Source organism: Cellulosimicrobium sp. SL-1 (assembly GCF_011033075.1).
GTDB classification, from domain to species: Bacteria; Actinomycetota; Actinomycetes; order Actinomycetales; family Cellulomonadaceae; genus Cellulosimicrobium; species Cellulosimicrobium funkei.
This window is the reverse complement of record NZ_JAACJC010000007.1, coordinates 1-57,151: the sequence shown is the minus strand read 5'-3', so window position 1 is coordinate 57,151 and position 57,151 is coordinate 1. Positions and strand designations below refer to the sequence as shown.

Sequence of the window (57,151 nt, the reverse complement as noted above, 5' to 3'; positions counted from 1 at the left end):
GTGCCCCAGGTGCTCGGAACGGACAGGCCGTCCGAGCAGCAGCCGCTTCGCGGCATCAGCGATCTCCGACACGAGGCCACATGCTATGCCCGACGGCGCCCGGTCGCGCTGGTGCGCGCTCGCGGGCCCGGCGGGCGGTAGCGTTCGGTGCGTGCACTTCGTGATCATGGGCTGCGGGCGCGTCGGTGCGACGCTCGCCCAGTCCCTCGAGTCGAGCGGCCACTCGGTCGCCGTCGTCGACCAGAACCCCGACGCGTTCCGGCGCCTGCCCGCGGAGTTCACGGGCAAGAAGGTGACCGGCGTCGGCTTCGACCGCGACACGCTCGTGCAGGCCGGGATCGAGGACGCGTACGCGTTCGCCGCCGTCTCCGACGGCGACAACTCGAACATCCTGTCCGCGCGCGTGGTCCGCGAGACGTTCGGCGTCGAGAAGGTCGTCGCGCGCATCTACGACCCGCAGCGCGCCGAGATCTACCAGCGGCTCGGCATCCCGACCGTGGCGACCGTGCGCTGGACCTCCGACCAGGTGCTGCGCCGCATGCTCCCGTTCGGCGCGACCGACGAGTACCGCGACCCGTCCGGGCGCGTGCGGCTCGCCCAGGTCGACTTCCACCCCGGCTGGATCGGCCGCACCGTGCGCGCCATCGAGGACGCGACCGAGGCGCGCGTCGCGTTCGTCAGCCGCTTCGGCGACGGCGTCCTCGTCACCGACCGCACCGTCCTGCAGGAGAACGACGTGCTGCACGTGCTCATGGACGACGAGCGGGCCGCCGTCGTCGAACGCAAGCTCACCCACGCACCGAAGGTCGAGGCCGAGTGATGCGCGTCGTCATCGCCGGAGCGGGCTCCGTCGGCCGCTCGATCGCCCGCGAGCTCCTCAGCCACGACCACGAGGTCATGCTCGTCGACAAGCAGCCCGCGGCGATGCGCGTCGCGCAGGTCGCGGACGCCGACTGGCTCCTCGCCGACGCGTGCGAGCTGTCGTCGCTCGCCGAGGCGAAGGTCGACGAGTGCGACGTCATCGTCGCCGCGACGGGCGACGACAAGGTGAACCTCGTCGTGTCGCTCCTCGCCAAGACCGAGTTCGGCGTGCCGCGCACGGTCGCGCGCGTCAACAACCCGAAGAACGAGTGGATGTTCGACGAGTCGTGGGGCGTCGACGTCGCCGTGTCCACGCCGCGCATCATGACGGCGATGGTCGAGGAGGCCGTCGCCGTGGGCGACCTCGTGCGCATCTTCACGTTCCACCAGTCCGGCGCGGACATCCTCGAGGTGACGCTGCCGCCGTCGTCGCCGCTCCTCGGTCGCCGCGTGGGCGAGGTGCGCTGGCCGGCGGACACCGTGCTCGCGGCGATCGTGCGCGGCACGCGCCCCATCGCGCCGAGCGCGGACGACACGCTCGAGGTCGGCGACGAGCTCCTGCTCGTCACGGGGAACGAGGCGGACGAGGGCGCGCTCGCGCGGCTGCTCGCCGGCGAGGGCGAGGACGGCCCGACGGCGCCGGACGCGCCCGTCGAGGCTCCCGAGCTCGGCGGCGACCTGCTCTGACGGCGCGGCCCGCGCGACGGCGCGGCCCGCGCGACGGTGCAGCCTGGGCGACGGGGCGGCTACGCCGCGGGCCGCGGCCCGGCGGTCGCGGGGCGGCGCACCAGGATCCACGTGAGCCACAGCACGAGGGCCCACAGCGGGATCCCCATGACGAGGCGCGCGGTGCCGAGCCAGCCGACGTCGCCGTCGAGGTAGAGCGGCACCTGGACCGCGAGACGCGCTCCGAAGAGCCCGATCCACAGCCACGTCGCGGCGGTGTAGCGGCGCACGAGCGCGCGGTCCGACCGCCACGCCCGCGCCCAGCGGGCGAACGCGCCGGGCTCCCCCGCGCTCCCGGCCGCCGGCTCGGCGGGCTGCGGCGCAGGAACGTCCGCGCCCTCGCGGTGCTCGCCGTCGGTCGCGTCCGCCGTCGTGCCGGCGGACGCCGTCCCCACGCCGAAGCCGCTGCGGAAGCCCTCCACGACGAGCCCGACGAGCGGCCAGCGGACCACCACGGACACGAGGAGCGCGACGAGGTACGCGGCGTTGGTCCACAGGCCCCACGCGAAGTAGTCCTGCGCCTCCCCCGAGCGCCACGCCCACAGGACGCCGATGCCGACGCCCAGCAGTCCGCCGAACGCCTGCGTCACGGGCGTGCGCTGGACGAGGCGCGCGACGACGGCCACGAGGGCGGCCGCGACGGACGTGACGAGCGCCCAGCGCAGGTTGGTCGTCGCGACGTAGACGACGACGAACACGAGCCCGGGCGCGACGGACTCCACGAGCCCGCGCACGCCGCCGATCGCGTCGGCCACCGAGAAGTCCTCGCCTGCGAGGGCGCGCACGCCGCGGGCGCGGCCGTCCTCGGGCGCCGCGACGTCGTCGACGACCGTCTCGACCACCTCGGCGTCGTGCGCGACGGGCTCGGGCACGCGTCCCGGGTCGGGGCGCCCGCCCACGGGGCCGCCGGTCGCGTCGCTGCTGCTCGTCATGTCGTGGCGTCCTCGGGGCTCGGGTGGGTGGCGCCGGCGGGAGGGCCGGTGCGGCCGGGTCGGGTGCGCAGGATCGTACGGCACGGCCGTCCACGACGGCCGCCGGGCTCACTCCCCCGGCTTGGCCAGCAGCTCGTAGCGCGGGTTGAAGATGGTGCGGCGGCCGTCGACGTCGCACACGAGCCCTTCGACGAGCGCGCGGCGCCCGGGCTCGATGCCCGCGATCCGGCGGCGCCCGAGCCAGACGAGGTCGACGACGCCGGACCCGTCGAAGAGCTCGACCTCGACGGTCGGCACGCCCTCGCGCGGGCGGAGCACGACGGACCGCAGGACGCCGGAGATCTTCGCGCGGCGGCGGTTCGGCAGCTCGGCGACGGCACGGCAGCCCTTCTGCCGGGCCGCCTCGGTGCGCTCCTCGTCGGCCGCGAGCTCCTCTTGGGAGGCGAGCGCGGTGCGCCAGGCGTCACGCAGGGTGGGGACCATGTCAGCGTATCTCCGTGATCTCCGGCCCACGGGTCAGCGGGTCGAACGACGGCGTCTCGGGGGCACCGGCCGGGGTCGGTGCCGGGGCGGCCTCCGGGCCCTTGCCCGGCAGGTGCAGGGTGAGCAGGTCGCGCGGCGGGCGCGGGTTCTGGTCACGCACGACGACGATGTTCGCGAACACGGTCTCGAGCAGACGCGCCTCGGCCGGGTCGACCGCGGCCTTGCCGGTGAGCACGCCGCGCAGGAACCAGCGCGGGCCGTCGACGCCCACGAAGCGCGCGGGCCGCACGCCCGGGCGGCCGTCCGGCGTCTGCGCGGGGATGCGCGCGAGCAGCTCGCGCCCGAACGGGCCCGGCAGGTCGTCGACCGTGCCGCCCTGCTTGGTGACGGACGCCGCGATCTCGCCGCGGATCTCGTCCCAGATGCCCTCGGTGCGCGGCGCGGCGAACGCCTGCACCTGGAGCCCGGAGCCGCCGACCGCGCACGCCACGCCCGTGATGCGCTGCGTCTTCTTGTCGACCTCCATGCGCAGCTCCATGCCCGGCACACCGGGGAGCCACACCGCGCCGAGGTCGAGGCGCGGGCCGCGCTCGGGCACCTGAGCGGAGTCGTACGGGCCGCGCGCGGGGGCCTCGGCGGCCGCCTCCGGGGCGGGCGCGCCATCGCCGACCTGCTCGGACGTCGTGCCCGACGGCTCGGGCGACTCGGCCGGCTCGGACGACCTGGAGCGACGGAACAGACCCACGGACGAACTCCTTCACCTGCCCGGCACTCGGCCGGGTCTCCTCACGGGGCGCTCGCCCCGCACTGATTCCACACTAGCCCGCGCAGCGGCGGCCCGGGTGCGCTGGTCAGGGTGCGGGCGTCCAGCCGCCGCTCGACCCGAACCCGCCCTCGCCGCGGTGCGAGCCGGGCAGGCGCTCGGCCTGCACGAACCGCGCCCGCTCGACCTTCTGGACGACGAGCTGCGCGACCCGGTCGCCGCGCCGCAGCACGACGGGCTCCCGCGCGTCGGTGTTGAGCAGCGTCACCTTGATCTCGCCGCGGTACCCGGCGTCCACGGTCCCCGGCGCGTTGACGACCGTGAGGCCGTGCTTCGCCGCGAGACCTGAGCGCGGGTGCACGAACGCCGCGTAGCCGTCGGGCAGCGCGATCGACACGCCCGTCGGGACCACGGCGCGCTCCCCCGGCGCCAGCTCGACGTCGACGGTCGTCACGAGGTCCGCGCCCGCGTCGCCCGGGTGGGCGTAGGCGGGCAGGGGGACGTCGTCGAGGAGCGTGATGAGGACGTCGACGTCGCCGGTCGGGGGCTGCTGGTGGTTCGGCACCCGCAGAGCCTAGTGCGCGCGGCGCGCTGCGAGCACGTCGGCCGCGGTGCGCGGGGCTGGGATGATGGACCCATGACCGACGCCGCCGACCGCAGCACCCCGTCCTCGACCCGCGGAGCCGCCGGGACGCCCGGCACCGCGAGCCCGGCCTCCTACCGCGAGCGCCTCGTCCCGGGCGTCGGCGGCTGGGCCGCGGCGCTCGGCTTCGCGCTCGTCCTCGGGATCGCCCTGTGGCCGGCGAGCCACGCCGTCGCCCTCGGGGTCGGCGGCCTGGCCGCCGTCGCGGGCGTCGTCGCGCTGTGGTGGACGTCGCCGGTCGTCGAGGTCGCCGACGGCGAGCTGCGCGCGGGGCGGGCCCACGTCCCGGCGTCGCTGCTCGGCCAGGTGACGACGCTCGACGCCGACGCGATGCGCGTCCAGCTCGGCCCCCGCCTCGACGCGCGCGCCTACGTGTGCCTGCGCGCGTGGGCGCGCACCGGGGTGCACGTCGTGCTCGAGGACCCGCAGGACCCGACGCCGTACTGGCTCGTCTCGACCCGGCACCCGCAGCGCCTGGCGGACGCGGTCCGCGCCGCGCACGCCGCCTGAGCAAGGGCGCTCGCACGCGGCAGCGGGTCGTCCGCTCGACCGCGCGTCAGCCGGTCCCCGCGAACGATGACGGCCGCCGCCCCGGGGAGGGGGCGGCGGCCGTCGGCCGTGGTGCGCGGCGGGTCAGGCAGCGCACTCCGAGCAGATCTGCTGGCCGTTCTTCTCGTAGGCGAGCTGGCTGCGGTGGTGCACGAGGAAACAGCTCGCGCACGTGAACTCGTCCGCCTGACGGGGAAGGACCCGGACGGAGAGCTCCTCGCCGGACAGGTCGGCACCGGGCAGCTCGAAGCCTTCGGCCGCCTCGGTCTCGTCCTCGTCAACGACGCCCGAGCTCTTGTCGGAGCGACGAGCCTGGAGCTCCTGGAGCGAGTCCTCGCTGAGCTCCTCTTCACTCTTGCGGGGGGCGTCGTAGTCTGTTGCCATCTGTGGGGTCACTCTCCGGAATATCGTCGATCGCGACTGTGCGCGTCCGGACCACCGGCGACGGCCGGTCGTGCCGGGCGGCACGGGTGCGGGGTGCGGGGGCACCCCGTGACGTGTCGTGCCCCGAGGGGGTTCGTGGCACTGCACGCTCATCAATGCGCGGCGCACCGGAATTGTTCCCGGTGGGCCCCCGGATTCTGCACCATTTCCCTGAGTGATGCACCCTGTGGCCGGGCACCCGCCCGGGTGTCGTTGGTCACGGGTGCACGGCGCCCCGTCAGGAGTCGGAGTCCGCTCCCGCGTCCTCGAGGAGCCGGACGAGCCGCGCGACCGCCTCGGGCGGTCCCGCGACCGTCATCTCGCGGTCCGCGGCGCGGCCCCGCAGGCCCGTCACGAGCGCCCCGGCCTCGTGCGCGACGAGCGCTCCCGCGGCCATGTCCCACGGGTTGAGACCGCGCTCGTAGTAGAGGTCGAGCTCGCCCGTGGCGACGAGGCACAGGTCGATCGCGGCCGAGCCGAGGCGGCGGATGTCGCGCACCTGCGGCAGCACGTCGAGCAGCACGCGGGCCTGCGCGCGGCGACGGTCGGCGTCGTACCCGAAGCCCGTGCCCACGAGGCACTGGCCGAGGTCGGTCTCGGCGTTGACGTGCACGGGCCGGCCGTCGAGGGTCGCCCCCGCTCCCAGCCCCGCCGTCCACGTGCGGTCGTCGACGACGGAGTGCACCGCGCCGGCGAGCACCGTCCACTCCAGCGGGTCCGGCGGGCCGACCACCGCGGCGACCGACACCGCGTACGAGGCGACGCCGTAGAGGTAGTTCACCGTGCCGTCGACGGGGTCGATGACCCACGTGACGCCCGACGTCCCGGCCGAGGCGCCCTCCTCCTCGCCGAGGATCGCGTCGTCGGGGCGGGCGGCGGCGATGCCGCGGCGCAGCAGCGCCTCGGAGTCGGCGTCCATCCGCGTCACGACGTCGGTCGCGGTCGACTTCGTCGCGGCCACCTCGACCCGGTCGGGACGGCCGGAGCGGACCAGCTCGCCGGCCTCGCGCGCGAGGCGCTCGGCCAGGTCGCGCAGGTCGGCCACGGTGACGTCGTCGGGCTGCCGGGGGTCGTCGATGAAGAGGCGCACGGCTCACATCCTGCCCGACCCGCGGCCTGTCCGGCGACCCTCCCACGGGCCGGGCGCGGACCAGCCGAGGCGCAGCGAGACGAGGCGGAAGCCGAACACGAGCGCGAGGACCGCCGCCTGCGAGAACGGGCCGAGCAGTCCCGCCTCGGCGAGCGCCGCGGTGAGCGCGGCCCCCGCGAGCGCCGGGATGGCGTAGAGCTGCTTGTCCTGGAACAGCAGCGGCACCTCGTTGGTCAGCAGGTCGCGCAGGATGCCGCCCCCCACACCCGTGAGTACACCCGCGAAGACCGCGGCGAGCGGGCCGACGCCGTACTCCAGGGCCTTCATGGTCCCGGACAGCACGAAGAGCGCGAGGGCGCCGGCGTCGAGCACGATGATGCTGCGCCGCAGCCGCTCGAGCCGCGGGTGCCAGAAGAACGTGACGACGCCCGCGAGCGCGGCGACGGCCACGAGCCGCCAGTCCGAGATGCCGACGGGCGGGATGGCCCCGATGAGGACGTCGCGCAGGAGCCCGCCGCCCAGTCCCGCGGCCCACGCGAGCACGAGGACGCCGACGAGGTCGAACCGCTTGCGCACCGCGGCGAGCCCGCCGGACAGCGCCGCGAAGAACACGCCGCCGAGCTCGAGGGCGTCGCCGGGCACGAGGTCGAGGATCACCCCCGCATCATCCCAGCCGCGGCCCGCCGGGGCCGGGCCGGGGCCGGGCCGGCCGGTGCGAATGGGCGGCACACCGCGCGTGCTGCGCCGCTCGGGGATGGGACGATGGCACCCTCGAGGGAGCGGTGGCGCGGGCGTCGCGGTCCACGGCGCACGGCGGTCCGGCACGCGGCCGGCCCCGGGCGATCGGGACGGCACGCGAGCGGCACACGAGCGGCACCGCGAGCGCCACCGGGCGCGGCGACACGGGAGGGTCCATGGACGAGCTGGAGCTGGTGAGACTGCACGAGGACGGGGAGCACCTCGTCCTGCGCGCGACGGGTGGCGCGCAGTTCGTGCTGCCCATCACCGAGGCGCTGCGCGCGGCCGTACGGCGCGACCGCCCGCACCTGGAGCACCTGCGCGCCGAGGGCGAGCGCAACCTCGCCCCGCGCGAGATCCAGGCCCGGCTGCGGGCCGGGGACTCCGTCGAGGCGGTCGCCGAGGCCGCGGGGCTCGGGGTCGAGCACGTGCGCCGGTTCGCCGGGCCGGTCGTCGCCGAGCAGGAGTACGTCGTCGAGCGCGTGCGCGGGCTGCGCCCGGGGCACGACGAGGACTCCCCGACGGTGGGCGAGCTCGTCGCGCAGCGGCTCGCCGCGCGCGACGTCGACGCCGCAGCGGTCGCGTGGAGCGCGGCGCGCGCGCACGGCTCCCCGTGGGTCGTGACGGCGACGTTCGAGGCCGGCACCGGCGAGCGGACGGCCCGCTGGACCTACGACCCGGCGACGCGCGCGCTCCAGGCGCTCGACGACGAGGCCCGCTGGCTCTCCGGGACGGACGCCCCGCGCGACCCGGCGCCGGGGGCCGTGGCGGTGTTCGACGTGGACGCGACCGCGCGCGGCGCCCGCGGCCTGCGGGCCGCACCGCCCGCCGACGACGGGACGGCCGAGCTGCTCGACGACCTGAGCCAGCGGCGCGGCGTGCGCCCGCGCAAGGACCCGGCGCCCGCGGGCGACACCGTCGGGCAGGAGCCGTTCGAGGGCTTCGGCCCGCTCGCCCCGGGGAACCGTGAGCAGGACGAGGACGAGGGCGGGTTCTCCGGCGGCCTGCCCGCGGGCGCGACCGTGGTGCACCTGCCGACGATCCGGCCCCCGCAGGGCCCGGTCGCCGCCGACGTGTCCGAGGACGGCCCCGACGAGCCCGGGCGCCCGGAGACCGATCCGTCCGGGGAGGCTGGCACGGAGGGCGACGCCCCGTCGGCCTCCGACGTCGACGGCGCCTCGAGCACGGTGCGGCCCCCGGCCGCGCGCGAGGTCCGCAAGGGCAAGAACCGGTCGCGCGCGAAGGTCCCGAGCTGGGACGAGATCGTGTTCGGGGCCCGCCCCGAGTGACGGCCGCGGCGCGTCAGCGCGGCAGGTCGAGCGGCAGCCCGTCCTCTGTCGCGTGCCGGCGCGCGACCGCCGTCGTCATGCGCCGCATGTGGTGGCGCCGGCACAGCACCTCGTAGCCGATCTCCCCCGAGCCGGCCCGGACGTCCCCGACGACGACCTGGTCGCCCTCGACGACCATGCGCCCGTCCACCGTGCGCGCGTTGTGCGTGGCGCGGCGTCCGCACCAGCACAGCGACTCGACCTGGAGGACCTCGACCCGGTCCGCGAGCTCGATGAGGCGTGCGGAGCCCGGGAACAGGCGCGTGCGGAAGTCGGCGGTGATGCCGAACGCGAAGACGTCGATCTCCGTCTCGTCGACGAGGCGTGCGAGCTGCTCGACCTGCGTCGGGGAGTAGAACTGCGCCTCGTCGCACACCAGGTAGTCCACGGGCACCGGCTCGGCGGTGACGAGCGTCCAGAAGTCGGTGTCGTCGTGGACCTCGCGCGCGACGACCTCGAGCCCGAGGCGCGAGGAGAGGCGGTCGGACCCGGCGCGGTCGTCGCGCGAGAAGATCAGCCCGCGGCGGCCGCGCGCGGCGTGGTTGTGGTCGAGCTGGAGCGCCAGGGTGGACTTGCCGCAGTCCATGGTCCCGGAGAAGAAGACGAGCTCTGCCATCGGCGGTCCTCCGCGAGGTCGGTCGGTGCGTCCGCGCCGGGTGGCTCCGGCGCGACGGGGCGCGGTCGGTCAGGTGGCCGCGACGAGCAGCGGCACGCGCATCTCGCGCTCGGTGAGCGAGCCGTGCACGCCCACGAGCGTGAGCGACGCGGGCGTCTGGGTGCGCGAGTCGACGACGGTCGCCCGCCCTCGCAGCGCGACCATCAGGTCGCCGGCGGCGGCGACGGCCTCGGGCCGGGGGTCGGGCCCGAGGAATCCCCGGGCGAGCACCTCGTCCCGCTCCAGCACGAGCGCGTCGTCGCCGAGGACGTCGCGCCAGCGCGCGGCGACCGCCGCCGTCTGGCCGGGCTCCGTATACACGTGGACGGCGCGCGGCTCGCCGCCGACGAGCTCGACGCCGCGGGCGAGCGCGGGGTCGGTCGCGACGTCGCGGCGCAGCGCCGGGACGACGTCGACCATGCCGTGGTCCGCGGTGACGAGCACGAGCGTGCCGCGCGGCACCGACCGCACGAGGCGCGCGAGCTCGCGGTCGAGCGCCTCGAGCTCGTCGCCCCACTGCCACGACGCGCTGCCGTGGTGGTGGCCCGCCTTGTCCACCTCGCCCCAGTAGAGGTAGACGAGACCGGGCCGGGACAGCGCGCGGACGGCCGCGTCGACGCGCCCCGCCAGCGGCTCGGCGGACGCGTACGTGCCGCCCCGCAGCGCGGCGACCGTCATGCCCGACCCGGCGAACCGGGCGGGGCCGGTGGAGGTCACCGCGACGCCCGCCCCGGCCAGGCGCGCGAGCACCGGCTCCTCGCGCTGGAGCTCGGCGGGCGCGGGCGCGCCCTCCCACGACACCATGTTGGCGAGGCCGCGCGTCACCGGGTTGCGCTGCGTGTACCCGAGCATGCCCGTGCGGCCCGGCGCGGCGCCCGTGCCGAACGCGCCGATCGCGGCGGCGGTCGTGCTGGGGAACGTCGAGGTGAGGGGCCGGGCGTCGGGCAGGAGCGAGCGCAGGAACGGGGCGTGCCCCGCGCGCTCGGCGAGGTTGAGGTGGCCGAGGCCGTCGACCAGCACGACGCACACGCGCTCGGCGCGCGGCAGGTCGAGCGCGCCGCGCGCCGTCTCGCTCACGAGCCCCGTGGCGGTCGTCAGGCCGACGCCGAGCGCGCCCGCGGCGGCGGGCAGGACGGCCGCGAGGCCGTGCGTCCCGTACTCCGGCGCGAGCAGGCCCGGAGGGAGCGCCGGGTCGGCGACCGGGGCCGGCGCGCCCGCGGGTGCCTCGCTCACCGGGCGCTGTGCCGGGTGGTCGAGCGCGACAGGGCCCGCGCGAAGTCCACCGCGGCCCGGACGGCGTCGCGGCCCTCCGCCTCGGCGCTCACGCGGACGACGACGTCGTCGGGCGTGATCTGACCGGTGAGCCCGTGGTCGGCGTCGCACGCGGGGTCGGGGCAGCCGGCGGGCTCGAGGTCGACGCGCGAGACCGCGCCCCAGCCGAGCGCGAGCGTGACCTCGAGCGGCGCGGCGCCCGCACGGTGCTCGTGCGGCTCGGCCACGACGTGCGTGAGCGAGACGGACCGCACCTCGGACAGGGGCACGGCCTCGGTCGTGGCGGCGGCGGAGGCCGACGGGTTCTCGCTGTCCGCCGGGTGGTCGTCGACGTGCGCCGTGACGAGACGCGTCGGCGTGAGGACGAGCACCGTGAGGTGGCGGCGCACCTCGGTCGCGTCGAACGTCGTCTCCGGGAGCACGAGGTGCGAGACGATCTCCTCCCCCGCGACCGCGAGGTCGAGGACGTCCGCGACGAGCTCCGGGTAGTAGCCGGCGCGGTGGAGCTGGGTCGTCAGGTCGGTCCAGGCGTTGGAGGTAGCAGAGGGCACCCGCGCATTGTCCCATCCGGCGCCGGGCCGGGGCCACCCGCCGTCGGGGGCCCGGGCGGGTCGCGGCCGGTCCGTCAGCCCGGCAGGGCACGCCGGAGCGCGTCGGCCCGCTGGGCGTCGGCGAGCGTGACGCGCGCGCTGAGGACCGCGGCCCCGTGCTCCGAGACGACGACGGGGTACAGCTCGAGGCTGCGGACCTCGGGCAGGTCGTCCGCGAGCACGGACACGCGCGCCAGGACGTCCTCGAGCGCGGCCGTGGCCACCACGTGCGTGCCCATGTAGCCGAACAGGCGCGGCGCGGCCCGCACCGAGCGGACCATCGCCGCGACGTCGACGTCGGTCAGGGGCGGCACGCCGTACGCGACGTCGCCGAGGAGGTCGACGGCGTCGCCCGCGAGCCCGAACGAGACGACGGGCCCGAAGAGCTGGTCCTCGGTCGAGCGGACCACGCACGCGACCCCGGCGTCGGCCATCGCCTGGACCTCGAACGGCTCGTCGGCGGCGCCCGGCAGCACGGCCGCGAGCGCCTCGCGCATCTGCGCGAAGTCCGTGCGCAGCTCGGTCTCGTCCGCGATGTCCAGCCGCACGCCCCCGAGGTCGGCCCGGTGCCGCAGGCCTGCCGCGGTGCTCTTGAGCACCACGGGCCAGCCGACCTCGCGCGCCGCCTCGACCGCCTCGTCGGCGGTCCGCACCCGGCGCGCGGGCCAGACCCGCACGCCGTAGCACGCGAGCAGCTCCGCCGTCGTCGTCGGGTCGAGGTCGACGGCGTCCTGACCGGCGAGCGCTTCCTCGACGAGCGCGCGCGCCCGCACCGGGTCGACGCCGGCCGGCCGCACGGGCGTGCCGTGGTCGGCCTCGCGCCAGCGCGCGTAGCGCACGACCGCGCCGAGCGCGGCGACGGCGTCCTCCGGCGTCGAGTAGGCGGGGACGCGCACGGGGGCCGCCCCGCTCTGCGCCCCCGGGGCCGGGGCCGAGAGCTCGTCGGTGAGGCCGTGCAGGCCGAGCATGCTCGCCACGGTCGTGCGGCCCGTGCGGGCGGCCGCGTCCGCGACGGCGCGCGAGACGTCCGCGCGCCGGGGCCCGACGACCGGGACCTGCACCACGACGACGACGTCGCACGCGTCGGGCGCGTAGAGCGCGTCGACCGTGGCGGCGAGCTCGTCGGCGGACGCGTCCTCGGGCAGGAAGTCCGAGCGCGCGACGACGAGCCCCGCCGAGGAGGACGCCTCGGCGACGAGCGCGGCGAGCGACGCGGAGCTCGCGAGGATGCCGACGCGGCGCCCGGCCGGGAGCGGCTGGTGCGCGAGGAGCTGGGCGATGTCGATCATGTGGTGCGTGTTCTCGGCGCGGATGACGCCGGACTGCCGCAGCATCTCCTCGAGCGTCCGCCGCGGCGCGCGCGTCGAGCGGACCGCGTGCCCGGGCGGCACGACGTGCCCTGAGCGCCCGGCCGTCACCACGACGACGGGCTTGACCGACGCGAGGCGGCGCGCGATGCGGGAGAACTTGCGCGGGTTGCCGATGGACTCGAGGTAGAGGCACACGACCTGCGTCGCGGCGTCGTCCTGCCAGTACTGCATGAGGTCGTTGCCCGAGACGTCGGCGCGGTGCCCGGCGGACAGGAACGACGACACGCCCAGGCCGCGCCGCGCCGTCGTCGCGAGAAGCGTCACGGCCATGGGCGCGGACTGGCTGAACAGGCCCACCACGCCGGGGGCCGGCAGGTCGTGGGCGAGGGTCGCGGCGAGCGCGGGGCGGTCGGGCGCGTCGCTTGTGCGCAGCAGCCCGTAGCTCGCCGGCCCGACGACGCGCAGGCCCGCCGTGTGCGCGACGCGCAGGAGCTCGCGCTGCAGCGCGAGCCCGTCCGGACCCGTCTCGGCGAAGCCGGCCGACAGCACGACGACCCCGCGCACCTCGAGGCGCGCGAGCCGGCGGACGGCGTCGATCGCCGCGGGCGGGGGCAGCGCGACGACGGCGAGGTCGACGGGACCGGGCACGTCGGCGAGGGTCGCGGACCACCGCTCCTCCCCCGGGCCGCGCGCGGCCCCCACGACGTGGACCGTCACGTCGCTGCGCTCGAGCGCGGCGAGCGCGCGCTGCGCGAGCAGGCGGTCGAGGGCCTCGCCGTCGTGCTCCGCGCCCGCGTCGGCCGGGGCGTCGGGGCCGACGAGCACGACACTCGTGGCGCCCAGCAGCCCCTGCATGCTCCGGGCCTCCGCGCGGTGCTCGCGGTCGGCCATGACGGCCCGGGACCGCTCCGTGGGGTCAAGGTCGACGCTGACCTGGACGAAGCCGTCGTCCATCTGCTGGCGCACGTCGTACCCCGCCTCCCGGAACACCGCGAGCATCTTGCCGTTCTGGGGCAGCACCTCGGCCGTGAAGCGGCGCACGCCGCGCTCGCGCGCCGCCGCGGCGACGTGCTCCAGCAGCACGGAGCCCAGGCCCCGGCCCTGCGCAGAGTCGGCGATGTTGAAGGCGACCTCCGCCTCGGCGGGGCCGGTGCGGTCGAACCGCGCGACGCCGATGATGTCCTCGCCGCCGTCCCCGGGGGCGCCGTCGCGCGGGCGCACCGCGACGAGCGCGACGCGGTCCACGTGGTCGACGCGCGTGAAGCGCTCGAGGTCGCGCTCGGACAGCCGCTCCATGGGCGCGAAGAACCGCAGGTAGGTGGATCGCTCGGACTGGCCGACGTGGAAGCGCTGGAGCGCGTCGGCGTCCTCGGGGCGGATGGGGCGCACGTGCGTGGTGGTCCCGTCGCGCAGCACGACGTCGGCCTCCCACTCCACCGGGTACCGGTCCGGGTCCCGCCCCGGCGCGCCGTCGTCCACGACCCCAGGCTATGCGGTCGCGCGCGCGGTGCGCCTGCGCCACCCCGGCCCGAGCCGGGAGGACAATGGTCCCGGCAGGCGGTCCCGGCACGTGCCGTGGCAGGCGCCGTGGCGCCGCGTGTCGGACCCGTGGCGTACCCTCGCGTGCGGCACGCAACCGCAGCACCCCGGCCGGCACAGCGCCGGCCACGACGGCACAGACCCCGCGCCACCGCGGCGCACCGAACGGCAGGAGCCCGCAGGCCCATGGCGCGCAAGTCCTCGACCCCCTCGATCGACCCGGCCGAGGTGAACGAGAAGATCGTCGACGTCGACGTCCAGGCGGAGATGGAGACGTCGTTCCTCGAGTACGCCTACTCCGTCATCTACTCGCGCGCCCTGCCCGACGCGCGGGACGGCCTCAAGCCCGTCCAGCGCCGCATCCTCTACATGATGGCCGACATGGGGCTGCGCCCCGACCGCGCCCACGTGAAGTCGGCGCGCGTCGTCGGCGAAGTCATGGGCAAGCTGCACCCGCACGGCGACGCCGCGATCTACGACGCGCTCGTGCGCCTCGCCCAAGACTTCTCGCTCCGGCTGCCGCTGGTCGACGGGCACGGCAACTTCGGCACGCTCGACGACGGCCCCGCGGCCTCCCGGTACACCGAGGCGCGTCTCGCGCCGCCGTCGCTCGCGATGACGGCGGGGCTCGACGAGGACGTCGTCGACTTCGTGCCGAACTACGACAACAAGCTCCAGCAGCCCGAGGTCCTGCCCGCCGCGATCCCCAACCTGCTGGTCAACGGCGCGTCGGGCATCGCGGTCGGCATGGCGACCAACATGGCGCCGCACAACCTCGTCGAGGTCGTCGCCGCGGCACGCCACCTCGTCGCGCACCCGGACGCCGACCTCGAGTCGCTCATGCGGTTCGTGCCCGGCCCGGACCTGCCCACGGGCGGCAAGATCGTCGGTCTCGACGGCGTCCGCGACGCCTACCGCACGGGCCGCGGGACCTTCCGCACACGCGCCACGGCACGCGTCGAGAACCTCACGCCGCGCCGCAAGGGCATCGTCATCACCGAGCTGCCCTACCTCGTCGGCCCGGAGAAGGTGATCGAGAAGATCGCCGAGGGCGTCAAGACGAAGAAGATCCAGGGGATCACGGCCGCGACCGACCTCACGGACCGCGAGCACGGGCTGCGCATCGTCGTCGAGGTGAAGACGGGCTTCAACCCCGAGGCGGTGCTGGAGCAGCTCTACAAGTTCACGCCGCTCGAGGACTCGTTCGGCATGAACAACGTCGCGCTCGTCGACGGCCAGCCGCGCACGCTCGGCCTGCGCGAGATGCTCACGGTCTGGGTGAACCACCGGATCGACGTGGTGCGCCGTCGCTCGGCCTACCGCCTGCGCAAGCGGTCCGAGCGCCTGCACCTCGTGGACGGCCTTCTCATCGCGATCGTCGACATCGACGAGGTGATCCAGGTGATCCGCTCGTCCGACGACACGGCGACCGCCCGCGGGCGCCTGCAGACGGTGTTCGACCTGTCCGAGCCGCAGGCGGAGTACATCCTCGAGCTCCAGCTGCGCCGCCTCACCAAGTTCTCGCGCATCGAGCTCGAGAAGGAGCAGGAGACGCTGCGCCGCGAGATCGAGGAGCTCCAGGAGATCCTCGGCAGCGACGCACGGCTGCGCGCCGTGGTGTCGGGCGAGATGGCCGACGTCGCGAAGACGTACGGCACCCCGCGCCGCACGATCCTGCTGGAGTCCGCGGGCGCGGCACCGACGACGACCGCGGCGGTCCCGCTCGAGGTCGCCGACACCACGTGCTGGGCGTTGTTCTCCGCGACCGGGCTCCTCGCGCGCACGAGCGACGAGACGGAGCCCGCGCGCTCGGGGCCGCGCGCCGCGCACGACGTGCTGCGCGCCGCCGTCCGCACGACCGCGCGCGGCGAGGTCGGCCTCGTCACGAGCCGGGGCCGCATGCTGCGCGTGTCCGTGCTCGACCTGCCCGCCCTCCCGCCGACGGACAACGCGCCGAGCCTGTCCGGCGGTGTCCCGCTCAGCGAGGTCGTCGCGCTCGAGCCGGGCGAGGAGGCGGTGACCATCGCGTCGCTCGACCCCGACGCTCCCCCGCTCGCGCTCGGCACCGCGCAGGGCGTCGTCAAGCGCGTCACGCCGGGCGACGTGCCGGGCAACCGCGACGAGTGGGAGGTCATCGGGCTCAAGGACGGCGACACCGTCGTGGGCGCGGCGCCCGCGACGGACGCCGACGAGCTCGTCTTCGTCTCCAGCGACGCGTCCCTGCTGCACTTCGACGCGTCCGCGGTGCGGCCCCAGGGCCGCCCGGCGGGCGGCATGGCCGGCATCCGGCTCGCCGACGGCCAGCGGGTCGCGTTCTTCGGCGTCGTCCCGGCCGACGTGCGCGACCTCGGCGTCGTCGTCACCGTGGCCGGGTCGTCCGACGCGCTCCCCGGGACCCAGACCGGCGCCGGCAAGGTGACCCCGTACGAGCTCTACCCCGGCAAGGGCCGCGGGACCGGCGGCGTCCGCGCGCACCGGTTCCTCAAGGGCGAGGACGCGCTCATCCTCGCGTGGGTCGGGCAGGGTCCGGCGCGGGCGACCGGGTCGGGCGGGCAGTCGGTCGACCTGCCCCCGGTCGACCAGCGCCGCGACGGGTCGGGCACACCGCTCACGTCCCCGGTCACGGCCGTCGGCTAGCCAGCCCCGGTCGGCACCGTCCGGCCGTCCGTCGGGAACCTTCGGGACCTTCGCTCGACCTGCGAGCCCCCAGGATGGGGGCAGGCTCGGAGTGTGGCAGGAAACCAGGGGGGTGCCGTCCGCACGCCGCCGGAGCCGGACGGGACCGCGGGCCCCGTCGACTATCACGCCGTCTTCTCGGTCCTCACGGCCCCCAAGGCGGTCCTCGCACCGGACCTGACGATCCTCGACGCGAACGAGTCGCTCCTGCGCGCCATCGGCGCGTCCGCGAGCGCCGTCGTCGGGCGCCACTACCTCGACGTCTTCCCGGCCCAGGGGCCGGACCAGGGTGCCGTCGACCGGGTCGTGCTGTCGCTCGAGCGGGTCGCGCGCACGGGGCAGATCGAGATGATCGGCCCGCACCGGTACGACCTGCGCGGTCCCGGCGGCGGGTGGTCCGAGCGCTGGTGGCTCACGACGAACCTCCCGGTGCTCGACGCCGCGGGCCGGGTCACGGCCGTCGTGCACCGCGCGGAGGACGTGACGTCGGTCGTGCGGGCCCGCGGGGTCGCGATCCCGGACGTGGAGCGCACGGCCGGCCCCGCGGACGCCACCGCGCTCTCGGTCGTCGACCAGGCCCTGCTGCTCGGGTCGTCCGTCGACCGGTACGCGGAAGTCATCACGCGCGAGCGCCGCGCGTCGCTCGCCCTCCAGGACTCCGTGCTCACGCCTCCACCGCGCATCCCCGGTCTGACGATCGACGTGCGATACCGGCCGGCGGTGCCGGAGGTCCACGTCGGCGGCGACTGGTACGACGCGTTCGTCCACCCCGACGGCGAGGCGACCGTCGTCGTGGGCGACGTGACGGGGCACGACGTCGCCGCCGCCGCCCACATGGCCCACCTGCGCGGCGTGCTGCGCTCGGTCGCGTTCGCGACGGACGCCGGGCCCGCCGAGGCGCTCGACGCCGCCGAGCGCACCGCCGAGGGTCTCGGGCTCCAGGCGCTGTCCACCGTCGCCGTCGCGCGCATCGGCACCCCCGGCCTGACGCGGCGGCGCACGGTGCGCTGGGCGAGCGCCGGGCACGTGCCGCCCGTCGTGCGTCGCGCGGACGGGACCGCCCACCTGCTCACGGCACGCCCGTCACCGATGCTCGGCGTCGGGCTCGGCGGCCCGCGCGCCGAGCACGAGACGTCGCTCGACCCGGGCGACACGCTCCTGCTCTACACCGACGGGCTCGTCGAGCGCCGGGACCGGTCCCTGCGGGACGTGCTCGACGAGCTGCCGGGCCGCGTCGAGGCGCTCGGCGACGTCGCGCCGGACCAGCTGCTCGACGGGCTCCTCGCCGAGCTCGTGCCGCTCGGTTCCCAGGACGACGTCGCTCTCGTCATGGTGCACGTCGACGGCGAGGGCACGGCCACGGGCGCCTAGCCAGGTACTGCCAGAACCCTGCTGGAGCGGGACTCCCACGCGGCCCCGGGACAGGTGTCGAATGGTGCGCGTACCCCACAGCGAGGAGAGCTCCATGAAGGCCACCGTCATCTACGGCGCGGGCGACGTCCGCGTCGAGACCCGTCCCGACCCGGCGATCCTCGAGCCGACCGACGCGATCGTGCGCGCGGTGCGCGCGTGCGTCTGCGGCTCGGACCTGCACCCGTACCGGTCGATGGGTCGCACCGACGAGGGCGTCCCGATCGGCCATGAGCTCCTCGGCGTCGTCGAGGAGGCCGGGTCCGCCGTCACGACGGTCCGCCCCGGCGACCTCGTGATCGCGCCGTTCGCCTGGTCGGACAACACGTGCGACGTGTGCCGCGACGGGTTCCAGACCGCGTGCCCCCACGGGGGCTTCTACGGCAACCCCGGCGACGTCGGCGGCCAGCAGGCCGAGCTCGCGCGCATCCCGCTCGCGGACGGCAGCCTCGTCGCCGTGCCGGACGTCGACGAGTCGAGCCCGCTCCTGCCCTCGCTGCTCACGCTCTCGGACGTGTACCTCACGGGGTACCACGCCGCGCACATGGCGCGCGTGTCCCCGGGCCAGACCGTCACCGTCGTCGGCGACGGCGCGGTCGGGCTGTCCGCCGTGCTCGCCGCACGCCGGATGGGCGCCGAGCGCATCATCCTCATGGGCCGTCACGAGGCCCGGACCGACCTGGGGCGCGAGTGGGGCGCGACCGACGTCGTCGCCGAGCGCGGCGCCGAGGGCGTGCAGCGGGTCCTCGACCTCACGGACGGCCTGGGCAGCCACGTCGTCGTGGAGGCCGTCGGGCACCTGCCCGCCTACGAGCAGTCCTACGGCGTCGTGCGCGCCGGTGGCGTGATCAGCCGCGTGGGCGTCCCGCAGTACGACGACGCCCCCGTCGGCTTCGCCTCGCTGTTCGGCCGCAACATCACGCTCACCGGCGGGCCTGCCCCCGTCCGCGCCTACCTCGAAGACGCGATCCCGCAGGTGCTGAGCGGCGCGATCGACCCCGGCCGCGTGTTCGACCAGGCCGTCGCGCTCGACGACATCGCCGAGGGCTACGCCGCGATGGACCGCCGCGAGTCCCTCAAGACCATCGTCACGTTCTGACCGGCGAGACGCTCGGACCGGGCGTGCGCGGTGTGGGGGCGCCGCCCGCCCACGCCGCGCGTCGTCGTCCCGCACTACCGTGAAGGACGTGGAGGCCATGGACAACCGTTCCGAGGTGCGTGAGTTCCTCATGAGCCGTCGAGCGCGGGTGACACCCGAGCAGGCGGGCATCGAGACGTACGGCGGCCGTCGACGCGTCGACGGGCTGCGCCGCGACGAGGTCGCCCGTCTCGCCGGGGTGAGCGTCGACTACTACACGCGGCTCGAGCGTGGGAACCTGCGGGGCGTTTCCGACGCCGTGCTCGAGTCCGTCGCGCGGGCGCTCCTCCTCGACGCGGCCGAGCGGGAGCACCTGCTCGACCTCGCGCGCACCGCCAACCCCGTCGGCGCGCGCCCGCCGCGCGGCCACGGCGACACGCCGGTGCGCCCGGAGCTGCAGTACCTGCTCGACGCGATCACCACCGCGCCGGCGTTCATCCAGAACAACCGCATGGACCTCGTCGCCGCCAACGCGCTCGGGTCCGCGATGTACGCGCCCATGATCGCGGGCTCCGCGGGACCGGCGAACTTCTCGCGCCACATCTTCCTCGACCCCGCGTCCCACGACTTCTACCCCGACTGGGACCGGGCGGCCTGGACGAACGTCACGATCCTGCGCCGCGAGGCGGGCCGCAGCCCGCACGACAAGCGGCTCCAGGCCCTCGTCGGCGAGCTGTCGACGCGCAGCGAGCGGTTCCGCGAGCTGTGGGCGTCCCACGACGTGCGGCGGCACTACGCCGGGCAGAAGACGTTCCGGCACCCCGTCGTGGGGGACCTCGAGCTGCATTACCAGACGCTCGAGCTCCACGGCGACCCCGGGCTCGGCATGACCGTGTACACCGCGACGCCGGGGTCCCCGACGGAGGAGTCGCTGCGCCTGCTCGCGTCGTGGGCGGCCACCGCGGCCTCGACCACCGCGACCCTCATCGACTGAGAGGAACCCATGGACCTGGACGACCTGCTGGCCGAGCTCGACGCCGGGCGGACGATCCCTGGCGGCTCGCCGCTGCACGCCGTCATGCACCGCACGAGCCAGGAGGCGCTGCGCATCGCCGGTGAGCTCAACGGCGCGTACCGCTCACCCGAGCGGGTCCGCGAGCTCCTCGCGGAGCTGACGGGCAAGCCCGTGCACGAGTCCGTGAACCTCTTCCCGCCCTTCACCGCCGACTTCGGCAGGAACATCACCCTGGGGCGTGACGTGTTCATCAACTCCGGCGCCCGGTTCCAGGACCAGGGCGGCATCGTCGTGGGCGACGGCTGCCTGCTCGGGCACAACGCCGTCCTCACGACCCTCAACCACGACCTCGACCCGGCCCGCCGCGCCGACATGCACCCGGCGCGCGTCGTCCTCGGGCGCAACGTCTGGCTCGGGGCGAGCGTGACCGTCCTCCCGGGCGTGACGATCGGGGACGACGCCGTCGTCGGGGCCGGTTCCGTCGTCACCCGGGACGTGCCGCCGCGCACGGTCGTCGTCGGCTCACCCGCTCGCGTCGTCCGCTCGCTCGACGCCTGAGGCCTCAGTCGCCCTCGAACCGCAGCTCTGACCCGAGCTCCCGACGACACCGTTCGGCGAGCGCGACGACCGCGCCCAGGACGACGGCGTCGGGAGGGGACGAGCGGTCCATCAGGATGTGCAGCTCGTCGAGGAGCTGTTCCATCTCGGAGCCGCTGAGCACGACGTCACCGTACGGATCGACCCGCGCGAGCATCGGCAAGCCGCTCGTCGGGAGCAGCCGGGCCAGCACCTCACCGTCGTCGGGCACCACGTCGACAGACGTCGTGGAACGACGCCGGGGACTCGTCCCCTGCTGGACGACCCTCACGAGCGTCACGTCGACGCCCATGCGGCCCCTCCCTTCTCCGCGACGGGGACCACCGCCGCACGCTCTCGACGGAGCACACCGAGCACGAGCAGCACCTGGCCGACGACGTAGGTGAGCATGACCCAGAAGCCGTGCCCGGGCAGGTCGTACCACGGGGCGAAGGCGTTCAGTGCGATGAGCGCGTCGGACAGGAGGAAGACCGCACCGCCGACCGCGGCGAGCCGGTCGACGCCCGTCGCGACCACGGCCATCGTCACGAGGCACACGCCGTACACGACGACCGGGACGAGCAGCGACCCGGCGCCGGGCGCGCACGCGACGACGAGCGCCACGAAGGCCAGCAGGTAGGGGGCGAGCGCGAGCGGCCGGCGCAGCACCGAGCCCGCGCGGTACGGCCAGAACGCGATCGTGTACGCGATCTGGGCGCAGAGGAAGAACCCGACCATGACCAGGAAGGCGGTGTCGCCGTCGGCGAGGTCGGGTGCGGTGTCGCCGAGCCACGAGAAGCCCAGCGCCACGAGCGTGAGACGGACGAGCCGCGAGCGCCGGCCCGGGTCGTCGGCGGCGCGACGCCGCGTGGCGAGCCCGAGGCACCCGGCCAGGACCGGCATGAGGAACCACTGCGACGTGTCGGCGAGCGTCTCGGCACCCAGGAGGTGTGCGACGAGGTGGACGAGGGTGAGCAGGGCGAGCACGCCCCACGCGGCGAGCATGGGCGTCGGAACTCCTTCGGTCGTGCTGTCGGCGTCGTTGCCGGGACGAGAGATTGTAGGCCCGGACGCCCTCACCGCCGGGGCGCGTAGCCAGGAGCACCGGCGACGACCGCGTCCATCGCGGCCCGGCAGCGGCCCAGGAGCTCGGCGACGTCGGCGGGACTCGAACCTCGGGGACGCTCGGCCGGGAGGATCGTCAGCCGGATCGGCGGTCGCGGGCGCCACGGAGGCCGCCGGCCGTACGTGTAGACCATCGGCACGACCGGCACGCCCAGCCGGCACGCGTACACGAACGCGCCGCGCTGGAACGACCGCAGGCTCGTGTCGTACATCACCAGCTCGCCCTCGGGGAAGAAGTGGATCCCCTGGCCCGCCTCGACGGTCCGGCGCAGCCGCGCCTCGAACGCGCCGAGCTCTCCCGGCGCCCGGGGCAGCGGGACGGCGAGCAGGTGACCGACCAGGACGCCGGCCACGGGCAGGTGGAAGTTCTCCGGCTGGGAGACGACCGCGACGCGGCGGCCGCGGAACTGCCCGGCGACCCAGGGGCCGTCCAGGTAGTGCACGTGGTTCGCGACCGTGACGACGCCGCCGACCACGGCCGTGAGGTGCTCGCGACCCGTCACTCGCAGCCCGTGGACGAGGTAGCCGTACCCGCGCACGACGGGCATGGCGACGTCGAAGAACACCGCGTCGACGCGGCTCCAGAGCCGCGGCGTCGGGCGCCTGCGCGCGCGGTCAGCGGCCATGCGCGCGCCCTCGCGCCCTGCCCTCGGTGTCGTCGTGGTCGGCATCCCCGGGAGCCGCCTGACCCTCGTCGACCGCCCGGCGCAGCATCTCCTCGATCCGCGGGACGCACACGTCGAGCGTGTGCTTCGCGCCGACCACGGCGTAGGCCTGACCCATGCGGGCTCGCTCGTCGTCGTGCTCGATCCAGTAGTCGATCGCGCGGGCGAGGTCCACGGCGTCCCCGGCGCGGAACAGGCTGCGCTCGTCGAGCGCGAACTGGCCAGTCGCCGACGCGCGAGAGTCGGAGATCACCGGGACCAGGCCGGTGGCGACAGCCTCGAGGCACCCGACGGCCTCGATCTCTGCGTCGGCCGCGTGCACGTACAGGTCGCTCATCGCCAGCACGTCCCGGAGGTCGTCCTGGGCGAGGAAGCCGATCCTCGGCGGGTTCGGCAGCGTCGCGCCCCGCTGCGCGTACCGCGCGGCGAGCGGGCCGCGGCCGGCGAGCACGACCTGGATGCGCTCGGCGTACCGGGACCGACGGACGGCCTCGAGCAGGACGTCCTGCCGTTTCTCCCGCGACAGCCGCCCGGTCATCGTGATGACGAACCTGCCGGCCAGGCCGGCGCTCTTGGGCAGCGTGCGCGGAACGAAGCGCGGGTCGACGCCGTTCGACACCACGTGCAGGGACGCCCGGTACCCGTGGGCGCGCAGCTCCCCCGCGATGAACCGGCTCGGGCAGTGGACGTGCTCGAACCGGTCGTAGAACGGCCGGAACACGGCGTACACGAGGTCGTTCAGCGGCCCGACCCGCCCCACGCCGAGGCTGTACGTGACGTTCTCCGGCTGCACGTGGAACGCGGCGGTGGACGGGACGCCGAGGGTGTCGGCGAGCCGCTTGGCTCGGGCGCCGAGCCAGAACGGCGACAGGACGTGCGCGACGTCGGCCCAGCGGAGCGCCTTGCGCAGCACCTCGTCGTCGGGCTTGGCGAGGACCCAGCCCTGGCTCGCGATGACTCGGTCGAAGCCGGGGACAGCGAGCGCTTCGAGCCGGTAGCGCACGAAGCCGTCCACGGACTTCTCGTCGTCGGCGTCGCCCTCACGTCTCGCGCCTCGGCAGCAGGCGATGCGCACCTCGTGGCCCCGGTCGCGCAGCGCCTTCGCGAAGCGTCGGGCCGAGATCGTGGTCCCGTTGGTGGGATCCTCGAACTGGTCGATGACGAGCAGGACGCGCACGCGCGGCTCCCTGAGAACGCTCGACGGACGGCCCGCGCCTCGAGGCGGGATGCCGCCAGGCTAGGGGATGGCCGGGGGCGGGGACGGGACCCGGCGGGTGCGTGTCGTGCCGTCGGCGCCTGCACGCCCGGGTGACAGCCGCGCACCGCCGGGCGGTCGGCGCGCGGCGGCGGACTCCTCGGGCGCGTCGGAGACAAGGACGCGCCCGTCCCGCACGTCGACCGGCTCGGAGCGTCCACGGACGGCGTGGACCTGCGCAGCTTCAGCCGCAGCATCTCGCCGCCGCCCTGGTCGAGCCGGACGCTCAGGGGACGGTCGGTGAGCTGCACGACCGCGCACCCACTCGGCGAGCCGCTCGGCGCCAGGCGCCCACGGGTCGCGCGCGCAGGCCTGCGACGGGGCGGGGCCGACCCGGGGCGCGACCGGTGCCCGCCCCCGACCTCAGGCGAAGCGGTCCGACCACGGTGCCCCTCGGGGACCGAGGCCCTCGGTACCCCCGACGAGAGCCACCCTCCCGGCCCGATGCCGTGGCACGACTCCGCGTCCCGGACGGGACACGGAGTCGTGCCGCCGTAGCTTCCGGCGGTGCCTCAGGCGTTCGCGAGCTCGCGGGCCTCGTCGGCCAGCTGGTCCTCGTAGCGACGCACGACGCGGCTCACGGTCGACCGCGACGCCGAGACCCGCTGGGCGATCTCGCGCTGGTTGAGGCCCTCGCGCGCGAGCTCGACGATGCGGCGGTCGCGCTCGGCGGTCGGGTCCTCACCGAGCGTCGCCTCGACGTCGTCCGCCGTCGTCGCCTCCACGTCCTGCGGTCGCGGGAGGTCGAAGACCTCCACGCGCCGCGTGTGGCCCGTCACGGCCGGCGGCTCGGGAGCCGACGACGTCTCCGCCTCCTCGGGGACGGGCTGCTCCCACGGGAGGGGCCGCGTGCGACCGAAGATCTCCTTCACCCGCGCCTCGAGGTCCGGCAGGGCCTCGAACGCGGGCTCGGCGGCGGGCGTGCCCTGCGCGGTCTCCGCGTCGGACGCCTCGACCGGCGCCTCGGCGGCGGGGAGGTCGCGGGTGACCTCGCGCACCGGCAGGTCGGACGACGGCGCATCGCCCGTCGGGACCTCGTCGGACAGATCGGCGTCGGTCACGGTGACGACCGGCCCGGCCGTCGACGGAGCCTCGACCGCGTCGGTCTCGTCGACCGCGTCGTGGCGCACCGGCTGCGGGGCGAGCAGCGCCGGGCCGCTCACCCCGGCAGTCACGGCGGCCACGACCGCGGGCGCCTCGGCGGGCGCGTAGGCCTCGCGACCCGCAGCCCCGGCCTTGCCGCGCGCGGTGCCGCGCTTCGCGGAGCTCGCCCCGATGAGGTCGAGCCGGTTGCCGTGCCGCTCCGCGGCCTCCAGGCGGTCGACCCAAACCTGCATGCGGCGCTCGAAGTCCTCGACCGTGAGCAGCTTGAGCGCGGCGTCCCGGGCGGCGCGCTGGCGCTCGTGCGCAGCGCGGACCTTGCGCAGGTCCGCCGGGGAGCCAGCGCTGTCGGCGCGCGCGTCGCGCCACTGCTCCAGCGCGGACACGTACCCGTGGACGCGCAGCTCACGACGGCGCTCCTCGAGGGTGTGGCCCGTGACCATGTGCCGCTCCCCCACGAGGGCGAGGTGCCACATGAGCGCGGCGACCAGCGGCGGCACGAACCGGAACACCACCATGTAGGGCGTGCTCGCGGTGGGGACGGCGATCTCGTGGAGAGCGGCGAACAGGCCCGACGTCCCCGAGAGCACCCACGTGAGCGCGAGGAGCACGCCGTACGGCCGCCCCTCGAGAGCCGCGTTGCGCGCCATGAGCGCCACGGCGACGAGGCTGATCTCGAGGAAGCCCGCCAGCCCGTACGCCTCGAGCGGCGACATGTGCGCCACCTCGAGACCGAACAGGACCATGCCGCTGTACGCCAGGGCGGTGGCGATCGTCGCCGCGATGACCACCGCCACCATCGGGAGATGCCTGCCGCGGTAGCGCACCTGCCGCGCTGAGCCGCCCGCGGCGGTCTGGTCCTGCTGTGTCACGTCGTCCTCCGAAAAGTCGTGTGGGCGCACATATCCCAACACTCAGGACGATCCGCGTCAACGTACCGGAAGGGGCGAACCGCGAACAGGTGCGGGCGGCACCGCACGACCTGCCGGGAACAGCACGACGCCGCGCCCCCGGACGGGGACGCGGCGTCGGTCGGAGCAGTGGCGTCAGACGTTGAAACCGAGCGCGCGGAGCTGCTCCTTGCCGTCGTCGGTGATCTTCTCCGGGCCCCACGGCGGCATCCAGACCCAGTTGACGCGGAAGCCGTCGACGAGGCCCTCGAGGGCCTGCGCGGACTGGTCCTCGATGACGTCCGTCAGCGGGCAGGCCGCGGACGTGAGCGTCATGTCGATGACGGCGTGGTTGTTCTGGTCGATCTGGATGCCGTAGACGAGGCCGAGGTCGACGACGTTGATGCCGAGCTCGGGGTCGATGACGTCACGCATCGCCTCCTCGACGTCCGCGACGTTCGGCGGGGTCGGCGTGGCGCCCTCGACGGGCGCGCCGGTCTCGGTGGTCATCGGTTCTCCTCCGTCGTTCCCCGCGCGGCGAGCGCCGCGTCGGAAGCCATTGCGGTCGATACGTCGCCCCGCGTGCTCAGGGCGCCCGAGGTGACGAGCGAGTCGCGCAGCGCGGCCCAGCCGAGCAGGGCGCACTTGATCCGTGCAGGGTAGCGCGAGACGCCCGTGAACACCGTGGCGTCACCGAGCTCGTCCTCCGCGGCCTCGTCGAGGCCCTTGCCGCGTGAGCCCATGAGCTCGCGGAACACGTCGCCGAGGTGCTCGGCCTCGGCGGCCGGCCGGCCCGTCACGAGGTCGGTGAGGACGGACAGGGACGCCTGCGAGATGCTGCAGCCCTGCCCCTCCCAGCTCACGCGGTCGATGGTGCCGTCGGCGAGCTCGACGCGCAGCGTCACCTCGTCGCCGCACGTGGGGTTCACCTGGTGCGACTGGCCGCTCGCCGCGCCCTCCGCCACCTCGACCAGGCCCCGGCCGTGCGGGGTCTTCGCGTGGTCCAGGATGACCTGCTGGTACATCTGCTCGATCGAGCTCATCGGGTCCTCTCTCAGTCCACCGAGAAGAACGCGCGCACCCCGGCCAGTGCTTCCCGGAACGCGTCGACGTCCTCGCGCGTGGTGTACACCGACGCGGACGCGCGCGCGGTCGCGGCGATCCCGAAGCGGCGGTGCAGGGGCTGGGCGCAGTGGTGACCCACGCGCACGGCGATGCCCGCGTCGTCGAGCACCTGGCCGACGTCGTGCGCGTGCACGCCGTCCACGACGAACGACACGACGGCGAGCCGGCCCTCCGGCTGGCGCGGGCCGATGATGCGCACGCCGGGGATCTCCGCGATGCGCAGCAGCTCCGCGGCGAGCTCGTGCTCGTGCGCGGCGACGCCGTCCATGCCGAGCTCGTGCAGGTACTTCGCGGCGGCGCCGAACCCGACGACCTGCGCGACGGGCTGCGTGCCCGCCTCGAACCGCTGCGGCGGCGCCATGTACGACGACTCGGTCATCGTGACGACCTCGATCATCGACCCGCCGGTCGTCACGGGCGGCAGCGCCTCGAGCAGCTCGCGCCGCCCGTACAGCACGCCCACGCCCGTGGGCCCGAGCATCTTGTGCGCCGAGAACGCGGCGAAGTCGACGCCGAGCGCGGGCAGGTCGACCGGCAGGTGCGGCACGGACTGGCACGCGTCGAGCACCGTGAGCGCCCCGACCTCGCGTGCCCGGGCCACGATCGGCTCGACCGGCGTCACCGCGCCGGTCACGTTCGACACGTGCGTGAAGGCCACGACGCGGGTGCGCTCGGTGATGACGGTCGCCGCGTCCTCGACACGCACGCGGCCGTCGTCGTCCACCTCGAACCAGCGCAGGACGGCCCCGGTGCGGGCCGCGAGCTCCTGCCACGGGACGATGTTCGCGTGGTGCTCCGCCTCGGTGACGACGATCTCGTCGCCCGGCGCGAGCGCGAAGCGGCGGGCCGCCTCTCCCCCGCGGCCGAGCGTCGCGTTCGAGATCCCGTACGCGACGAGGTTGATCGCGGCCGTCGCGCCGGACGTCCAGACGATCTCGCCCGGGCGCGCACCGACGAACGCCGCGACGTCGTCCCGGGCGTCCTCGAACGCCTCGGTCGCCTCCTCGGCGAGCTGGTGCGCGCCGCGGTGCACGGCCGCGTTGCGCTCCTCGTAGAAGTCGACCTCGGTGTCGAGGACGACCTGCGGCTTCTGCGACGTCGCCGCGGAGTCGAGGTAGACGAGCGGACGACCACCGCGCACGGTGCGCTCGAGCAGCGGGAAGTCCGCCCGCACGGCGGCGAGCTCGACGTCGGTCAGGCGCGCCGGACCGGCGTGCTGCCCTGCGGGGTGCGCGGTGGTCGTCATGGTCGTCTCCTCGGAGGTGGTGCGAGCGCTCAGGCCGAGGCGGCCGAGGCGGACTCGACCGCGCCGGAGAGGTAACGGTCGTAGCCCTCCTCCTCCAGGCGCTCGGCGAGCTCCGGGCCGCCCTCCTCCGCGACCTTGCCGTCGACGAAGACGTGGACGAAGTCCGGCTTGATGTAGCGCAGGATGCGCGTGTAGTGCGTGATGAGGAGGATGCCCGCGTCGGTCTCGCCGTGGACGCGGTTCACGCCCTCGGAGACGATGCGCAGCGCGTCGACGTCGAGACCCGAGTCGGTCTCGTCGAGGACGGCGAACTTCGGCTGGAGGAGCTCCATCTGGAGGATCTCGTGGCGCTTCTTCTCACCGCCGGAGAAGCCCTCGTTGACCGAGCGCTCGGCGAACGAGTCGTCCATGCGCAGTCGCTCCATGGCGCCCTTGACGTCCTTGACCCAGTGGCGCAGCGCGGGGGCCTCGCCGTCGATCGCGGTCTTCGCGGTGCGCAGGAAGTTGGACACGGAGACGCCGGGGACCTCGACCGGGTACTGCATGGCGAGGAACAGGCCCGCGCGGGCGCGCTCGTCGACGCTCATGGCGAGGACGTCCTCGCCGTCGAGCGTCACGGTGCCGCCGGTGACCTGGTACTTGGGGTGGCCGGCGATCGAGTAGGCGAGCGTGGACTTGCCCGAGCCGTTCGGGCCCATGATGGCGTGGACCTCGCCGCTGGCGATCGTCAGGTCGACGCCGCGCAGGATCGGCTTCGGCCCTTCCTTGGTCTCGACGCTGACGTGCAGGTCGCGGATCTCGAGAGTGGACATCAGTGGTTCTCCAAGAGGTTCTTGAGCTGGGGGGCGCGCGGCGCGCCGGGTCAGAGGAGGTCGGGTCAGGTGGGGGCGACGACGCGGTCGACGTCGACGAGCACCTGCTCGCCGTCGACCGTCACCGGGTAGACCGGCACGGGCCGCATCGCGGGCAGCGCGGTCGGCATGCCGGTCCGCAGGTCGAACTGCGAGCCGTGCAGCCAGCACTCGACGAAGCAGCCCTCGACCTCCCCGTCGGACAGGGACACGGCCCCGTGCGAGCAGATGTCGGAGATCGCGTGCCACCCGCCGTCGCCGTCGCGCACGACCGCGACCTCGACGACGCGCCCGTCCTCGGCCGGGAGCTCGACGCGGAGCGCCTCCTCCGGGCCGAGGTCGGACGTCGTGCAGGCGGGCTGTGCGGTCACGCCGTCGCCTCGGCGGGCTCGGCGCTCCCGTCGATGATCGACATGGACTTGCTCAGCTCGCGCTCGATCGCCTCGAGCAGGCGCTCCTCGACCGACGCGACGCCGATCTCCTGGATGAGCTCGGCGAAGAAGCCGCGGACGACGAGGCGGCGCGCCTCGACCTCCGGGATGCCGCGAGCCTGCAGGTAGAAGAGCTGCTCGTCGTCGAAGCGGCCGGTCGCGGACGCGTGCCCCGCGCCCTCGATCTCGCCCGTCTCGATCTCGAGGTTCGGCACGGAGTCCGCGCGCGCGCCGTCCGTGAGGACGAGGTTGCGGTTGAGCTCGTAGGTGTCCGTGCCCTCGGCCTCGGCCCGGATGAGCACGTCCCCGACCCACACGGCGTGCGCGCCCTCGCCCTGCAGCGCGCCCTTGTACGTCACGCGGGACTTGCAGCGCGGGACGGCGTGGTCGACGAACAGGCGGTGCTCCTGGTGCTGGTCCGCGTCGGCGAAGTAGAGGCCCACCATCTCGACCTCGCCGCCCTCGGCGGTGAACTCCGCGTCCGGGGTGACGCGCACGACGTCGCCGCCGAGCGTGACGACCACGTGCTTGAGGCGCGCGTCGCGCCCGATCCGCGCGCGGTGCGACGACGCGTGCACGGCGCCGTCGGCCCAGTCCTGGACGGACACGACGGTGAGGTGCGCGCCGTCCTCGACGACGATCTCGACCGTCTCGTTGAGCGTCGCGGCGCCCACGTGGTCGAGCACGACGACGGCCTCGGAGTGCCGCTCGGCGCGCACGAGGACGTGGCTCGCCGTCGGCGTGGAGCCGTGGCCCTCGATGCGGACCGAGGTGACGTCGGAGGCGACGGCCTCCTTCGGCACCGTGACGACCGTGGCCTGCTCGAAGGCGTTCCACGCCGTCACGGCCGTACGGTCGCCGGGCTTGCCGGCGGTGCCGAGGCGCTCGTCGTCGCGGCCGACGATCGTGACCTCGACCTCGGGCGCCTCGACGACCGTGACGCGCACGTCGCCGCCGCCGCTCTGCCCGACGATCTTGTCGTCGAACAGGGGCGCGAGGCGCGCCACGGGCGAGAAGCGCCACTCCTCCTCGCGCCCGGAGGGCACGGGGATGTCGGCGAGGTCGAACGACGTGAGCCGCTCGGCGCGCGAGCCCTGGGGCACGACGACGCCGTGGGAGTGCGCCCCGTCGGCCTGCGCGCGCGAGTGGTCGGTGGTCAGACCGGCCTCTTCGGGAACGGTGGTGGTGGTCATATCAGCCGACGGACCCTTCCATCTGCAGCTCGATGAGGCGGTTGAGCTCGAGCGCGTACTCCATAGGCAGCTCGCGCGCGATGGGCTCGACGAACCCGCGCACGATCATGGCCATCGCCTCGGTCTCCTCCATGCCTCGGGACATGAGGTAGAACAGCTGGTCCTCGCTCACCCGCGAGACCGTCGCCTCGTGCCCCATGGACACGTCGTCCTCGCGGACGTCGACGTACGGGTAGGTGTCGGACCGGGAGATCTGGTCGACGAGCAGCGCGTCGCACAGCACCGTCGAGGCCGAGTGCGAGGCGCCCTCGAGCACCTGGACCAGACCGCGGTAGGACGTGCGGCCACCGCCGCGCGCGACCGACTTCGAGACGATCGACGACGACGTGTGGGGCGCCGCGTGGACCATCTTGGCCCCGGCGTCCTGGTGCTGGCCCTCGCCCGCGAACGCGATCGACAGCGTCTCGCCGCGCGCGTGCTCGCCGAGCAGGTAGATCGCCGGGTACTTCATGGTGACCTTGGAGCCGATGTTGCCGTCGACCCACTCCATCGTCGCGCCCTCGGCCGCGGTCGCCCGCTTGGTCACGAGGTTGTAGACGTTGTTCGACCAGTTCTGGATCGTCGTGTAGCGCACGCGGGCGTTCTTCTTCACGACGATCTCGACGACCGCGGAGTGCAGCGAGTCCGACGAGTAGATCGGCGCGGTGCAGCCCTCGACGTAGTGCACGTACGAGCCCTCGTCCGCGATGATCAGCGTCCGCTCGAACTGGCCCATGTTCTCCGTGTTGATGCGGAAGTAGGCCTGCAGCGGGATCTCGACGTGCACGCCCGGCGGCACGTAGACGAACGACCCGCCCGACCACACGGCCGAGTTGAGCGCGGCGAACTTGTTGTCGCCCGACGGGATGACGGTGCCGAAGTACTCCTGGAAGATCTCCGGGTGCTCGCGCAGCGCGGTGTCCGTGTCGAGGAAGATGACGCCCTGGCGCTCGAGCTCCTCGTTGATCTGGTGGTAGACCACCTCGGACTCGTACTGCGCGGCGACGCCCGCGACGAGGCGCTGCTTCTCCGCCTCGGGGATGCCGAGCTTGTCGTACGTCTCCTTGATGTCCTCGGGCAGGTCGTCCCACGTGGCGGCCTGCTTCTCCGTGGAGCGCACGAAGTACTTGATGTTGTCGAAGTCGATGCCGGTGAGGTCGGAGCCCCAGCTCGGCATGGGCTTCTTGCCGAACAGGCGCAGCGCCTTGAGGCGCTGGTTCAGCATCCACTCGGGCTCGTTCTTGAGCCGGGAGATGTTGCGCACGACGTCCTCGTTGAGGCCGCGCTGCGCGATCTGGCCCGCCTCGTCGGAGTCGTGCCAGCCGTACTCGTAGGCGCCGATCGAGGCGATGATCTCGTCGTCGGTCTGCTTCTCACCGGTCGGCAGGGCCGTGCCGGCGGCGTCCTGGGTGGGAGCGCTCATGGTCGTCCTTCCACTGTCCGTCGTTGCGGGCGGGGGCAGTCGGTACAGGTTCTTCGGGGGAGGTCGTGCGGGCGGGGCGGGGCGCCCCTCGGGGTCAGGTCTCGCCCGACGACGGGCGCCCCCGCGCCCGGACGTCGTGGGCCAGGGTGGCTCGCGCCACCCGCGGTGCGGGGGCCGGGACGGAGATCCCGACCGGCACGTTCGTGGTGCACGCGTGCGCGCCCGTCGCGAGGGTCGCGAGGCGCTGCACGTGCGAGCCGAGGAGCTTGGCGAAGACCTGGGCCTCCGCCTCGCACAGCTGGGGGAACTCCTCGGCGACGTGCTGCACCGGGCAGTGCCCCTGGCACAGCTGGACGGCGGAGGTGCCCGGCACGGGGCGTACGCTCGCGGCGTAGCCGTCGTCGGCGAGCGCGGCGGCGAGCTGGGCCGCGCGGCCCTCGACGTCCGGCGCGTCGAGCCGGTCCGCGTAGCGGTCGGCGAGCTCGGACAGCCGGTCCTGGGCGAAGCGCTCGACGGCGCCCGGTCCCGCGACGTCGCGCAGGTAGCGCAGCGCCTGGGCGGCGAGATCGGCGTACGTGCCGCTGAGCTCGCCCTGGCCGGCCGACGTCGTCACGTACCGGCGCGCGGGGCGGCCACGCATCCCGGTGGGGTGCCCGGCGTCGTGCACGGCGACGAGGTCGTCCTCCTCGAGGAGGGCGAGGTGGCGGCGCACCGCGGCGGGCGTGAGGCCTAGCGTCGCGGCGAGGTCGGCCGCGCTGACGGGGCCCGCGCTCGCGACGAGCTCGAGCACGCGCTCGCGCGTGCGCCGGTCGACGTCGGCAACGGGCGCGCCGGAGGGGGCGACGGTACGCAGCGCGTCCGGTCGGACCGCTCCTGCTCCCATGCTCACCTCCGTGGTCGGTCGGGGGCACGCCTGCGCGCGGCGCCCTCGATATAGACAACATGGTTGTTCCCTAATTGTTCCGGCGCAAGCAAGGCGACCCTCAGACAGGGCCCTGACGCGGCGGATGTGGCGTACGCGACACCCCGCGCGACCAGGGCGGGCGCGGGTCGGCGGGCGCGCGCGCTCCCCCTAGAATCGGCCGGGTGCCCGCCCCCGCCGTGCTCGTGCACGACCTCGTCAAGCGCTACGACGGTCGTGCCGTCGTCGACGGCGTGTCCCTCACCGCCGAGCGCGGCGCGATCACCGCGGTGCTCGGCCCCAACGGCGCCGGCAAGACGACGACCGTCGAGTGCTGCGAGGGCCTGCGCTCCCCCGACGCCGGTCGCGTCGAGGTGCTCGGGCTGCACCCGCTGACCGACGCGCGCGAGCTGCGCCCCCGCGTGGGCGTCATGCTCCAGGACGGTGGGCTGCCGACGGGCGTGCGCGCGCTGGAGATGCTGCGGCACGTCGCGTCGATGTACGCCCGCCCGCGCGACGTCGGCGAGCTCACCGAGCGCCTCGGGCTGGAGAGCTTCGCCCGCACCACCGTCCGGCGCCTGTCCGGCGGCCAGCGGCAGCGCCTCGCGCTCGCCGCGGCGATCGTCGGGCGGCCCGAGGTCGTCTTCCTCGACGAGCCGAGCGCGGGCATGGACCCGCAGAGCCGCCACGCGGTGTGGGAGCTCGTGCGCGAGCTGCGCGCCGAGGGCGTGGGGATCGTCCTCACGACGCACCTCATGGACGAGGCGGAGGACCTCGCGGACCAGGTGTACGTCGTCGACCACGGGAAGGTGATCGCGGCGGGCGCGACGCGCGACCTGCTCGAGTCCGGTGCCGACGGCGAGACGGACCGCACGGTCCGCGTCGAGGCGACGGCCGGCCTGGACCTCAGCGGCCTGCGCGACGCGCTCGCCGCGCCCGACGGCGCCCCCGGCCCCGGGTCGTGGACCGTCGCCGAGCCGCAGCCCGGCTCGTACACCCTCACCGGCCCCGCCGACCCGGCGACGCTCGTCGCGCTGACGACGTGGCTCGCCGCGCGCGGCGTCCTCGCGTCGCGCGTCACGGTGGGCCGCCGCACGCTCGAGGACGTGTTCCTCGACCTCACGGGACGGCACCTGCGATGACCGCGAACGAGACGCCGTCGGCCACCGCCGCGGCCCGGGGACCGGCCGGGACCGAGCTCGCCGCGCCCGCGTGGCGCCGCGTCGCCGCCCAGACGGCGTTCGAGACCCGGATGATCCTGCGCAACGGCGAGCAGCTGCTCGTGACGATCATCCTGCCCGTCATGCTCCTGCTCGGCCTCGTGCTCACGTCCTTCGTCGACCTCGACACCGGCGGTGCGTCGCGCGTCGACTTCGTGACGCCGGGCGTGCTCGCGCTCGCCGTGATGTCGACGGCGTTCACCTCGCAGGCCATCGCGACCGCGTTCGACCGCCGCAACGGCGTGCTGCGCCTCATGTCGACGACCCCCCTCGGCCGGGGCGGCCTGCTCGCGGGCAAGGTGCTGGGCGTGCTCGCGGTCGAGGTCGTGCAGGTCGTCGTCATCACCGCCGTCGCGCTCGCGCTCGGCTGGCAGCCCGACGTCGCGGGGATCCCGGCCGCGCTCCTCGCCGTCCTGCTCGGCACGGCGGCGTTCACGTCGCTCGCGATGCTGCTCGCCGGCACGCTGCGCGCCGAGGGCGTGCTCGCGGTCGCGAACCTCGTGCTCGTGCTCCTCACGGTCGGCGGCGGCGTGCTCGTCCCGGCGGACCAGCTGCCCGGACCGCTCGCGCACGTCGCCCTATTGCTGCCGTCGGGCGCGCTCGGCGAGGCGATGCGCGGCGCCCTGCTCGACGGCTCCGTCCCGCCGTTCTCGGTCGTCGTGCTGCTGGGCTGGACTGCCGCGCTCGGCTGGGGCGCGGGCAAGCTCTTCCGCTGGACCTGACTCTCCCAGGGCACATCTCACACCCGCAGGATTCCGGGGCTGCGCGCGCGTCCCGATACCGTGGGACCGTGAGCACCCCGCCCCCCGCGCTCGACCCCGGCACGACCGACCGCCCCGCCGGCGACGGCGTCGCCCGACCGGACCGGCTCGCGCCGCTGCGCCGCTGGACCCGGCCGGTGCTCGTCGCCAACCTCGTGGCACAGATCGGCATCATCGTCACCGGGGGCGCGGTCCGGCTCACCGGCTCGGGCCTCGGCTGCTCCACGTGGCCGCAGTGCGAGCCCGGGCAGTTCGCGGCGCGCTTCCACCCGGAGACGACGTACCACCAGTTCGTCGAGTACGGGAACCGCACGCTCACCGGGGTGCTGAGCGTGATCGCGATCGCGGCCCTCGTGCTCGTGTGGACCGACCGCTCGCGCGTCCTGTCCTACCGGCTCCTGGGCGCCGTGCCGCTCCTCGGCGTCGCCGCGCAGGCCGTCATCGGCGGCGTCATCGTGCTGCTGCACCTGCACCCGGGCTGGGTGTCGCTCCACTTCGTGGTCTCGGCGGCGCTCGTGTCCGTCTCGCTGCTGCTGCTGCACCGCTCCGGGGAGGGCGACGGCCCGCCCGTCCCGACGGTCGCGCCGCGCTCGCGCGCGCTCGCGTGGGCGCTGTACGGGCTCACCGCGGTCGTCGTGGTCCTCGGCGTGATCGTCACGGGCGCGGGCCCGCACAGCGGTGACGAGGAGGTCGGGTACCGGTTCGCCGTCGACCCGGCGCTCATGAGCAAGGTCCACGCGTGGGCCGTGTGGGTCTTCGTCGCCGTCCTCGTCGCGTACCTCGTGAGCGTCCGCCGCGGGCCGCAGGAGGTGCGTCGCGCCGGGTGGATCCTGCTCGCCATCACGCTCGCCCAGGGCGCGATCGGCTACGTCCAGTACTTCACGGGCCTGCCCGCGCTGCTCGTGGGCCTGCACATGCTCGGCTCGGCGCTGCTCGTCGCCGGGTCCACGCGCGTCGTCCTCACGACCCGCACGCGCGCCTGACACCGGGGTCCGGCGCGTCGACGGACGACGCGCCGGACCGGGCCCGCGCTCAGCGCCAGAGGCGCGCGACGTGGTCGGCGGCCTCCACGCCCTGGGCGTGGCCCGCGCGGGCGGCGGACGGGCGCAGCGTCAGGTCCATCGCCCGCGGTCCCACGAGCCCCTCGGCGGACGCGTCGGGGACGAGCGTCTCGACCGCGCTGCCCTGCGCGCGCAGCTCCGCGACCTGCACGTCGAGCTGCATGCCCCACTCCCGCGGCGTCCGCGTCCTGCCGCCCAGCGGCGACAGCACGAGCACGCGGCGGTACCCCGCCGCGACGTCGGCGTTCTCGTTGCGGCGGTACCCGCCGTCGATGAACCGGTCCGGCCCGACGCCGTACGCGAACCCGCCCGCACAGCTCGCCGCGACCGCGTCCACCAGGTCGACCCCGCTGTGCGCGCCGAGGACGACCGGTGCGCCGGTCCGCGCGTCGACCGCGGTGAGGAGCAGCGCGCGGCGCGGCCACGCCGTGCTCGGCAGGCGCGCCGCGACCGTCGCCCGCCAGTGCTCCTGCGCGGACGCGTCCGAGGCCGCCGGGAGGTCGAGCGCCGCGGCGCCGAGCCGGCGCCGCATGTCCACCGCGTCGCGCGACGCGGCGATGAGCGCGGCCGTGCGCGCCATCTGGTCCGCCGCCCGGCGCGTCCGCTCCCGGCGGTCGTCGCGCCCGGGAGCCGGTGCGCGCCGCGGCGGGGCTCCGGCGACGACGGCGGCGTAGAGCTCGGCGGGCGTCGCGCCGGCGAGCTGCGCCGCGGCGGTGGCGCCGGCCGACGTCCCGACCGTGAGGTCGGCCGTCGTGACGTCGACCCCGGCGTCGGCGAGACCGGCGACGACGCCGATCAGCCACGCGTTGCCGGTGGACCCGCCGCCCCCGAGCACGAGGGCGCGCTCGCCCGTCGACGGGGCCGGGGCCGGGACCGGGACCGGGGCCGGGGCCGGGGCCGGGACCGACGCTGCCGCCGGGCCGGGGGCCGCGGCGCCTGCTGAGGAGCCGGGTGCAGAAGAAGGTGTGGTGGTGCTCATGGGAGTCGCCTCTCGCGATGGTGCGGCGAGCGCTCCCGGGGACGGCTACGGCCGTCGCGCGATCGTGGGCAGCGAGGGAGCGCCCGGTACGGACACAGGGTTCACGGGGCTCACCTCCTCGGCTCGGTTCACGACCGTCGTCGACGCTAGCACGCGCCGCCGAGGACGACGGCTGCGCGTCGGCGTGACAGCGGCGTGACAGCGGGCCGCGCTCCCGTGACAGCGCGGTGCGAGGCCACCCGTCCAGCCTGGTCGTGAACCCACCGACCAGGAGGACACATGACCATCCCCGCGATCGAGGCCGAGGGCCTCGTGAAGGTCTTCGGCGCGCACCGCGCCGTCGACGGCGTGGACCTCACCGTGCGCACGGGCACCGTCTACGGGGTCCTCGGGCCCAACGGCGCCGGCAAGACGACGACCATCAGCATGCTCGCCACGCTCCTGCGTCCCGACGCCGGTCAGGCCCGCGTGTTCGGGCACGACGTCGTCGCGCACCCCCACCGGGTGCGCCAGCTCATCGGCGTGACGGGTCAGTACGCGTCCGTCGACGAGACGCTCAGCGCGACGGAGAACCTCGTGATCTTCGGGCGGCTGCTGGGGCTCTCCCGCGGGCAGGCACGGCGCAAGGCCGCGGAGCTGCTCGACGCGTTCGGCCTCTCCGAGGCGGCGTCGCGACCGCTGAAGAACTTCTCGGGCGGCATGCGCCGCCGGCTGGACCTCGCCGCGAGCCTCATCGCCCAGCCGCCCCTCATCTTCCTCGACGAGCCGACGACGGGCCTCGACCCGCGCACGCGCGCCCAGATGTGGGGCACGATCCGCGACCTCGTCGCGAGCGGCTCGACGGTCCTGCTGACGACGCAGTACCTCGACGAGGCGGACCAGCTCGCGGACCGCATCGCGGTGATCGACCGCGGGCGCGTCGTGGCGGAGGGCACCGCGGACGACCTCAAGGACGCCGTCGGCGACCAGTCGCTGCAGCTCTCGCTCGCCCACGGCGACGACGTGGGGCCCGCGCTGGAGATCGTCGAGCGCACCCTCGGCCTCACCGCGACCGTCTCCCCCGAGGCCCGACGGCTCACCGTCCCCGTGCCCGGACCGGGCTCGGTGACCGACCTCCTCGTGCGCCTGCGCGAGGCCCGGATCGAGGTCGGCTCGCTGAGCATGGACAAGCCCAGCCTCGACGAGGTCTTCCTCACGCTCACCGGGCACGGCACCGCGGCGGGCAGCCCGGCCGACGACGACCCCGGCCCGACGGATCCCGGCCCGACGGACTCTGGCCCCGGCCCGCGCGGCGACCGCGCGGCCACGACACGAGAGGCGGCGCTGCGATGAGCACCACCACCACGACCACCGCACCGGCCGTCCCCACGGCACGAGGCCGGATCGAGGCCGGCGCCGACCGCGTCCTCGCCGACCGGCCGTCGCTCCGCGCGACCGCCGAGCACACCCTGACCATGGCCTACCGCGGCCTGCTGAAGATCAAGCGCACGCCGGAGCAGCTGTTCGACGTGACGCTCCAGCCGATCCTCTTCACGCTGATGTTCACGTACATCTTCGGCGGGGCGATCGCGGGCGACGTCGGGAGCTACCTCCCGACCATCATCCCGGGCATCCTCGTGCAGACCGTCATCACGACGTCGGTCGTCACGGGCACCCAGCTCCGCGAGGACATGGACAAGGGCGTGTTCGACCGGTTCCGGTCGCTGCCCATCGCCAGGATCGCGCCGCTGTCCGGCGCGCTGCTCGCCGACACCGTCCGGTACCTCATCGCGACGACGCTCACGTTCACGATGGGCTACGTCATGGGCTACCGGCCCGGCGGCGGGCTCGGGGCGGTCGTGCTCGCGGGCCTGCTCGTCATCGTCTGCTCGTGGGCGGTGAGCTGGATCTTCGCGTTCTTCGGCGTCGTCGCGCGGACCGCGTCGAGCGTGCAGGGCATCTCGATGATCGTCCTGTTCCCCCTGACGTTCCTGTCGAACGCGTTCGTGCAGCCCGACACGATGCCCGGCTGGCTCCAGGGATTCGTCGCCGTGAACCCCGTGTCGCACCTCGTCACTGCGGTCCGCGAGCTGGCGAACACCGGCAGCCTGGGGGCGGACGCCGTGGTCTCGCTCGTCGGGGCCGCCGTCATCGTGGCGGTGTTCGCACCGCTCACCGTGCGGGCCTACATGCGCAAGGCCTGACGCCGCACGGCCGAGCCGTCCTCAGAGGGGGCCGGCGCCCCCACGGGCGCCGGCCCCGTCGTCGTCCGGGCCGCCCGCGGCGGTCGGGTCGTCGGCCCCGTCCGCGGCGGCGAGCAGCGCGAAGCCCTGCCGGGCGAGGTCGGCCCGAGACAGCTCGCGAGCCCTCGTCCGGGCGCGCTCCGCGGCGTCCGCGCCTGCCGCTGCGGCGACCTGGGCCCACGCGCTCTCGTGCCGCAGCGCGGGCTGGTCCTGGCGCGAGCCCATCCGCTCGGCGAGCGCGACGAGGAGGGCGCCCTCCTCCATGCCCGGCCCCGGGTGCCGGCCGGCGTCGAGCACCGCGGCGACACCGAGCGCGAGGAACGCCGTCCCGGCGACGGGGTAGTCGACGAAGTGCGGCCGGGCCCGGTGCATCGCGAGCACGACCTCGCGGAGCTCCGCGGCGACGTCCGCGGCCCGCGCCCGGGCCGCGGACGCGCCCGGACCGGCACCCGCGCCGGTCCCGGCGAGACGTACCAGCCACGACGACACGAGGAGCACGTACCAGGGCGACCAGCGCGCGTCTCCGTCGAACGACGCCGCGGCCTGCCCGTAGAGCTCGAGGGCGGCGGCGTCGTCACCGTGCAGCGCCGCGACCTCCGCGCGCGCCATCGCGACGACGGACCGCACGTCCGCCGGGACGTCCGGGCCCACGGGACCGTGCTCGACCGCGCCCGCGAGCGCCGCGAGCTTCCGCTCGGCACGCTCCGTCTCCCCGAGCGTCACCGCGGCCGACATCTCGACCCAGTCGAGCTGCTGCAGCGTCGCCGTCGCGCCGAGGGCCCGCAGGTGGCCGCGCGCGGCGCGCGCCCAGCGCCCGACGTCCACGGCGTCCCCCGCCTCGCTCGCGCACGACGCGAGGAACATCGCCGTGGTGGCGCGGGCCGCGACGTCGCCGCGGGCCACCGCGCGGTCGTGCGCGCGCTCGCCCCAGCGCCGGGCCTCGGCGAGCCGACCCTCGTTCTCCGCGGTCTGCGCCGTCGTGAACTCGGCGAGCATCGCCACGAACGCGTCGTCGGACGCGCGGAGCCCGGCGAGCGTCGCCTCCATCTCGTCCTGGCTACGGACGGTGAGCAGGCGGGCGAGGGCACGGGTGCGCGGCCCGGCCTCGGGGCGTCGCAGCAGCCGGCGCAGGCGGCCGAGGGCTCGGGCCGTCAGCTCGGGCCGGGCGAACGCGCTCGCCCCCGCGACGGCGGCGAGCGCGAGCGCGGCGGGCTGGACGTCGCCGGGCGGCACGTCCCACCCGACGACCGAGTCGAGGACCACCTCCACGAGGCCGGTGGCCTGGTCCTCGACGCCGAGCAGGAGCCAGGACCCGGTGAGCGCGGTGAACACGCGCACGACGACGTCGGGGCGCTCGTCCCGCACCGCCTCGCGGAGCGCGAAGACGAGGTTCTCCTGCTCGCGGCGCAGGTCCGTCGCCGCGGCGGCCTGGTCCCCGCCCACGAGCGCGTCGGCGCACCGCGTCGCGAGGCGGGCCGCCCAGCGCTGCACGGCCTCGCGCGCCGGGCCCGTCGTCCCGGTCGCCTCGAGCCGGAGGGCGCCGAACTCGCGCACCGTCTCGAGCATCCGGTAGCGCACGACGCCGTCGTCCTCGGTGACGCGCAGCAGCGACTGCGCGACGAGCCCGTCGAGCGCGTCGAGGACCTCCCAGGCCGGCGCCCGCGACGGCGCCCGGCTCCCGGCGTCGGACACGGCCTGCGCCGCCTCGGCGGAGAAGCCGTCCGGGAAGACGGCGACGCGGCACAGCAGGTCCTGCTCGGCCGGGCCCAGCAGGTTCCAGCTCCACTCGATCACCGCCTCGAGCGTGCGGTGCCGGTCCGGGGCGGTCCGGTCCCCGGAGCGCAGGAGCGCGAAGCGCTCGTCGAGGTGACGTTCCACCTCCTCGACGCTCAGGGTCCGCACGCGCGCCGCGGCGAGCTCGATGGCGAGCGGCAGCCCGTCGAGGCGGTCGCACAGCCGCGCGACGACGGCGGGCGGCAGGCTCGCGCCCGGCCGGACCGCGTGCGCGCGCTCGACGAAGAGGCGCACGGCGGGACCGTCGCCCGCGGCCGCACCGAGCGGCTCGAGCGGGTAGACGAGCTCGGCGGCGAGCCGGAGCGGCGACCTGCTCGTCGTGAGCACCACGAGCCCGGGCGCCGCGCCGAGCAGGTCGGCGGCCCAGCGCGCGGCGCCGTCGAGGACGTGCTCGCAGTTGTCCAGCACGAGCAGCGCCGCGCGTCCGCGTACCCGGTCGAGCACCTGCTCGCGCAGCTCGGGCGCGGCCAGGCGGTCGGCGAGCCGCCCGGTGCGGGCCGGCGGCGAGATGCCCAGGCCGTCGGCCAGCGCCACGACGACGTCGTCGTCCGAGCGCACGCCCGCGAGCTCGACGACGACCACCAGGTCGACCGAGCCGGTCGCCGCCGTGCGCCGCGCGACCTCCTGCACGAGGCGCGTCTTGCCGAGACCGCCGGGGCCGAGGACGGTCACGAGCCGGGCCCGCGCGAGCGCGTCCCGGACGGCGTCGACGTCCTCGTCCCGGCCGACGAGCGCGTCCGGCGCCGCCCGCAGGCCACGCACGGACGTGGTGCGACCGACCGCCTCGACCGGGGGCTCGCCGCCGGGGCGGGGTCCCCCGCCGTCCCCCGGACCGCCGCGCGCGGCCGGAGGACCGGGCACGGCGTCAGGCGAGGCGTCGGACGCAGACGATGACCTGCCGAGCAGGTCTGCGGCGAGCTGCTGGAGGTCCGGGGCCGGGTCGGTGCCGAGCTCGCGGACGAGCGCGTGCCGCAGGCGCGCGTAGGCGGCGAGGGCCTCGCCCTCCCGGCCCGACGCCGCGAGGCTCGTCATGAGGTCGCGCGCGGCGTCCTCGTCGGTCGCGTCCTCGTCGAGCGCCGCGGACGCCAGCGCCGTCACGGTCGCGTGGTCCCCGGCGACCGCGGCGGCCGGTCGCAGGGCGGCCGTCAGTCCGGCCCGGAGCCGCGCGGCCTCGGTGCGCAGCGCCTGGGCGACGGGACCGGGAACGCCCGTGCCGGGCTCCTCGTCGCTCCACGAGGCGAGCGCGCCGCGCAGGTCGGCGACGACCGCGGCGGCGCCGTCGGTGTCCCGACCGCTCTCCCGGGCCCGGGCGAGCGCGCCGCGCGCGCGGGCGAGCGCCCCGCGTGCGAGCTCGAGGTCGCTCGGCGCGCCGAGCGCGTAGCCCCCGGAGCGCGACAGCACGGTCCCCGGCGCCGCGTCCCGCCGCAGGCGCGACACGAGGCTCTGCAGCGCGGCGCGCGGGTCCTGGGGCGCGTCCGGGCCCCACAGGTCCTCGACGAGCGAGGCCACGCCGAGCGTCCGACCGCCCGCGAGCGCGAGCGCGACCACGAGCGCCGCCGCACGCGGCCCGCGCGGGGCGACCGCCCGGCCGTCGGGCCCGGGCACGCGGACCGGCCCGAGGACGCGCACGATCGTCTCGGGCGGTGCCGGGAGGTCCTCGTGGTCGCGCACGACGGAGAACACTAGTCCTCGGGGCCGATGCCGTCCCGCCCGCGAGGGCGCGTCAGCCCCCGCGGCGCTCGGGCCACGGCGCGTCGGCGGGGCGCAGGGAGGCCCAGCCGCCCGCGCGCGACGTCGCGGCGGCGAGGATCCCGACGACCGCCGACGGGTTGTGCAGCGCGCCCCCGAGGACGGCGGACACCGCCTCGTCGAGCGGGACCCAGCGCAGCTCGATGTCGAGCTCCTCGGCCTCGCGCGCGAACCGCTCGTCGTCCGGCACGGGCGACAGGTCGCGCGCCAGGAACACCCGCAGCGCCTCGTTGGACCCGCCGGGCGTCGTGAAGTAGTCCACGAGCACGTCCCACCGGGCCGCCCGCAGGTCCGCCTCCTCGGCGAGCTCGCGGGCCGCCGCGACGCGCCCGTCCTCGCCCACGACGTCGAGCAGCCCCGCGGGCACCTCCCACAGCTCGCGCCGCACCGGGTGGCGGTACTGGCGCAGCAGCAGGACGCGCTCGTCCGCGTCGAGGGCGACGATCGCGACCGCACCGGGGTGGTCGAGGTACTCGCGCGTGACGCGGCCGCCGTCGCCGAGGTCGACGACGTCGGACCGCAGGTCGAACACGCGACCCTCGTGCACGACCGTCGTCTCGACGACCGGTCGGGGCGCGAGCGCGTCCACGACCGGGTGCTCGCCGGCCACTCAGTCCGCCTGGTTCTCGAGCGCGGCGCGGACGAGGCCGCTGAACAGCGGGTGCGAACGCGTGGGGCGCGACTTGAACTCCGGGTGCGCCTGCGTGCTCACGTAGTACGGGTGGACGTCCGCGGGGAGCTCGACGAACTCGACGAGCGACGAGTCGGGCGACGTCCCGCTGATGACGAGCCCCGCCTCCTCGAGCTGCTTGCGGTAGGTGTTGTTCACCTCGTAGCGGTGGCGGTGGCGCTCCGTGACGCGCTCCGCGCCGTAGGTCTTCGCGACGACCGAGCCCGGGGTGAGCGCGGCCTCGTAGGAGCCGAGGCGCATCGTGCCGCCGAGGTCGCCGTCGCCGCCGACGATCGCGAGCTGCTCCTCCATGGTCGCGATGACGGGGTGGGACGTGCCCGGGTCGAACTCGGTCGAGGACGCGTCGTCGATGCCGAGCACGTTGCGCGCGTACTCGATGACCATCGACTGCAGGCCGAGGCAGATGCCGAGGGTCGGCACCTTGTGCTCGCGCGCCCAGCGCAGCGCACCGAGCTTGCCCTCGATGCCCCGCACGCCGAACCCGCCGGGCACGAGGACGGCGTCCACGCCGTGCAGCGCGTCGTCCGCGCCCTCGGGCGTCTGGCACTCGTCGGACGCGACCCAGCGGATCGTGACCTTGGCGTCGTTCGCGAACCCGCCGGCGCGCAGCGCCTCCGTGACGGAGAGGTAGGCGTCCGGGAGGTCGATGTACTTGCCGACGAGCGCGACCTCGACGCGGTGGGCGGGCTGGTGCACGCGCTCGAGGAGCTGGCTCCAGCCGTCCCAGTCGACGTCGTGGAACGGCAGGCCGAGGCGGCGCACGACGTAGGCGTCGAGGCCCTCCGCGTGCAGCACGCGCGGGATGTCGTAGATGCTCGGCGCGTCGATCGCGTTGACGACCGCCTCGTTGTCGACGTCGCACATGAGGGCGATCTTGCGCTTCACCGGCTCGGGCACCACGCGGTCCGCGCGCAGCACGATCGCGTCGGGCTGGATGCCGATGGACCGCAGCGCCGCGACCGAGTGCTGCGTGGGCTTCGTCTTGAGCTCGCCCGACGGACCGATGTACGGCACGAGCGACACGTGGAGGAAGAAGACGTCGTCCCGGCCGAGCTCGTGGCGCACCTGGCGGGCCGCCTCGAGGAAGGGTTGCGACTCGATGTCGCCGACGGTGCCGCCGATCTCGGTGATGATGACGTCGACGTCCTCACCGGCCTGGGCGCGCATACGCGTCTTGATCTCGTCGGTGATGTGCGGGATGACCTGGACCGTGTCGCCCAGGTACTCGCCGCGCCGCTCGCGCGCGATGACCTGGGAGTAGACCTGACCGGTCGTTACGTTCGCGGACGCCTCGAGGTCGACGTCGAGGAAGCGCTCGTAGTGGCCGATGTCGAGGTCCGTCTCGGCGCCGTCCTCGGTGACGAACACCTCGCCGTGCTGGAACGGGTTCATCGTCCCGGGATCGACGTTGAGGTACGGGTCGAGCTTCTGCATGGTGACGCGCAGGCCGCGCGAGCGGAGCAGACGACCGAGGCTGGACGCCGTGAGGCCCTTGCCGAGCGAGGAGGCGACGCCGCCGGTGACGAAGACGTGCGCGGTGCGGTGCTCGGTTCGAGCGCCCGAGGCGTTGAGGCGGGAGGAGGGCCGGTTCAGGTGATCTGCCACGGAACTCCATCCTAACAGCGTGCCCGACGACGGCACGCGGACCCGAGGGTCGGTCCGCTCACACCGGGCGGCACGGCGAGGTCTCCCTCGCCTCGATGCGCGACCCGGCGCGCGTCACTTGCGCGTCACCTCGGCGACGTGTCGCCGGGGCCGTTCGTCGTGGGTTCGCCCGCCGCGGGCTCGGCCCCCGCCGGCGTGTCCGTCGTGGGCCCGACGGCGTCGCCCGCCCCGGGAGCGGCCGGGTCGCCTGCGCCCGGCGCACCACGGCGCAGAACGCCCAGGAGGGCCGCGCGGTCGCCGACGAGCGAGACGCCGAGCACCACCACCCCCGCGACGAGGGCCGCGAGGGCGCCGACGCCGACGGCGGGCAGCCAGCCCGCGTCGTCGGGCAGCAGGACGCTCGACAGCGCCGAGCCCGCGAGCGCGCCCAGCGTCACGCCGACCGCGAGGACGACGAGGGTGCGCGGGACGCCGCGCGTCGCGTCCGGGCCGGCGTGGCGCCGCGTCGCGAGGAGCAGCCCCGCGCCCGCGACCGACATCCCGACCGCGGTCGCGAGGCCGAGCTGCAGGAGCACCCCGGCCTGGTCGCGGGCGCCCGTGAGGGCGGGGAGCACGTAGGCGGCCGCCGCGACGACGAGCCAGCCCGCGGCGGTCACGACGACGGCGACCCGCTGGCGGTCGATCGTGTACAGCGCGCGGGACAGGTGCAGGATCAGCGAGAACCCGACGATGCCCACCGCCATCGCGGCGACCGCTCCCCCGAGCCCGTCGACCGAGCCCGTCGCGATGCGGGCGAAGACCGCCTCGACGGCCGCCGACGCGGCGATCAGGGCCGCGACGCCGAGCCCCGCGACGACGAGCAGCGTGCGCGTCGTGGCAGCGAGCAGGCGCCGGTAGGCGTCGTGCCGGGCGTGCGCGACGTGCTCCGCGAGGCGCGGGAACGTGCTCGTCGCGAGCGGGAACGCCAGCACCGCGTACGGGAGCAGGTAGACCTGCTGGGCGTACCAGTAGGTCGGGAAGGTCTGCTCCGGTCCGAACTCGTAGGCGGCGCCCATGATCGCGAGCACCGAGAGCTGCTGCGCGACGAGCGCCCCGACTCCCGCGAACGCGAGGCTGCGCGCCCGGACCGCCTCGCCGCCCGGGAAGCGCAGCGTGGGGCGCAGGCGGACACCCAGCCGGTGCACGGGGAGCACGAGGGGCAGCGCGAGGACGGCGACGCCCGCCGTCGTGCCCCAGCCGAGCCACGCGATGGCCTGGCCCGACAACGCGGCGACGTCCTTCTGGTGGCCCCCCGCCAGACCCGCGAACACGAGGAAGACGACGATGACCGCGAGGCTCGACAGGAGCGGCGAGAACGCCTGCCAGAAGAACCGCTTGTGCGCCTGGAGGATGCTGCCGAGCACGACCGCGAGCCCGTACAGCGGGACCTGGAGGGCGAACACGCGCACGAAGGTCGCCGTGACGTCGACGAGCTCCGGGTGCTCGCGCATGAGGAGACCGGCGATCGGCTGCGCGAGGAGCGCGAGCAGCGCCCCGAGCGGGACGAGCACGACGAGCGTCCACCCGAGCAGGGCCGAGGCGATGCGCGAGACCTCGCCGCCCGCGCGCCGGGCGATGGGCCCGGCGAGGAGCGGGACCACCGAGCCGGCGAGCGCGCCGCCCGCGGCGACCTCGAACAGCACGTTCGGCAGGAGGTTCGCCGCCGTGAACGCCGACCCGACGCCCTCGGTGCCGACGGCGGCGGACTGCACGAGCGACCGTGCGAACCCGACGAGGCGGCTCGCGATCGTCACGAGCGTGATCATCGCGGCGGCGCCCGCCAGGGTGCCCGTGGCGGCGCGCAGCCGCCCCGCCCGCGCGCTCACGCCGGGCGCCGGCCCCACGCGTCCACGCGCCGCAGCGCGTCGTTGCCCTCGATGACCTTCGAGAAGCTCACCTTCTCGCTCGCGAGGGTGAGCCCCACGACGCCCGCGAGCGCGAGCCAGCGCACCGGGCGGGGCGCCGTGAGCGCGACCTGGGAGCCCAGCGCGGCACCGAGCGCGTTCGCGCCGCAGTCGCCGAGCATGTCGCGCTCGCCGAGGTCCCCCGGGGCCGCGGCGACGGCGGCACCCAGGACGGCGCCCGTCGTCGGCGCGGCGGCGGTGCCGAGGTACGGGAGCGACGCCGCGCCGGCGACCTTGAGGGCGCGCCCCGGCCGCAGGTCGAGGAGGTTGAGCAGGTTCGCGGTGCCGGCCATGAGCGCGCCGTTCACGCCCACGTCCACGAGGTGCCCGAAGGCACCGCCCGTGCGTCGCGTGCCGATCGCCGCCGCGACGAGCGAGACGCCGCTGATCCCGAGGATCTTCAGCGCACCCGTCGTGACCCGACCCTGCGCGAGCGCGCCGAGGTGGCCGCGCAGCCCCTTGGTGCGGCTCGTCGTGTCCTCCGCGAGGTCGTCGACGAGGCCGAACGTGCCCGCGCTCGCCGTCGCGAGGGCGACCGCCGCGCGCGTGCGGGCGTCGCCTCCCGCCGCGAGCGTGCCGGCGACGAGACCGGCGGCCACGGCCGGGCCCTCGAGCAGGCTGATCGGCTCGCCCCGGTGGTTGGTCCGGGTCCAGCGCTCCGCGCCCCCGGGCGCGCGCGACCCGGTCGTGCGGCGTACCGCGGCCGTCACCGTCGCGGCGACGCCGGCGGCCGCGAGCGTGCGCAGCGCGCGCCCCACGTCAGCCCTCCCCCGCGCCGTCGCCGGCCTGCTCGACGTCGGCCCCGTCACCGGCCGGTTCGCCCGTGGTGTCGCCCGCCGCGGCGTCCTGCGCGCCGGCGGGGGACGCCGTCGTGCGCGTCACCGCCGGGAGCTCCACCGCGGGCGGGAGGACGGCCGTCGCATTCTCCTCGAACCCGAACTGCCCCACCTGGTCCGCGAGCCGCGCCGCGAGCGCGAGCGGGACGTTGATCCGGCCCGGCTCGGCCTCGATGCCGCTGACGGTCGAGACGGTCGAGGCAAGGTCCTCGTTCGCGCGGATCGTCGAGACGACGTCGCCCGAGACCGCCGTCGGGCCGGCGACCAGCGCGGCTCCGGCGACCTCCTGCGCGGCGACGGCCACCTGGACCTCGATGTCGACCGCATAGGTGTCGGGTGCGGGCGGCTCCTCGCCCTCCGCGGCGGGGGTGGCCGACGAGGGCGCGGAGCCCCCGAGCAGCAGGACCACGTCCGCCGGCAGCGTCTGCTCGGAGACCACGTCGACGAGCGCGAAGCGCTCGAGCAGCGCCTCGAGCTCGAGCGCCTCGGGACTGCGCTCCTCCGTGCTCGACGGCGCCGCCCCGGTGAGCGACAGCGCGAGCGCGCGCGAGAGGCGCTGCTCGGGGGTCGCGTCCTGCGGGACGTCCCCCAGCTTGTCGCCGAGGCCCTCGGCCACCGTCTGCCGCGCGCTCTCCTCGTCCTGGCTCGTCCACGAGTCCGTGAGGCGCACGTGCCCGACGACGGACGCACCGGCCGTCTCGAGCTGCGCGGCGATCGCGTCGTCGCGCTCGTCGTCCGCCCCGTCCAGGTCGACGACCGCCACGCGACGGTCCTGGAGGGAGCCCGCGACGAGCTGCGGACCTGCGGCCTCGATGTACCGTGCGTCGTCGCCGAGCGTCACGTTCGCCTGGTCGAGCTGGTCGCGCAGCTCGTTGCGCTCGGTGCGCAGCTGCTCCACCTGCCCGGTGAGCTGGTCGCCGATCGCGCCCTGGAGCGGGCCCGCGCCGAGGATGATCCCCACGGCGAGCGCCAGGAAGACCGAGATCAACGAGACGATGTGGTACCTGAAGTCGATCACTGTGCGGTGGTGTCCTTCGGTTCGAGCTGCTGCGTGCTGGCAAGGGTCAGGGTCGGCGCTGGCCGCCGGAGGGCACGGGCCGCAGGCACGTGCGCGGGCCGTCGACCACGACGGCCCGGCGGGATCAGCCGCCGCCCGAGAAGAGCGTCCCGATCCACGACCAGAGGTCGTCGAACCGGGCGCCCACGATCCCGAAGAACGTCTGGCCCGCCGCCGTCGACCACAGCGCCGCGACGACGGCGAGGAGCCCGGCGATCGACAGGAGCCAGAGCTGGAGGTTGGAGATCCGGTGCCGGTACAGGCGCGACACGCCCTTGGCGTCGACGAGCTTGCCGCCGACCCGGAGCCGGGTGAGGAACGTGCTCGCCATGCCCGCACGGCCCTTGTCGAGGAACTCGACGAGCGTCGCGTGCGTGCCGACGGCCACGATCACCTCGGCGCCCTTGTCGTCGGCGAGGAGCATCGCGATGTCCTCGCTCGTGCCGGTCGCCGGGAAGACGACGGGCTCGACGCCGAGCTCCTGCACGCGCTCGAGACCGGGCGCCTTGCCGTCGCGGTAGGCGTGCACGACGATCTCCGCGCCGCTGCTCAGCGCGCGGTCGGAGACCGAGTCCATGTCGCCGACGATCATGTCGGGCTTCCACCCCGCGTCGAGGATCGCGTCCGCGCCGCCGTCCACGCCGATGAGCACCGGGCGGTACTCGGTGATGTAGGGGCGCAGCGTCGCGAGGTCCTCGCGGTAGTGGTAGCCGCGCACGACGATGAGGACCTGACGCCCCTCGATGGACGTGCGGATGTCCGGGACGCCGACGCCGTCGAGCAGGAGGTCCCGCTCGCGGCGCAGGTAGTTCATCGTGTTCTCGGCGAACGACTCGATCTCGACCGAGAGGTTGGCGCGCGCCTCCTCGAGGCTGCGCGCGACCGTCTCCTCGCTCTGCAGCACGCCCTCGGCGACGAGGTCGTCGCCCAGGTAGACCTTGCCGCCGTCGAGCCGTACCACGCGTCCCTCGGGGATCGCCATGATCGCGGGGCCGAGGTCGTCGACGAGCACGATGCCGGCCTCGACGAGGACGTCGGGGCCGAGGTTCGGGTAGCGGCCGGAGACCGACTTGGCCGCGTTGAGCACGGCGGACGGCTTCGCGGCGACGAGCGCGTCGGCAGCGACCCGGTCGATGTCGACGTGATCGATCACCGCGACGTCGCCCGGGTTGAGCCGCTTCGTGAGCGCCTTCGTGCGCGCGTCGACCTTGGCCGGGCCGAGCGTGCCGGACCCGGCCTCCGGCAGGGAGGCTTTGCGCAGAGTGAGTCTCATCGTGCCCTATCGTCCCACGACCGACGACTCCAGAAGCTCCACCGCGTGGCGGCGGGCCGCGTCGGAGTCCTCCTGGCCCGAGAGCATCCGCGCGAGCTCGCGGACGCGCTCCTCCCCGGTGACCTCGCGCACACCGGTGACCGTGACCGCGGTCGACGGGTCGCCCTCGCCCGACGCCTTCGTGACGACGAGCTGCACGTCCGCGAACGCGGCGACCTGCGCGAGGTGGGTGACGACGACGACCTGGGTGCGCCGCGCGAGCGACGCGAGCCGCCGACCTACCTCGACGGCCGCCTTGCCCCCGACCCCCGCGTCGACCTCGTCGAACACGAACGTGGGCAGCACCTGGCCGGTGCCGTCCACCGCGGCCGTCGCGAGCGCGACCTCGATCGCGAGCATGACGCGCGACAGCTCGCCGCCCGACGCCCCCTTGCCCAGCGGGCGGGCGGGAGCGCCCGCGTGCGCGACGAGCGAGAACGTCACCGCGTCGACGCCCCACGGGCCGGGCTCCTCGGCCCGCTCGACGTCCACGACGAGGCTCGCCCCGCCCATCGCGAGCCCGCGCAGCTCGTCGGTCACGGCCGCGGCGAGCTCGGCGGCGGCCCGCTCGCGCGAGGCCGTGATCGCCGTGCCGAGCCGGTCCAGCTCCGCGTCCAGCTCGTCGCGGCGCGCCGTCGCGGCCTGGAGCCGCTCGCCGCCGTCGTCCAGGTCCAGGAGCCGCAGCCCCGCGTCGCTCGCCCAGGCGAGGACGTCGTCGACCGTCTCCCCGTAGCTGCGCGTGAGCGTCCCCAGCTCGGCGAGGCGCGCGTGCGCGGACTCGAGTCCCGCCGGGTCCGCCGCCAGGTCCTCGACGTAGCCCGAGATCTCCGTGGCCACGTCGGCCAGCACGTACCCCACCTCGGCGAGCCGCTCTGCGAGGCGGGCGAGCGCGGGATCCGTCCCGGCCACCGACTCGAGCGCGCGGCGCGCGCGGTCGACCGACACGACGGCGTTCTCCTGCGGCTCGGCGGCCTCGTCGCCCGCGACGGCGTCGTGGGCGAGCTGCGCGGCGACCCGGAGCTCCTCGACGTTCCCGAGCCGCGCGACGAGCGCGGTGAGCTCGACGTCCTCGCCCGGCTGGGGCGCGACCCGCTCGACCTCGGCGAGCCCGAGGCGCAGCAGCTCCGCCTCGCGGGCGCGCTCGCCCGCGCGCGTCTCGATGTCGTCGATCTGCGCCTGCAGCGCCGACCGCTCGGCCCACGCCTCGCGGTACTGCCCGAGGAGCTCGGCGTGCTGCGGCCCGGCGAACGCGTCGAGCGCCGTGCGCTGTCGGCTCGCGGTGCGCAGCCGGAGCTGGTCCGACTGGCCGTGCACCGTGACGAGGTCGTCGGCGATCTCGGCGAGGACGCCCTGCGGGACGCTGCGCCCGCCGAGGTGCGCTCGCGAGCGGCCCTCCGCGGCGACCGTGCGCAGGATGACGACCGAGCCGTCGTCGTCGACCTGCCCGCCCGCGTCGTCGACGCGCTGCGCGACCGCCGGGCGGTCCGCGACGCGCACCCGGCCCTCCACGACGGCGCTCGCCGCGCCCGGTCGCACCGTCGCCGGGTCCGCCTTGCCGCCCATGAGCAGGCCGAGGCCGGTGAGGACCATCGTCTTGCCGGCACCCGTCTCGCCCGTGATCACCGTCAGCCCGGCGCCGACCGGGACGCGCGCCGACCGGATGACCCCGAGGTTCTCGATCGCGATCTCCTCGAGCACGCTCACTCCTCCTCGTCCGTGGTGCCCCCGTCGCCCGGGAGCCTGGCCGTCTCGCCCGCGCCGTCCGGAGCGGCGGCGGCGCGCTCCGCGGCGGTGCCCGCCGTCGCGGCGACGCTCGCCGCGCGCTCGCGCCACCCGACCACCGGCAGCGAGAACTTCGACACCAGCCGGTCCGTGAACGGCGCCGTGCTCAGGCGCGCGAGACGCAGCGGCGTGTCCGAGCGCCGCACCTCGACGCGCGAGCCGTTCGGCAGGTCGATGCGGCGGCGGCCGTCGCACGTGAGGACGCCCGACGACGCCGAGTCGGGCAGGACGTCGACCGTGATCGTCGAGCGGGGACCGACGACGAGCGGGCGCGCGAACAGCGCGTGCGCCGCGAGCGGCACGACGAGCACCGCGTCGACCTCGGGCCACATCACGGGCCCGCCGGCCGAGAACGCGTGCGCCGTCGACCCCGTCGCGGTCGCCGTGATGACGCCGTCGCACCCGAACGACGAGAGCGGGCGGCCGTCGACGCCGAGCACGACCTCGATCATGCGCTCGCGCTGCGCCTTCTCCACCGTCGCCTCGTTGAGCGCCCAGCCGACGAGCGGCTCCGGCTCTCCCGGCAGGTAGGCGCGCACCTCGACGATCGTGCGCTCCTCGACCGTGTAGTCGAACGCCGCGAGACGGCCCACCGCGGCGCGCAGGTCCTCGCGCTCGCTCTCCGCCAGGAACCCGACGTGGCCCAGGTTCACGCCCAGCAGCGGCACGCCCGTGCCGTGGGTGAGCTCCGCGGCCCGCAGGATCGTGCCGTCACCGCCGAGCACGATGACGACCTCGGACTCCGCGACGCCCTCGCGCGCCCGCGTGCGCGCCATGTGGTCGCCGAACGACTCCGCGAGGTCGTCGTCGTGCAGCGTCACCTCGAACCCGGCGCGCTCGAGCTCGCTCACCGCCTCGTGCAGCGCGACGACCGCCTCGGGGCGGCCGCCGTGGGTGACGATCAGGACGCGTCGCGTCACGCTGCTCCTCCGGTCAGGGGTCGGTCGGTGGTCTCGGTCGCACCCGGTGCGGCGTGCGGTGCCGATGGCGGGACGGCCCCGGCGGAAGGTCGGGCGGACGTCTCGGCGGGCGGTTCCGCGGACAGGTCGACGGAAGAGGGCACGGCGCGGGCGACCGCGACGACCGGGGGCGGGCCGCCGTCGGGCCCCGGCTGCCACGCGACGGCCTGCGCCGCGGCGGCCTCGAGCGCCTCGTCCTCGAACGCCGCGCCGTCGGCCCGGCCCGGGTCGCCCGCGCGCAGCCACCAGAAGTACTCGCGGTTGCCGCTCGGACCGGGGAGCGGGCTCGGCACGACGGCGAGCGGCCGCAGGCCGACCAGCGCGGCGTGCCGCGCGACCGCGGCGACGACCTCGACGTGCAGCGCCGGGTCGCGCACGACCCCGCCGCTGCCGAGCCGCTCGCGGCCGACCTCGAACTGGGGCTTCACGAGCAGCAGGAGGTCCGTCCCGGGCCCGACGACGCCCGCCACCGCGGGCAGGACCATCGCCAGCGAGATGAACGAGAGGTCGCCGACCACGACGTCGGGCACGACCCCCACGTGCGCGGGCGACAGGTCGCGCACGTTGAGCCCTTCGTGCACGACGACGCGCGGGTCGGCGCGCAGCGCGGGCACGAGCTGGTCGTGGCCCACGTCGACCGCGACGACCTCGCGCGCGCCGCGCCGCAGCAGCACGTCGGTGAAACCCCCGGTCGACGCACCGAGGTCGAGGCACCGCGCGCCGTCGACCACCGGGCCGCGGGGCAGCGCCCCCGACTCCGCCGAGCTCTCGCCCGCGACCGCGTCGAGCGCGTCGAGGACGCCCGCGAGCTTGAACGCGGCCCGGGACGCGTAGCCCGGGTCGTGCGGGTCGGGGGCCACCTCGACGACGTCCTCCGGGCGGACACCGGTCGACGGCTTGGTGAGCACCGTCCCGGCACGCGTCACGCGGCCCGCCGCGACGAGCTCCGCCGCGTGCCGACGCGACCGTGCGAGCCCGCGCCGGACGAGCTCGCCGTCCAGCCGGGCGTCGTCCCGCTCCCCCACGCTCAGTCCTCCGCGCGGGCCAGCTCGGCGACCAGCGCGTCATGCACGGCCTCCAGCACCCCCACGTGGTCGGTGGTCGCGAGGCCGTCCAGATCGGCGAGGCGAGCGAGCACGGGCTCGAGGGCCCCCTCCGCGTCGCCGGCGCCCGGGTCGGTGGCGCGGCCCGGAGGCGGACCGGGCACGGGTCGCTGCGGACCGTCCGTCATGTCCTGCCTCCTGTCTGGTCGCTCGTCGCCCGGGGCGTCGCCCCGGGACCGCGGACCACGCTACCGGTAGCGTCCCACGGACGACCGCGCGCGGTGCCGGAAGCGCGCCGCGCGCCGCGCGTCGCCGCCGTGGTCCGCCCCACGTGCCGTCAGTGCGTCCCCACCGGGAGGTCGGGGACGCTCGCCGGGTCGACGGGCAGGCCCTCGTCGACCGCCGCCCAGGCGGCCGACGCCGCGGCCCGCACCGTGTCGATCGTCGCCGCGCCACGCACGTCCAGCCGGAGTACGCCGTCGTCGACGCGCGCCGCGGTGTCACCGCACGTCCACCAGCCCTCGGCGCCGCGCTCGGGCGCGGGGTGCGGCTCCAGGAGGCTGCGCAGGTCTGCGCCCACGTAGTGGGGCCGCAGCCCGGGCTCCGCGAGGATCGCGTCCCGCGCGGTGCTCACGCCCGTGAGCACGTGCAGACCGGGGTAGCCCCCGGCACGCGCTCCGGCGAGGTCGGTGTCCAGGCGGTCGCCGACGACCAGCGGCGCCCGCGCGCCTGCCCGGTCGATCGCGAGGCCGTACATCGTGGGCGACGGCTTGCCCGCGCTGTCGGGCGTCACGCCCGTGGCGGCCCGCACCGCCCCGACGAGCGCCCCGTTGCCCGGCGCGAACCCGCGGGCCGTCGGGAGGGACAGGTCGAGGTTGCTCGCCACGTGCCAGGCACCGCGCTGGACGGCGTAGGCGGCCTCGGCGAGCTGGGTCCAGCCGAGCTCGGGCGCGAAACCCTGCGCGACGGCGTCCGGCTCGTCGTCCGCGCTCGCCACGACGACGAAGCCCGCCTCGCGGACCGCCGTCAGCAGACCCGCGCCACCGACGACGAGGACGCGCGCACCCGGCTCGAGCCGGGTCCGCAGGAGGGCCGCGGCGGCCTGCGCCGCGGTCATCACCTCGTCCGGCGTCGTCGGGATGTCGAGACCGGTGAGCTGCTCCGCGACCGACTCGGGCTCGCGGGACGCGTTGTTCGTCACGAAGACGAGCCGCATCCCGCGCCCCCGCGCGGCCGTGAGGCCCTCGGACGCGTGCTCGATCGGCTCGTGCCCGCGGTACGCGACCCCGTCGAGGTCGACGAGCGCGAGGTCGTAGCGGTCCGCGAGGGCGACGTCGCTCGCGAGCAGGCCCGCGCTCACCGGTCGCCCCCGTCCGTCTCGCGCTGGTCCGTCTCGCGCTCGTCCGTCTCGCGCTCGTCCGTCTCGCGCTCGTCCGAGCCGGACGACGCCGGCCCGGGCTCGTCCGCCTCGGGAGCACCGCCGGGCTCGTCGGTCGTGGCGTCGGGCTCTTCCGAGCCGTCCGCGTCCTCGTCCGCCTCCTCGAGCTCCTCGCTCAGGTCGTAGACGACGACGTCCTCGTCCTCCTCGCCGAGCGCGGCCGCCAGCAGGCGCGCGTCGATGCCGGCGAGGATCTCGGCGGCCTCCTCCGTGCGGCCGGCGAGCTCCAGGACGGACGCGCGCGCCTGGAGCACGCGGGCGCCGAGCTCGCCGCCGCGGCCGACCGGCGGCACGTTGTCGAGCGCCGCGAGAGCGGCGTCGAGCTCGCCGAGGTCGACGCGCGCGCCGCTCACGACGATCGCCAGCTCGGTCCGGCCGACGTCGTCCAGGGTCGCGGCCTCGTCCGACGACGCGAGGGCGAGCGCGCGCTCGGGCCGCCCCAGACCGCGCTCGCAGTCGGCCATGATCGGCAGGTGCTCCGACGACCCGTTGAGACGGCGCACCGTGCGCAGCTCGCGCAGCGCCTCGGCGTACCGACCGGTCCGGTAGGCGGTCAGGCCCGCGGCCTCGCGCGCCACGTCGACGCGACCCGCACGACGCACCGCGGCCTGGGCGTGCTCGTACGCGAGCTCGGGGTCGGTATCGATGAGGCGGCCGGCCATGACGAGGTGGCGCCCGACGACCTCGGCGGTGTCCTTGCTCAGTGTCCGGAGCCTGCCGCGCGCGGCGCGGTCGAGCTGGGAGATCTGCACGTCCTCGGGCAGGTCCGGACCGGCAGGGTGTCGGGGCTCGGGACGGCGGTCGAAACCCTCGCGGTCGCGACCCGCCCCGGCGCGCGGGGCGTGACCCCGGCGCTCGCCACCGGGACGGTCACCACCGCGGCGATCGTCGCGCGGTCCGCCCGGTCCCCGGCGCCCGCCCGCGGAGTCGCGGTCGAAGCGACCCCGACCCGCGTCGCCGCCCCGTGCCGGACGGTCCGCACCGTCACGCCACGGACGCGACCCGCTGTCACCGTCGCGAGGACGAGACCGGTCGTCACGGCCTGCGCCGTACTCCCGCCGCGGACCGCGCGACGCGTCGCCACGCTCGCCCCAGGCACCTCGACGCTCGGAGCGGTCGCCGCTCCGGGCGTCACCGCTGCCGCGAGACCCGTCGCGACGGTCGCGGTCCGGGCGTCCGCCGGTACCGCGGCTCGCGCCGTCCCGCGCGGGCCGGTCACCGCCCGGGCGGCCCCGGTCGTCGTCGCGCCGACCACGGTATCCGCCCTCGCCGCGGCCCCGCTGGTCCCCGGCGCCTCGGCCCGCTCCCCGGGCGGGCCCGCCACGGCGGTCGCCCGACGGCGCGCCGCCCTGCCGGCCACGTCCCTCACGGGGAGGATCCTGCCGGCCGTCACGGTCGCGGCGACCGCCGCGGTCGTCGCCCGAGGACGGACGATCCGGCTCGGGCTCACGGGGGGTGTCGTTCACCGGGGTTCCCTCTCGTTCTGAAGTTTGCGCAGGCCATCCTCCCACGACGGGACGACGAGGCTCGTGCCGTGTCACCGGCGACCTGCTCACGATGCGGCAGCCTGGCTTCGCACCCGACGGCGGACGCGCGGTGGCGTCCGGTCGGCGACTCTCGCACGCGCTCTGCACGGCGTGCTGCGGCACCAGCGAGTCGGCGTGCTGGGCGCGGAAATGCCGAAGGCCCACCCCGTGTGGGGTGGGCCTTCGGTGAAGGGTTGTCCGGCGGCGTCCTACTCTCCCACCCCGTCTCCAGGGCAGTACCATCGGCGCTGAAGGGCTTAGCTTCCGGGTT

General features: G+C 75.5%; 53 protein-coding genes (1 of these 53 cut by a window edge). 14 read left to right on the top strand and 39 right to left on the bottom strand.

The annotated features are described in order from the left end of the window. Positions 1–72 carry the beginning of an APC family permease gene (locus GWJ10_RS12265; RefSeq protein ID WP_043654622.1) on the bottom strand. It extends 1,932 nt beyond the left edge of the window, so only the first 72 of its 2,004 coding nucleotides appear in the window; the start codon lies at positions 70–72; its stop codon lies beyond the left edge, outside the window. Positions 73–166: 94 nt separating this feature from the next. Here GWJ10_RS12265 and GWJ10_RS12260 point away from each other — a divergent pair, with 94 nt between their 5' ends. Next, a complete protein-coding gene (locus GWJ10_RS12260) occupies positions 167–820 on the top strand; it encodes a TrkA family potassium uptake protein (RefSeq protein ID WP_031316042.1) in 654 nt (217 codons plus the stop codon). After that, a complete protein-coding gene (locus tag GWJ10_RS12255; RefSeq protein WP_051028145.1) occupies positions 820–1,548 on the top strand; it encodes a TrkA family potassium uptake protein in 729 nt (242 codons plus the stop codon). Before GWJ10_RS12260 ends, GWJ10_RS12255 begins: the two co-directional genes overlap by 1 nt. 59 nt (positions 1,549–1,607) lie before the next feature. Here GWJ10_RS12255 and GWJ10_RS12250 read toward each other — a convergent pair whose 3' ends face one another. The 4 genes from GWJ10_RS12250 to dut all read right to left on the bottom strand — a co-directional run bounded on the left by GWJ10_RS12250 (position 1,608) and on the right by dut (position 4,336). Further along, entirely contained in the window at positions 1,608–2,519 is a 912-nt protein-coding gene (locus GWJ10_RS12250; protein WP_163187755.1) for a DUF3159 domain-containing protein, read from the bottom strand. A 108-nt stretch (positions 2,520–2,627) separates the two neighbouring features. Further along, entirely contained in the window at positions 2,628–3,002 is a 375-nt protein-coding gene (locus GWJ10_RS12245) for an OB-fold nucleic acid binding domain-containing protein (protein WP_034652381.1), read from the bottom strand. Between the two features lies 1 nt (position 3,003). Continuing rightward, a complete protein-coding gene (locus tag GWJ10_RS12240; protein ID WP_061268206.1) occupies positions 3,004–3,747 on the bottom strand; it encodes a DUF3710 domain-containing protein in 744 nt (247 codons plus the stop codon). Positions 3,748–3,853: 106 nt separating this feature from the next. Further along, positions 3,854–4,336: a dUTP diphosphatase gene (gene dut / locus GWJ10_RS12235; RefSeq protein WP_163187935.1), complete on the bottom strand. Its 483-nt coding sequence runs from the start codon at positions 4,334–4,336 to the stop codon at positions 3,854–3,856. Positions 4,337–4,402: 66 nt separating this feature from the next. Here dut and GWJ10_RS12230 point away from each other — a divergent pair, with 66 nt between their 5' ends. Then, entirely contained in the window at positions 4,403–4,918 is a 516-nt protein-coding gene (locus GWJ10_RS12230) for a DUF3093 domain-containing protein (protein WP_163187753.1), read from the top strand. A 123-nt stretch (positions 4,919–5,041) separates the two neighbouring features. On the opposite strand, the gene GWJ10_RS12225 is transcribed toward GWJ10_RS12230, so the two are convergent. The 3 genes from GWJ10_RS12225 to GWJ10_RS12215 all read right to left on the bottom strand — a co-directional run bounded on the left by GWJ10_RS12225 (position 5,042) and on the right by GWJ10_RS12215 (position 7,127). Further along, complete coding sequence (locus tag GWJ10_RS12225; RefSeq protein WP_021483601.1) at positions 5,042–5,341, bottom strand: DUF4193 domain-containing protein; 300 nt, start codon at positions 5,339–5,341, stop codon at positions 5,042–5,044. Between the two features lie 277 nt (positions 5,342–5,618). Beyond that, positions 5,619–6,470 (bottom strand): inositol monophosphatase family protein, encoded by an 852-nt coding sequence (locus GWJ10_RS12220; protein WP_241005784.1) that lies wholly within the window; start codon positions 6,468–6,470, stop codon positions 5,619–5,621. Positions 6,471–6,473: 3 nt separating this feature from the next. Next, positions 6,474–7,127 carry a TRIC cation channel family protein gene (locus GWJ10_RS12215; RefSeq protein ID WP_061268208.1) on the bottom strand — a complete coding sequence of 218 codons (654 nt, stop codon included), beginning with the start codon at positions 7,125–7,127 and terminating at the stop codon, positions 6,474–6,476. Positions 7,128–7,384: 257 nt separating this feature from the next. On the opposite strand from GWJ10_RS12215, the gene sepH reads away from it, so the two are divergent. Then, a complete protein-coding gene (gene sepH / locus GWJ10_RS12210; protein ID WP_163187751.1) occupies positions 7,385–8,497 on the top strand; it encodes a septation protein SepH in 1,113 nt (370 codons plus the stop codon). Between the two features lie 13 nt (positions 8,498–8,510). On the opposite strand, the gene GWJ10_RS12205 is transcribed toward sepH, so the two are convergent. The 4 genes from GWJ10_RS12205 to GWJ10_RS12190 form a co-directional block, all read right to left on the bottom strand. Beyond that, positions 8,511–9,152: a thymidine kinase gene (locus GWJ10_RS12205; RefSeq protein WP_061268210.1), complete on the bottom strand. Its 642-nt coding sequence runs from the start codon at positions 9,150–9,152 to the stop codon at positions 8,511–8,513. Positions 9,153–9,221: 69 nt separating this feature from the next. Next, positions 9,222–10,424 (bottom strand): nucleotide pyrophosphatase/phosphodiesterase family protein, encoded by a 1,203-nt coding sequence (locus GWJ10_RS12200; RefSeq protein WP_163187749.1) that lies wholly within the window; start codon positions 10,422–10,424, stop codon positions 9,222–9,224. Then, positions 10,421–11,014, bottom strand: coding sequence for a DUF5998 family protein (locus GWJ10_RS12195; RefSeq protein WP_043652060.1), 594 nt, complete (start codon positions 11,012–11,014; stop codon positions 10,421–10,423). Before GWJ10_RS12195 ends, GWJ10_RS12200 begins: the two co-directional genes overlap by 4 nt. Before the next feature lie 74 nt (positions 11,015–11,088). Then, on the bottom strand, positions 11,089–13,842 hold the full coding sequence (locus GWJ10_RS12190) for a GNAT family N-acetyltransferase (protein WP_163187747.1): 2,754 nt from the start codon (positions 13,840–13,842) through the stop codon (positions 11,089–11,091). 246 nt (positions 13,843–14,088) lie between these two features. On the opposite strand from GWJ10_RS12190, the gene GWJ10_RS12185 reads away from it, so the two are divergent. The 5 genes from GWJ10_RS12185 (at position 14,089) to GWJ10_RS12165 (ending at position 20,639) form a co-directional block, all read left to right on the top strand. Continuing rightward, on the top strand, positions 14,089–16,539 hold the full coding sequence (locus GWJ10_RS12185) for a DNA topoisomerase IV subunit A (protein WP_163187745.1): 2,451 nt from the start codon (positions 14,089–14,091) through the stop codon (positions 16,537–16,539). Positions 16,540–16,632: 93 nt separating this feature from the next. Continuing rightward, the gene (locus GWJ10_RS12180) at positions 16,633–17,949 is read left to right on the top strand and encodes a SpoIIE family protein phosphatase (protein ID WP_163187743.1); all 1,317 of its coding nucleotides are present in this window, start codon (positions 16,633–16,635) and stop codon (positions 17,947–17,949) included. Positions 17,950–18,043: 94 nt separating this feature from the next. Further along, positions 18,044–19,087 (top strand): alcohol dehydrogenase catalytic domain-containing protein, encoded by a 1,044-nt coding sequence (locus GWJ10_RS12175; RefSeq protein WP_206158405.1) that lies wholly within the window; start codon positions 18,044–18,046, stop codon positions 19,085–19,087. 97 nt (positions 19,088–19,184) lie between these two features. Beyond that, positions 19,185–20,060: a helix-turn-helix transcriptional regulator gene (locus tag GWJ10_RS12170; protein WP_163187741.1), complete on the top strand. Its 876-nt coding sequence runs from the start codon at positions 19,185–19,187 to the stop codon at positions 20,058–20,060. A gap of 9 nt (positions 20,061–20,069) precedes the next feature. After that, positions 20,070–20,639 carry a DapH/DapD/GlmU-related protein gene (locus tag GWJ10_RS12165; RefSeq protein ID WP_163187739.1) on the top strand — a complete coding sequence of 190 codons (570 nt, stop codon included), beginning with the start codon at positions 20,070–20,072 and terminating at the stop codon, positions 20,637–20,639. A 4-nt stretch (positions 20,640–20,643) separates the two neighbouring features. On the opposite strand, the gene GWJ10_RS12160 is transcribed toward GWJ10_RS12165, so the two are convergent. The 13 genes from GWJ10_RS12160 to GWJ10_RS12100 form a co-directional block, all read right to left on the bottom strand. Then, positions 20,644–20,970: a hypothetical protein gene (locus GWJ10_RS12160; protein WP_163187737.1), complete on the bottom strand. Its 327-nt coding sequence runs from the start codon at positions 20,968–20,970 to the stop codon at positions 20,644–20,646. Further along, positions 20,955–21,662, bottom strand: coding sequence for a lysoplasmalogenase (locus GWJ10_RS12155; RefSeq protein WP_163187735.1), 708 nt, complete (start codon positions 21,660–21,662; stop codon positions 20,955–20,957). The genes GWJ10_RS12160 and GWJ10_RS12155 overlap by 16 nt, the downstream gene beginning before the upstream one ends. 71 nt (positions 21,663–21,733) lie before the next feature. Continuing rightward, positions 21,734–22,408 carry a 1-acyl-sn-glycerol-3-phosphate acyltransferase gene (locus GWJ10_RS12150; protein ID WP_163187733.1) on the bottom strand — a complete coding sequence of 225 codons (675 nt, stop codon included), beginning with the start codon at positions 22,406–22,408 and terminating at the stop codon, positions 21,734–21,736. After that, complete coding sequence (locus GWJ10_RS12145) at positions 22,398–23,624, bottom strand: glycosyltransferase (protein WP_163187731.1); 1,227 nt, start codon at positions 23,622–23,624, stop codon at positions 22,398–22,400. Before GWJ10_RS12145 ends, GWJ10_RS12150 begins: the two co-directional genes overlap by 11 nt. Before the next feature lie 590 nt (positions 23,625–24,214). Then, positions 24,215–25,675, bottom strand: coding sequence for a helix-turn-helix domain-containing protein (locus GWJ10_RS12140; RefSeq protein WP_163187730.1), 1,461 nt, complete (start codon positions 25,673–25,675; stop codon positions 24,215–24,217). 174 nt (positions 25,676–25,849) lie between these two features. Next, positions 25,850–26,203 carry a metal-sulfur cluster assembly factor gene (locus GWJ10_RS12135; RefSeq protein ID WP_163187728.1) on the bottom strand — a complete coding sequence of 118 codons (354 nt, stop codon included), beginning with the start codon at positions 26,201–26,203 and terminating at the stop codon, positions 25,850–25,852. Beyond that, positions 26,200–26,736, bottom strand: a complete 537-nt coding sequence (sufU, locus tag GWJ10_RS12130; RefSeq protein ID WP_163187726.1) for a Fe-S cluster assembly sulfur transfer protein SufU — start codon at positions 26,734–26,736, stop codon at positions 26,200–26,202. The genes GWJ10_RS12135 and sufU overlap by 4 nt, the downstream gene beginning before the upstream one ends. A gap of 11 nt (positions 26,737–26,747) precedes the next feature. Beyond that, positions 26,748–28,064, bottom strand: a complete 1,317-nt coding sequence (locus GWJ10_RS12125; protein WP_163187724.1) for a cysteine desulfurase — start codon at positions 28,062–28,064, stop codon at positions 26,748–26,750. 29 nt (positions 28,065–28,093) lie between these two features. After that, complete coding sequence (sufC, locus tag GWJ10_RS12120) at positions 28,094–28,876, bottom strand: Fe-S cluster assembly ATPase SufC (protein ID WP_061268222.1); 783 nt, start codon at positions 28,874–28,876, stop codon at positions 28,094–28,096. Positions 28,877–28,941: 65 nt separating this feature from the next. Further along, on the bottom strand, positions 28,942–29,286 hold the full coding sequence (locus GWJ10_RS12115; RefSeq protein ID WP_021480875.1) for a non-heme iron oxygenase ferredoxin subunit: 345 nt from the start codon (positions 29,284–29,286) through the stop codon (positions 28,942–28,944). Next, positions 29,283–30,539 carry a Fe-S cluster assembly protein SufD gene (sufD, locus tag GWJ10_RS12110; protein ID WP_114552665.1) on the bottom strand — a complete coding sequence of 419 codons (1,257 nt, stop codon included), beginning with the start codon at positions 30,537–30,539 and terminating at the stop codon, positions 29,283–29,285. The genes GWJ10_RS12115 and sufD overlap by 4 nt, the downstream gene beginning before the upstream one ends. Position 30,540: 1 nt before the next feature. Next, positions 30,541–32,001, bottom strand: coding sequence for a Fe-S cluster assembly protein SufB (gene sufB, locus GWJ10_RS12105; RefSeq protein WP_074805987.1), 1,461 nt, complete (start codon positions 31,999–32,001; stop codon positions 30,541–30,543). 94 nt (positions 32,002–32,095) lie between these two features. Beyond that, positions 32,096–32,884, bottom strand: a complete 789-nt coding sequence (locus GWJ10_RS12100) for a crosslink repair DNA glycosylase YcaQ family protein (protein WP_163187722.1) — start codon at positions 32,882–32,884, stop codon at positions 32,096–32,098. A 203-nt stretch (positions 32,885–33,087) separates the two neighbouring features. Here GWJ10_RS12100 and GWJ10_RS12095 point away from each other — a divergent pair, with 203 nt between their 5' ends. From GWJ10_RS12095 to GWJ10_RS12085, 3 genes are all read left to right on the top strand, one after another. Beyond that, positions 33,088–34,044 (top strand): ABC transporter ATP-binding protein, encoded by a 957-nt coding sequence (locus GWJ10_RS12095; protein ID WP_163187720.1) that lies wholly within the window; start codon positions 33,088–33,090, stop codon positions 34,042–34,044. After that, entirely contained in the window at positions 34,041–34,844 is an 804-nt protein-coding gene (locus tag GWJ10_RS12090; protein ID WP_034656080.1) for an ABC transporter permease, read from the top strand. The genes GWJ10_RS12095 and GWJ10_RS12090 overlap by 4 nt, the downstream gene beginning before the upstream one ends. 155 nt (positions 34,845–34,999) lie before the next feature. Then, complete coding sequence (locus GWJ10_RS12085) at positions 35,000–35,866, top strand: COX15/CtaA family protein (RefSeq protein ID WP_233140080.1); 867 nt, start codon at positions 35,000–35,002, stop codon at positions 35,864–35,866. Between the two features lie 49 nt (positions 35,867–35,915). Here GWJ10_RS12085 and GWJ10_RS12080 read toward each other — a convergent pair whose 3' ends face one another. Beyond that, the gene (locus GWJ10_RS12080; RefSeq protein ID WP_206158404.1) at positions 35,916–36,923 is read right to left on the bottom strand and encodes a patatin-like phospholipase family protein; all 1,008 of its coding nucleotides are present in this window, start codon (positions 36,921–36,923) and stop codon (positions 35,916–35,918) included. A 279-nt stretch (positions 36,924–37,202) separates the two neighbouring features. Between GWJ10_RS12080 and GWJ10_RS12070 the strand changes: the two genes are divergently transcribed. Continuing rightward, the gene (locus tag GWJ10_RS12070) at positions 37,203–38,255 is read left to right on the top strand and encodes an ATP-binding cassette domain-containing protein (RefSeq protein ID WP_076404972.1); all 1,053 of its coding nucleotides are present in this window, start codon (positions 37,203–37,205) and stop codon (positions 38,253–38,255) included. Continuing rightward, positions 38,252–39,106 (top strand): ABC transporter permease, encoded by an 855-nt coding sequence (locus tag GWJ10_RS12065; RefSeq protein WP_163187718.1) that lies wholly within the window; start codon positions 38,252–38,254, stop codon positions 39,104–39,106. The genes GWJ10_RS12070 and GWJ10_RS12065 overlap by 4 nt, the downstream gene beginning before the upstream one ends. Before the next feature lie 21 nt (positions 39,107–39,127). Here the strand turns inward: GWJ10_RS12065 and GWJ10_RS12060 are convergent, their stop codons facing one another. The 13 genes from GWJ10_RS12060 to GWJ10_RS12000 all read right to left on the bottom strand — a co-directional run bounded on the left by GWJ10_RS12060 (position 39,128) and on the right by GWJ10_RS12000 (position 56,106). Beyond that, entirely contained in the window at positions 39,128–42,610 is a 3,483-nt protein-coding gene (locus GWJ10_RS12060; protein WP_163187716.1) for a BTAD domain-containing putative transcriptional regulator, read from the bottom strand. A gap of 52 nt (positions 42,611–42,662) precedes the next feature. After that, positions 42,663–43,298, bottom strand: a complete 636-nt coding sequence (locus GWJ10_RS12055; protein ID WP_061268231.1) for an NUDIX hydrolase — start codon at positions 43,296–43,298, stop codon at positions 42,663–42,665. After that, complete coding sequence (locus GWJ10_RS12050) at positions 43,299–44,972, bottom strand: CTP synthase (RefSeq protein ID WP_228485407.1); 1,674 nt, start codon at positions 44,970–44,972, stop codon at positions 43,299–43,301. A gap of 137 nt (positions 44,973–45,109) precedes the next feature. Beyond that, positions 45,110–46,849: a lipid II flippase MurJ gene (locus GWJ10_RS12045; RefSeq protein WP_241005783.1), complete on the bottom strand. Its 1,740-nt coding sequence runs from the start codon at positions 46,847–46,849 to the stop codon at positions 45,110–45,112. Beyond that, positions 46,846–47,685 (bottom strand): hypothetical protein, encoded by an 840-nt coding sequence (locus GWJ10_RS12040; protein WP_163187714.1) that lies wholly within the window; start codon positions 47,683–47,685, stop codon positions 46,846–46,848. The genes GWJ10_RS12045 and GWJ10_RS12040 overlap by 4 nt, the downstream gene beginning before the upstream one ends. Before the next feature lies 1 nt (position 47,686). Continuing rightward, on the bottom strand, positions 47,687–48,781 hold the full coding sequence (locus GWJ10_RS12035; RefSeq protein ID WP_163187712.1) for a copper transporter: 1,095 nt from the start codon (positions 48,779–48,781) through the stop codon (positions 47,687–47,689). Positions 48,782–48,905: 124 nt separating this feature from the next. Next, entirely contained in the window at positions 48,906–50,093 is a 1,188-nt protein-coding gene (gene steA, locus GWJ10_RS12030; RefSeq protein ID WP_021482582.1) for a putative cytokinetic ring protein SteA, read from the bottom strand. Positions 50,094–50,099: 6 nt separating this feature from the next. Then, positions 50,100–51,830, bottom strand: a complete 1,731-nt coding sequence (gene recN / locus GWJ10_RS12025) for a DNA repair protein RecN (RefSeq protein ID WP_043658037.1) — start codon at positions 51,828–51,830, stop codon at positions 50,100–50,102. 2 nt (positions 51,831–51,832) lie between these two features. Then, the gene (locus GWJ10_RS12020) at positions 51,833–52,834 is read right to left on the bottom strand and encodes an NAD kinase (protein WP_076404978.1); all 1,002 of its coding nucleotides are present in this window, start codon (positions 52,832–52,834) and stop codon (positions 51,833–51,835) included. Continuing rightward, positions 52,831–53,898 carry a TlyA family RNA methyltransferase gene (locus tag GWJ10_RS12015; RefSeq protein WP_277394952.1) on the bottom strand — a complete coding sequence of 356 codons (1,068 nt, stop codon included), beginning with the start codon at positions 53,896–53,898 and terminating at the stop codon, positions 52,831–52,833. The genes GWJ10_RS12020 and GWJ10_RS12015 overlap by 4 nt, the downstream gene beginning before the upstream one ends. Before the next feature lie 2 nt (positions 53,899–53,900). Then, positions 53,901–54,104, bottom strand: a complete 204-nt coding sequence (locus GWJ10_RS12010) for a hypothetical protein (protein ID WP_076404980.1) — start codon at positions 54,102–54,104, stop codon at positions 53,901–53,903. A gap of 149 nt (positions 54,105–54,253) precedes the next feature. Next, positions 54,254–55,276: an HAD-IIA family hydrolase gene (locus tag GWJ10_RS12005; protein ID WP_163187710.1), complete on the bottom strand. Its 1,023-nt coding sequence runs from the start codon at positions 55,274–55,276 to the stop codon at positions 54,254–54,256. Further along, positions 55,273–56,106 (bottom strand): hypothetical protein, encoded by an 834-nt coding sequence (locus GWJ10_RS12000; RefSeq protein ID WP_163187708.1) that lies wholly within the window; start codon positions 56,104–56,106, stop codon positions 55,273–55,275. The genes GWJ10_RS12005 and GWJ10_RS12000 overlap by 4 nt, the downstream gene beginning before the upstream one ends. Positions 56,107–57,151: the final 1,045 nt, after the last annotated feature.

Excerpts from the sequence above, each read along its gene's own strand:
- GWJ10_RS12260 (WP_031316042.1), top strand. The coding sequence starts at position 167 with ATGGGCTGCGGGCGCGTCGGTGCGACGCTCGCCCAGTCCCTCGAGTCG.
- GWJ10_RS12255 (WP_051028145.1), top strand. The coding sequence starts at position 820 with ATGCGCGTCGTCATCGCCGGAGCGGGCTCCGTCGGCCGCTCGATCGCC.
- GWJ10_RS12250 (WP_163187755.1), bottom strand. The coding sequence starts at position 2,519 with ATGACGAGCAGCAGCGACGCGACCGGCGGCCCCGTGGGCGGGCGCCCC.
- GWJ10_RS12245 (WP_034652381.1), bottom strand. The coding sequence starts at position 3,002 with ATGGTCCCCACCCTGCGTGACGCCTGGCGCACCGCGCTCGCCTCCCAA.
- GWJ10_RS12230 (WP_163187753.1), top strand. The coding sequence starts at position 4,403 with ATGACCGACGCCGCCGACCGCAGCACCCCGTCCTCGACCCGCGGAGCC.
- GWJ10_RS12225 (WP_021483601.1), bottom strand. The coding sequence starts at position 5,341 with ATGGCAACAGACTACGACGCCCCCCGCAAGAGTGAAGAGGAGCTCAGC.
- sepH (WP_163187751.1), top strand. The coding sequence starts at position 7,385 with ATGGACGAGCTGGAGCTGGTGAGACTGCACGAGGACGGGGAGCACCTC.
- GWJ10_RS12205 (WP_061268210.1), bottom strand. The coding sequence starts at position 9,152 with ATGGCAGAGCTCGTCTTCTTCTCCGGGACCATGGACTGCGGCAAGTCC.
- GWJ10_RS12185 (WP_163187745.1), top strand. The coding sequence starts at position 14,089 with ATGGCGCGCAAGTCCTCGACCCCCTCGATCGACCCGGCCGAGGTGAAC.
- GWJ10_RS12175 (WP_206158405.1), top strand. The coding sequence starts at position 18,044 with ATGAAGGCCACCGTCATCTACGGCGCGGGCGACGTCCGCGTCGAGACC.
- GWJ10_RS12170 (WP_163187741.1), top strand. The coding sequence starts at position 19,185 with ATGGACAACCGTTCCGAGGTGCGTGAGTTCCTCATGAGCCGTCGAGCG.
- GWJ10_RS12165 (WP_163187739.1), top strand. The coding sequence starts at position 20,070 with ATGGACCTGGACGACCTGCTGGCCGAGCTCGACGCCGGGCGGACGATC.
- GWJ10_RS12160 (WP_163187737.1), bottom strand. The coding sequence starts at position 20,970 with ATGGGCGTCGACGTGACGCTCGTGAGGGTCGTCCAGCAGGGGACGAGT.
- GWJ10_RS12155 (WP_163187735.1), bottom strand. The coding sequence starts at position 21,662 with ATGCTCGCCGCGTGGGGCGTGCTCGCCCTGCTCACCCTCGTCCACCTC.
- GWJ10_RS12150 (WP_163187733.1), bottom strand. The coding sequence starts at position 22,408 with ATGGCCGCTGACCGCGCGCGCAGGCGCCCGACGCCGCGGCTCTGGAGC.
- GWJ10_RS12135 (WP_163187728.1), bottom strand. The coding sequence starts at position 26,203 with ATGACCACCGAGACCGGCGCGCCCGTCGAGGGCGCCACGCCGACCCCG.
- sufU (WP_163187726.1), bottom strand. The coding sequence starts at position 26,736 with ATGAGCTCGATCGAGCAGATGTACCAGCAGGTCATCCTGGACCACGCG.
- GWJ10_RS12125 (WP_163187724.1), bottom strand. The coding sequence starts at position 28,064 with ATGACGACCACCGCGCACCCCGCAGGGCAGCACGCCGGTCCGGCGCGC.
- sufC (WP_061268222.1), bottom strand. The coding sequence starts at position 28,876 with ATGTCCACTCTCGAGATCCGCGACCTGCACGTCAGCGTCGAGACCAAG.
- sufD (WP_114552665.1), bottom strand. The coding sequence starts at position 30,539 with ATGACCACCACCACCGTTCCCGAAGAGGCCGGTCTGACCACCGACCAC.
- sufB (WP_074805987.1), bottom strand. The coding sequence starts at position 32,001 with ATGAGCGCTCCCACCCAGGACGCCGCCGGCACGGCCCTGCCGACCGGT.
- GWJ10_RS12100 (WP_163187722.1), bottom strand. The coding sequence starts at position 32,884 with ATGGGAGCAGGAGCGGTCCGACCGGACGCGCTGCGTACCGTCGCCCCC.
- GWJ10_RS12090 (WP_034656080.1), top strand. The coding sequence starts at position 34,041 with ATGACCGCGAACGAGACGCCGTCGGCCACCGCCGCGGCCCGGGGACCG.
- GWJ10_RS12080 (WP_206158404.1), bottom strand. The coding sequence starts at position 36,923 with ATGAGCACCACCACACCTTCTTCTGCACCCGGCTCCTCAGCAGGCGCC.
- GWJ10_RS12070 (WP_076404972.1), top strand. The coding sequence starts at position 37,203 with ATGACCATCCCCGCGATCGAGGCCGAGGGCCTCGTGAAGGTCTTCGGC.
- GWJ10_RS12065 (WP_163187718.1), top strand. The coding sequence starts at position 38,252 with ATGAGCACCACCACCACGACCACCGCACCGGCCGTCCCCACGGCACGA.
- steA (WP_021482582.1), bottom strand. The coding sequence starts at position 50,093 with ATGAGACTCACTCTGCGCAAAGCCTCCCTGCCGGAGGCCGGGTCCGGC.
- GWJ10_RS12010 (WP_076404980.1), bottom strand. The coding sequence starts at position 54,104 with ATGACGGACGGTCCGCAGCGACCCGTGCCCGGTCCGCCTCCGGGCCGC.